Here is a 57671-nt window from a genome sequence, read left to right as displayed (position 1 = left end):
GCTGGTGAGGCCTTCGAAGAGGAGCTCGACTACGCGGCCGCCGTAAACTTCGCCGGTGTTGGCGGGCATCAGGGGGTTCTGCGGTTCGTTGCTGTACGCGGTGATGACCTTGTTGGGGTCGCCGGCTGCCTGGCTGGCACCGTTTGAGGTGCCGCCTCCGGCGCCGCATCCGGTCAGGGCGAGGGCGGCGATGGCCACCATGCCCAGTGCTTTGGAAGTGCGCGAAAAACGCATTCCGCCTCCTAAGAGTTGTGGGAGTTCGTGAGGGAAAACTTCTGCTTCCCCGCAGGCAGGCACAGGGGTATCCCCTGTGACGTGGCCTACATATACGAGTAGCCTAACCCCAGATTGTCCAGATGGTGGAACTCTGTTGCCAAACCGTGACCCGACAAAAGCATGACCGGTAGCGTCAAGCGCAATGTATTTCAAGTCACACGCTACCGGCTGGTAGTATTCGCTGCCCGGTGATCCGGGTTAGGTTGAGTTAACTCGTTTCGGCCCCCAGAAGCTGCGCCCGCAACTCGCGGCGTTCCCGCTGCTTTTCCGGATCCGGCAGCGGCACCGCAGCCAGGAGACGCTGGGTGTAAGGCTCCTGGGGATTGCGCAGGATCTGGTCCCGGGTGCCCTGCTCGACGATTCGGCCGCGCTGCATCACGCAGATCCGGTCCGCCAGCACATCGACGACAGCGAGGTCGTGGGTGACGAAAAGGCAGGCGAACCCGAGCTCCCTCTGCAGGTTTTGGAACAGGTCCAGCACCTTGGCCTGCACGGACACGTCCAGTGCCGAGGTGGGCTCGTCGGCGACCATCAGCTTGGGCTTGAGCGAGAGCGCCCGGGCAATGCCCACCCGCTGCTTCTGCCCGCCGGACAGTTCGTGCGGGTAGCGGTTGCGGTAGTTGCGCGGGAGCTCGACCTGATCCAGCAGCGCCTCGATCCGCTGCTGCAGTTCGGCGCCTTTTGCCACTCCGGACAGGAACATCGGCTCACCGATGCTTTCGCCGATGGGAAGCCGCGGGTTCAGGGACGACGACGGGTCCTGGAACACCATGCCGACATGGCGGCGCATCTCCTGGAGCTGCCGGCCGTTCCGCTTCGCGGCCGAAATGTCCTGGCCGACGACCTTCATGGTGCCGGCCGCGACCGGTAGCAGCCCGACGGCGGCGCGGCCGATGGTGGTCTTGCCCGAACCGGACTCCCCCACCAGGCCGACAACCTGCCCCGGGTAGATCGCCAGGTTGGCGCCTTCCACGGCACGGAACGCGGGCACGCGGCCCTGCTTGGGGTACTCGATGGCCACGTCGGTCAGTTCCAGCACGGGCTGGCCCTGCGGTTTGGCGGCTTCCGCGGCGGCCAGGGCGGCGGCGTTTTCACGCTCGCGCCGGAGGAGCTGCTCCTCCGGGATGGAGGTGAGTTCGGCATGTGTGGCGGCGGCGAGGGCTGCCGTGACGTCCACTTCCGCGGCGGATTCCGCGCCGCCCTGTCCCAGGTGCGGGACGGCGGCCAGGAGGGCCTTGGTGTATTCGTGCTGCGGGTTATGGAAGATCTCTGCGGCCGTGCCGGTTTCCACGATCACGCCGCGCCGCATCACGGCGATGCGGTCAGCAAGGTCGGCCACGACGCCCATGTCGTGGGTGATCAGCACGATTGCACTGTCCAGCTTGTTGCGCAGGTTGCGCATAAGGTCCAGGATTTCCGCCTGGACCGTCACGTCCAGGGCCGTGGTGGGCTCGTCGGCGATGAGCAGTTTGGGATCGCAGGACAGCGACTGCGCGATCATCGCACGCTGCCGCTGGCCGCCGGAAAGCTGGTGGGGATAGGAGCGGAACGCTTTCTCCGGGTCGGGCAGCTCCACAAGCTCGAGCATGCGCAGGGCCCGGAGCCGGGCTTCGTCGGGAGAGACCTCGCTGTGCAGCCGCACCGTCTCCACGATCTGGGCGCCCACGGTGTAGACCGGGTTCAGGGCCGTCATCGGCTCCTGAAAGATCACGGCCACTTCCTTGCCGCGGACAGCGCGGATATTGGCCTCGTTGGTTCCCAGCAGCTCCTGTCCGGCGAGCTTGACGCTTCCGCTCACGCGGCTGTTGCTCGGCAGCAGGCCCAGCAGGGCCATGGAGCTGGCACTCTTGCCGGAGCCGGATTCGCCCACGATCGCCAGGACCTCGCCGGCCCGCACCTCGTAGTTCAGGCCGATGGCGGCGGGCACCCATTTTTTGTCCACGCCGAAATCGACGCTTAGGCCGCGGACCTCCAGTACGGGCTCGTTCCTGCCCGGCGCGGGGGTGATGGCCGGATCGAGGGTGATGAAGTCAGTCATGATGGGGCTTTCCTTCCACCCGGGCCGCCGGTCCACCGGGGATTAGTGCTGCGGCTCGGAATACTGAATTATTGGGGGCATGAGCTCTGCGCCACATGCCGGTACCGTCGAAATCTTCAAAGCCCGAACGAACGCCTGGTTCGCCTGGCTGTCCTGGTCCGTTGCCGCCCTGGGCATCGTTGTCACGGCGGTCACCGCCGGCCCGGTGGCCCTGGCCGGAACGGCGCCGCTGCTGCTGATCGCGTTCCTCGGCTGGCAGCTGTTCTGGATGCCCGCCGTCGTGGTGCACGACGGCGGGGTGACCCTGGAGAACCCGTTCCGGTCCGTCCTGGTGCCGTGGGCAGCGCTGGTGCACGTCGATACCCGCTTTGCCCTCACCCTGGTCACGGCCCATAAGAGCTACGCGGCCTGGGCTGCGCCCGCTCCCGGCATCTGGGGCGGGCGAAATGCCCAGCCCGAAGACCTCCGGGGCCTGCCAGCAACGACGTACGGTCCGGGCCAGTCCGTGCGGCCCGGAGACCTGAAGTCCACGGACTCCGGCCAGGCAGCCCGCCTCGTGCGGGCGCGCTGGCAGGAACTGGTGGAAAGCGGCGCGCTTGCCGCCGGCGATGCCGCCACCACAGCCGTGAAAGTGAAGTACCGCTGGGTTGCGGGCAGCGCCGTCGTACTGTTGCTGGCGGCCAGCTACTGGGCGATCGCCGCCCGTTAGCCCGCCCGCGCACGCACTGCGGGTGGCGGCCACCTAGTCGCCCTTGGTTCCGTCGAACGCGGTGACGGGTGTCGCCCCGAGCGGATGCCCGGTGTCCTTGGCCTTCTTCGCGTTGAATTTCTTCTGCCGCGGATCGAAGGCGTCCCGCAGGCCGTCGCCGATGAAGTTAATGCTGAGGCAGATCATTACGATGAACAGCCCAGGGAACCAGAACAGCCACGGGCGGGTGGCGAAGGCCTCCTGGTTCTGCGAAATGAGCAGCCCCAGTGACGTGTCCGGGGCCTTGACGCCTACGCCGAGGTAGCTCAGGGCCGTCTCGGTGAGGATCGCGGCGGACATCGTCAGCGTGACGTTGACGATCAGCACGCCGATGGCGTTGGGCAGGATGTGCTTGAAGATGATCCGGGCATTGCTGGCGCCCGAGATCCGTGCGGCGTCCACGAACTCGCGTTCGCGCAGCGAGAGGAATTCCCCGCGCATCAGGCGGGCGAGTCCCACCCAGGTGATCAGGCCCAGGAAGATGCCCAGCGCGAGGATGCCGTTGTTGCTGGCGAAGGAGGCGAACCAGCTGCCGGAGTCTCGACGGCCGGCCATCTGCGCCATCACGGCGGCGAGCAGGAGCGCCGGAATGATGATGATGACGTCGGTGAGGCGCATCAGCACCGCTTCGGTCCAGCCCCGGAAGTAGCCGGCCAGGGCGCCGACCACGACGCCGATAAAGCCGGCGATGAGTCCGATCACCACCATAACGGTGATCGACTGCTGGGCGCCGCGCATGGTCATGGCGAAGAGGTCGCGGCCGATCCGGTCCTGGCCGAAGGGGTGTTCGCCCCAGGCGAGCGGCCACAGCGAGGCGGTGGGCACGCCGTCGTTGACCAGGGGTGACACTTCCTCGTGGTTGTATTTCCACCAGCCGGGGATGCCCCAGTAGCCCACGGAGGTGAAGGCCATAACAAAAATGATGGCGAAGGCGACCAGCCCGATGATGGCGCCGGAGTGGCCCAGGAACCGTTTCCGGACGATCTGCCCCTGGCTCAGGCCCTTGGCTTCGAGGATCGGCTCGATGCCGGCCGCCGGACGCCTCAGTGCTTCGTCTTCGGCCATGATCTCGTCCTGCTGACTTGGCTGGCTCATGCTTTTACCCTTACGCGTGGATCAAGTGCGGAGTACGCAAGGTCCGCAATGAGGTTGAAACCCATGGCCGTGATGGCCACACAGACGAAGACACCCATCACGGGGTTGGGGTCGACGTGGGTGATGCCGTCCAGGAACAGGAAGCCCATCCCCCGGACCGAGAAGACGGTTTCGGTGATGACGGCGCCGCCGATCAGCCCGCCGATGTCGAAGGCGACGATGGTGGCGATCGGGATCAGCGCGTTGCGGAAGGCATGGCGCATGACCACAGTCCGTTCCGACAGGCCCTTGGCCCGGGCGGTCCGGATGTAGTCCATGTTCATGATTTCAAGCATCGAGGCGCGGGTGAAGCGTGTGTAGCCGGCCAGCGAAATCAGGATGAGGGCCAGCGTCGGAAGGATCAGGTGCGTGAACGAATCCAGGCTCAGGGTCCAGAAGTCGCCTTCGATGTTCGGGGTGCTGGCGCCGATGGTGGCAATGGGGCGGCCACGGACCCGGCTGTTGTTGAAGTAGCCGGGCCACGCCTGCATGTAGCGGTCCAGCAGGATCATGAATCCGACCAGGAACGACGTGAGCGCCGCGGCCCGCATGGACTGTCCGCGGTCGTAGCCGCCCATCAGGTAACCGATGCCCAGTCCGACCAGAATCGCGGCGACAGCGAGGAGCACGATCATCAGGAACGTTGCCTCGTTAAGCAGCGGCTGGATGAGGAAGTAGACAACCAGTCCGACGCCGACGGCGATCAGCGCCGATTGCAGCGCCTTGCGGTTCTTAAGCCCTGCGGAAAGCAGGGTTACGGCGAACGCAATGCCGACGCCGGCGATCGCAATGACCACCGGGCCCAGACCGGGCGTTTTGAACCACTCGGTAGCGGAGAAGTACATCAGCACAGCGGCAGCGAACAAGAAGGCGACGCCGCCGATGAGGAGCCTGCGCTTCATCTCGCCACCGACCGTCACGGCTGTCAGCACACCAAGAACGGCGCCGATGGCGAGGGCTGCCGGTATGGGTATCTCGGGATTCCTGAGGAAGTTGTTGAACCCGATGGCGCCGAACTCCTTGAGGAGGACCGCGACCCAGAAGATGGGGAGGGAGAAGAACAAGAAGGCCATGAACGTCACGCCGTAGTCCAGCGTGCTGTACTGGCGCAGGGCAGTGATGATGCCAAGTGTGATGCCGATCAGGATCGCCAGCACGGTGGCTCCGGTGACCAGGGTCAGGGTCTGGACCAGCGCGAAGCCGAGGGCCTCCGTAACGGGCTGGCCGGCGATGTTCTTGCCCAGGTCGCAGGCGTCAGCGAACGGGATGAGGCATCCGGCCGCACCGCCGAGCCACTGGAAATAGCGGATGGGAGCGGGTGTGTCCAGCTGCAGCAGTTCGATGCGGGCGTCCATCAGCTGCTGTTTGTTGGCGGCGCTGATGGCGCGGAATTCCTCGAGGGGGTCGCCTGACGCCGCTGTCAGGAGATACACCAGAAAGGATGCGCCGAGAAGTATGAGGGCGGCAGTGATAAGCCGCCGGACTATGTAGGTCACCATTGGAATAGAACCTCAGTATTCGGGCCCAGGGGTTGCCCGGACCGGTCGCAGAGTTTGGCCGTTGTCCCGCGATGATGGGGCGGGGGCCCGCCGTCGTCGTGGGGGTGTCGCTAGAAAGGCGTCGGGACCAAATTGCCCGGTCCCGACGCCTTTAGCTAGCAAGTGTTACTTGCGGTCGTCGGCTACTTCTGTGCCCACTCCCAGAAGTTCCACCAGACACCGGTCTGGTTCGGCATGTACTTCACGCCGGTGATGCGGTCGCTGTACGCGTCCACGCCGACTGCCTGGAACAGCGGCAGGCCGTAGGCGGAATCCCAGATCTTCTTGTCGATCTGCTTGATGAGCCCGTCCTGCTTGGCCTTGTCGGTGGTGACAATCAGTTCATCCATCAGCTTGTCGGCTTCCGGATCGGTGAACAGGTTGAAGTTCGAGTCGTTGCCCGTCTTGAAGATCTGCGGAACGCCGGAGACGCCAACACCCGAGTTGATCCAGCCGAAGATGGTCGCATCGTAGGAGCCGTCGCCGAGGGCCTTGCCCCAGTCAGACTTGCCGAGTCCGCCGTCGACGATCTTGAAGCCGGCCTTGGAGGCGGACTCGCTGATCAGCGCGAACATGTCGGCACGGTTGGGGTTGTCCTTGTTGTACATGATGCGGACTTCAGGCGTGGCACCGTTGAGGAGCTTCTTTGCACCTTCGATGTCCACGTCCTGGTAGGCCGAAGAACCGTTTTCCTTGACGGAATCGGCGTACAGGGCCTGGTCCGGCACGAACAGCTGCGAGTCCAGCGGTGCAGCCTTCGGGTCCAGCTTCTTGACGATCTTGTCAACGATGTCCTTGCGCGGGACGCTCTTCATGAACGCTTCGCGGACACTCTTCTCAGCAAACACGCCGCTGAAGTTGAGGTCGATGTGGTCGTAGGAAAGCTGGTTTCCGACCTCGACCGTGACGCCCTGGCTTTCGAGGGCCTTAAGCTGCTCCACCGTGTCGGCCGAGGCCTGCGGTGCGATGATGTCAGCTTCGCCGTTCTTGAGCGCCTGCACCTGAGCGGGAGCGGAACCAATGTAGCGGACCGTGATTTCGTCCAGCTTGGCTTCCGGACCCCAGTTGTAGTCCTTGTTCTTGATCATGGTCAGGGACTGGTCCTGGTTGACACCCTTGACGATGTAGGGGCCGTTGGAGAGGTAGAGGCTCGGGTCGGCCGGCAGGGTCTTGGAGTCGAAGCCGGTGTTCCACATCTCCGCCATTGCCTGGAGCTGCGCGTTGGCCGGCTTCGGCGCCTTGGCGTCGCCGCGCGGCATGCCCTTGACCAGGTCAACGAATGCCTTGGCATCCGCCAGTCCGGCCTTCTTGGCCAGGACGTGCGCCGGGATGTCGATGCCGGGGCCGCCGAGAGCGATTTCCCAATCGGAGAACGGCTTTGAGTACTTGACCGTCATGGACTTGCCGTCGTCACTGAGCTCCGGGAAGTCCGACAGGGCGATGCCCGTGGGGTCACCGGCGTAGGAGAAGTAGGACGTTCCGGTCTTCGCCTCTGCGTCGGCATCGTTGTAGTATCCGGAGAACGCGGCCCACTGCAGCAGAAGATCGGCACTGGTAACGGGGGTTCCGTCCGACCACTTCACGCCGTCGTTGATGGTGTACTTCACGGTCAACGGGTTGTCCGAGGTCTTTTCCATCTTGCCGAACTTTTCGTTGCGAACAACGTTCAGCTTGTTGTCGATGTAGAAGAAGCCCGAGTGGGTGGCGTAGCTGATCTTCGAGTTGATGTCGGTGTTGCCGTCCGCCGTGTTGGGGTTGAACGTGTTGAACGCGTTCACCTCTACGACTGTTGCAGATCCGCCTGATTTGCTTGCTGCCGCAGCGGTGGTCGGGGTTGTCCCGCCACTGTTGCCCGCGCAGGCGCTGAGGGCGAGGGCAGCTGCTGCTGCCACACCCACTGCTTTGGAAATACGACCGAAGCGCATTCCGCCTCCTTGTTTCTGTGGTGTGGTTGAGACCGAGGCCGTAGGCACCGGGCAGACGTCCACACTCCCCCAGCGGCAGTGTGGCCCGTCTCACATGGGATGTAGCGTAAGCCCCAAAATCCACCCTGCGCGAGGAAAGTTGACCAGCTGTAATCTTCGTTACAGAGCTGCAACATTTGACGGCGGTCCGCGGGCCAGATTCCCCACAATCTATTGACGTGGAGGCGCACGCACGCTAATCTCCCCCGGACACAGGAAAGGCCCCGATCCAACAATCGGGGCCTTTCGAGTTAATCCTTAATTACTTGATGAATTCATCAAAACCGTCAGACGTTAAAGCGGAACTCCACGACGTCGCCGTCGGCCATCACGTATTCCTTGCCTTCAATGCGGACCTTGCCGCGGGACTTCGCCTCCGCCATGGACCCGGCTTCGATGAGGTCGTCGAAGGAGACGACCTCGGCCTTGATGAAACCGCGCTGGAAGTCGGAGTGGATCACGCCGGCCGCCTGCGGCGCGGTGTCGCCCTGGTGGATGGTCCAGGCCCGGGTTTCCTTGGGCCCTGCGGTGAGGTAGGTCTGCAGCCCCAGGGTGTGGAAGCCGACGCGGGCCAGCTGGTCCAGGCCTGATTCGTCCTGGCCGTTCATCTCCAGCATTTCGCGGGCCTCTTCCTCGTCGAGCTCAACGAGGTCGGACTCGAGCTTGGCGTCGAGGAAGATCGCGTCCGCCGGGGCAACCATGGCCCGCAGTTCGTCCTGCTTCTCCGGGCTGCCCAGGATTCCCTCGTCCGCGTTGAAGACGTAGATCACCGGCTTGGCGGTCAGGAGGCCGAGCTCCTTGAGGTGCTCCATCTCCAGCTTGTCGCTCTTGACCGAGGAAAAAATGGTGTCGCCGCGCTCCAGGACAGCCTGGGCGGCCTTAATAGCGGCCAGCTCGGCCGCTTCCCGCTTCTTGATCTTGACTTCTTTTTCGATCCGGGGAATGGCGTTTTCGATGGTCTGAAGGTCGGCCAGGATCAGCTCGGTGTTGATGATTTCCATGTCCGAGCGGGGATCCACCTTGCCGTCGACGTGAATGACGTCGGGGTCATCAAATACGCGGATAACCTGGACGATGGCCTGGGCCTCGCGGATGTTGGCCAGGAACTTGTTGCCGAGGCCTTCGCCCTCCGACGCGCCCTTCACGATCCCGGCGATGTCCACGAAGGACACCGGGGCGGGCAGCAGGCGCTGGGAGCCGAAAACGGCGGCCAGCTTGGCAAGCCGCGGGTCCGGCAGGTTGACGACGCCGACATTGGGCTCGATCGTGGCGAACGGGTAGTTCGCTGCGAGCACCTGGTTCCGGGTCAGTGCGTTGAAAAGAGTTGATTTGCCGACGTTGGGCAGTCCGACGATGCCAATAGTAAGAGCCACGAGTACTAATTCTACCTGCTGTGGCCGGGGACCCAACGACGGAGTGGACTCCCCTGCCCGGGCGCCCGTCCGGCCGCCTGACCTGCCGCCTGCGCGCGCTGCCGTGCGGACTGCGTCGCCGTCCGCAGGGCGTCATCCGGAAACTGTCACAGGGGCATGCCAAAGTGAAGGCATGGACGCTTTTGGATTGATTCTTGCCTTGCTTATGCTGCTCGTCGGCGCAGTCGCCGGAGCAGCGGTGGTCTACGTGCTGCTCCGGCGCCGCACGCTCGCCGTGGAGCAGGACTTCGAAGCCGTGTCGGCCCGGCTTTCGGACGTCAGCGCACAGTTCGCCGCGGCCGACGCCGAGAGGCGGCTCCTGGCTGCGCAGAACCGGGACCTCGGCGAGTCCCGCAACCAGGACGGCAGTGTCCTGCGGGCCCTGGCGCCGGTGGCGGAAAAGCTCACCGCGGTGCAGCAGCAGGTGTCACTGCTGGAACGCGACCGCCTGGAGCAGTACGGACAGCTGGCCCAGCAGCTGCAGGAGGCCCGTCTGTCCGACGAGCAGTTGCTGCGCTCGACGCACGCTCTGGAGTCCGCTCTGCGGTCCAACAGCGCCCGCGGCCAGTGGGGCGAGGTCCAGTTGCGCCGCGTGGTCGAGGCGGCCGGGATGCTGCGCCATGTCGATTTCCATGAACAAGTCCACAGCGGCCAGCAGCACGGTGCCGCGGCGGAGACCAGCGTCCGTCCCGACCTTGTGGTGCAGCTTCCCGGCGCGAAGCAGCTAGTGGTCGACGCCAAGGTGCCGCTCACGGCCTATCTGGCGGCGCAGGAGCTGGGTGCCTCCGCCGGCGGGCAGCAGCACGCGCAGACCCTGTCAGGGCAGCAGGCCCATCTCTTGGCCCATGCCAAGGCCCTGAAGGCCCACGTCGACGCGCTGAGCAGCAAGAAGTACTGGGACATTCCCGGCAACTCCCCGGAGCTTGTGGTCTGCTTCCTGCCGGCCGAGTCTATTCTTGCGGCCGCACTGTCGGCGGACCCGGCCCTGCTGGACTACGCACTGTCCAGGAACGTCGTGCTGGCCTCACCCTCAACCCTGCTGGCTGTCCTGAAGTCCGTCGCCTTCACCTGGCGTCAGGACGTGCTGACGGACAGTGCCCGGGAGCTCTTCGAACTCGCCCACCAGCTCTATGAGCGGATGGGAACGCTTGGCGAGAACGTCACGAAGCTGGGCGCGTCGCTCAAGACGTCGGTGGACCGCTACAACTCCATGGTGGGCACGCTGGAGGCCCGGGTGCTGCCGACCGCACGGAAGCTCAATGCCTTGGACGCGGCGGGCCTGACGACGCCGGCGGCCGTTGAGGTGATGCCGCGTTCCGTGGCCGCCCCGGAACTCCAGCCCGGGAACGGGCCCGCCATTGGTTCCGGTGGCGTGTCCGGTGGCCGCCGGATGGACGACGAAGGGGACGTTTCAGGCGAGGAGGACCGGGAGTCGGCCGCCTAGGAAAACGGCCGGCTACGGATGCCTAGGAGGTCTCTGAAGCGCGCGTCCCGCGGCCGCCGAGGGCACGGGTCACGTCGCCGGCCTGCTTCAGGGTGGCGCGAAGTTCCTTCGGCAACGAGAAGAGCAGATCCTCCTCCGCCGTGACCACTTCCTCGACCGAGCCGTAGCCGTAATCGGCAAGCAGGCGCAGGACGTCCTTGACCAGAACTTCCGGTACCGAAGCACCGGAGGTGACACCGACGGTGGCCACGCCCTCGAACCAGGTCTCGTCCACCTCGTTGGCGAAGTCCACGCGGTAGGAGGCCTTCGCACCGTACTCCAGCGCCACCTCCACGAGCCGGACCGAGTTCGAGGAGTTGGCCGATCCGACCACAATCACGAGCTCGGCCTGCGGGGAGATCTTCTTGATGGCCACCTGGCGGTTGGTGGTCGCGTAGCAGATGTCGTCGCTGGGCGGGTCCTGCAGGGTGGGGAACCGTTCCTTGAGGAGGCGGACGGTTTCCATTGTTTCGTCCACGCTGAGGGTGGTCTGGGACAGCCAGATGACCTTCTCCGGGTCCCGGACCGTGACCTTGTCGACCTCGTGCGGGCCGTTGATGATCTGGATGTGCTCCGGGGCCTCGCCCGCGGTTCCTTCAACTTCCTCGTGGCCGTCATGGCCGATCAGCAGGATGTCGAAGTCGTCCTTGGCAAAGCGCACAGCCTCTTTGTGCACCTTGGTCACGAGGGGGCAGGTCGCGTCGATGGTCCGCAGCCCGCGGTCCTCGGCGGATTGGACCACGGCCGGTGAGACACCGTGCGCGGAGAAGATCACCAGCGCGCCCTCGGGGACCTCGTCGGTCTCGTCAACGAAGATGGCGCCTTTTTCTTCCAGTGAGCTGACCACATGCACGTTGTGGACGATCTGTTTGCGGACGTAGACCGGCGGACCGTAGTGTTCCAGCGCCTTTTCCACCGCGATGACCGCACGGTCGACGCCGGCGCAGTAGCCGCGCGGGGCTGCGAGGAGGACCCTTTTTGTGCCGGAGACCGGGGCTGCCGCCAGGACTTCTTCCGGCGTACGCCGTCGGCGCGGAACGGTTGGCATCGGAATGGAAACAGCGGTGGAAGTCATGCCCCAATGCTACCGGTGTTGAGCGGGCCGCCGTCGTGGCCGGGACTCAGGCGCGGCGGCGCCCGCCGACGACGCGCAGGACGAGTCCGGCCGCCAGCAGGACACCGCCTGCTATGGCGGCCGCCAGCACCCACTGCCCGAAACTTGAGCTGGCGGCCACGACGAACTCGTTCTTGAAGATCTCCGCGACTTCGTTGCCGCTCCTCGTGGCCGTCACCGAGCGCCCGGCGGCGTCGGCGGCCAGCGTCCAGACGCCGGCCAGCACGAGGGTCCCGAGCCCGATCCCGGCAAGGACTGCCCAGCGCCGCCGGGCCGCCACGAAAGCCAAGGCGAAGGCGATCAGCGCGCCGGCCGCCAAGGCGTAGCCCATCGGCGCGAAGGCGGCCACCCGGTCGAGGAGCTGCCGGTGTTCGGGCTGTCCGATGGTGATCAGCAACTGATCCGGGCCCTCCAGAGGCAGGGTCGTGGCATCCGCCACCTGCTTCGCCACCAGACCCACAAGTGGCGCAAGGTCCAGGGTCAGCACTGTGACGCCGTCGGCCGCGGCAGGGCCGGCAGCTGGGTCGGCGAAGTTCAGCCGGTGGCTTTTGCGGAGTGTTTCGGTCCAAGCGTCGGGGTAGCCGGGCATGCTGGTCAGGGACCGCGCGGCGCTTTCCAGAATGGGTGTGACCAGTCCGGTGAGTGCTTCGGGGATCCGGTCCGCGCCAAGGCTGCCGACGGAGGCCGAGGCCAGCCGCTCCTGGAATGCCGGGTCCTTGCCGAGCGGTGCGGTGAACGCCACAAAGCCGTCCTCCTGGACAATGTTCCGGTCCACCCACATGGCCGGAACAGCGACAGCCGCCAGGACAAGGCCGATGAGGACCGCTACGGCCGAGACAAAAGTGCGCACAAAGAATCCTAGGAGGTTGATGGGTAGTGCCATCCTACGGGGGCGGCCTGCGGAAGGATAAAGTCGGTCCCCGATGGTAGAGCTATGGATAGAGTTGAAACAGACACGTTCGAGTTGTCTGCCGGTGCCCTTCCGGACGCGCAGTCGCTGAGGGGTGTGCCTGCTGACAGCCCCGCTCCGGCAAAGGACAACCACCATATGCACAAGGCCATCTCCGCCCCGGGGTCCCGGCATGTCTGAGGACGTCGCGGCTGCCACTACGGTTCCGGCCACTGCCGCCGAGACCAGCCCGGACAACCCGTGGCCGCTGCAGCTGCTGTCCCAAAAACTCAAGATGCACATCGACCGGGCCCCGTCCGCCTGGGTCGAAGGCCAGGTCATCGAAATGAACCGCCGCGGCACCAACGCCTACCTGACGCTGCGGGACATTGACGCCGAGATCTCCCTCCCGGCGTCCGCCTGGACCAAGGTCCTGGATCGGCAGGAAATCCCGCTGGAACGGGGGTCCCGGGTAGTGGCTCTGATCAAGGCCGAATTCTGGCTTAAGACCGGCCGGCTGAACATGTCCGTGAAGGACATCCGGCCCGTGGGCCTCGGGGACCTGCTCGCCAGGATCGAACGGCTGCGCCATGCCCTGGCCGCGGAAGGGCTGTTCTCCGATGCCCGCAAGAAGCGCCTGCCTTTGCTCCCCCACCGGATCGGCCTGATCACCGGCCGCGATTCGGACGCCAAGAAGGACGTGCTCCGCAACGCGGCCCTGCGCTGGCCCGCCGTCGAATTCGAAATCCGCGAGGTGGCCGTGCAGGGCAATACGGCGGTCGCTCAGGTGATCGCGGCCTTGCGCGAGCTGGATGCGGATCCCCATGTGGACGTGATCGTCATCGCCCGTGGCGGCGGCGCCTTGGAAGATCTGCTGCCGTTCAGCAATGAGGAACTTATCCGGGCGGTGTCCGCGGCCGCCACCCCGGTGGTGAGCGCAATCGGCCATGAGGCGGACCGGCCGATCCTGGACGATGTCGCGGACCTGCGCGCCTCCACGCCGACCGACGCCGCCAAGCGGATCGTCCCGGACGTCGTGGAAGAGCTTGCGCGCGTGCGCCAGGCCCGGGACCAGCTGCGCCGTGGCGCTGTCCGGCTGGTGGACCGGGAAACCGACCGCCTGGCCTCCTTGCGCTCCCGTCCCGTACTGGCGTCCCCCGAGGTTATGGTCAGCATCCGGCACGACGACGTCGAACGGCTCAAGGGCCGCTCCCAGGCGGCGGTCACCACCGCCGTCGTCCGGGCCGCCGACCAACTGGTCTACCTCAAGGCCCAGGTCCGTGCCCTCTCGCCGCAGAAAACCCTGGACCGGGGCTACGCCGTGGTGCAGCTCGCCGGCGCCGGGTCGGATCCCGGGGTCCGCCGGGACGTCGTGCGGCACCCCGACCAGGCGCCGTCGGGCATGCCGTTGACCGTCCGCGTGGCCGGGGGCCGGTTCACCGCGGAGTCGACCGGCGGCCAGGAACCCGCCGAAGAGTGACTCCCCAGCCGGCCCGGCCCAACGGGCCAGCCGGCCACCACACCCGAACAATCCGTCCTGCGGGACACAGCAAGGAGCAACACGCCATGGCAGCAGACACAACCCCGCACACCGACATAGAGGGTCTGAGCTACGAGGAAGCCCGTGAGCAGCTCGTCGGTGTCGTCAGCCGGCTGGAAGCCGGCGGGGCGAGCCTCGAGGAGTCCCTGGCGCTCTGGGAACGCGGCGAGGCACTGGCCAAACGCTGCGAAGAGTGGCTCGAAGGTGCCCGCAAGCGCCTCGCCGCGGCACGCGAGAAGCCCGCACAGGACGGCTAGTTATAGGGTCTCAGCGAAGGCCGAACAGCTAGGAGCGCCGCACCAGCTCGGATTCCATGTCGACGTCGAGCTCCGGGGCCGGCCACTCAAGCGCCAGTCCTTCCAGCGCGTCCAGCAGCAATTGCTGGACGGCAATCCGGGCGTACCACTTCTTGTCGGCGGGGACTATGTGCCAGGGGGCGAGCTCGGAGCTCGTCTGTTCAAAAGCGGCCTGGTACGCGTCCATGTAATCTTCCCAAAAGGCCCGTTCCTTGAGGTCGTTGCCGCTGTATTTCCACCTTTTCGCGGGATCTTCCAGCCGCGCGAGCAGCCGTTCCCGCTGCTCGTCCCGGCTGATGTGCAGCATGACCTTGACGACTTTGGTTCCGGCGGCCGCCTGCCGGGCCTCGAATTCGTTGATGGCCCGGTACCGGCGCTCCAGTTCCTCGGCGTTGGCCCAACGATGCACGCGGTGGATCAGGACGTCCTCATAGTGGGAACGGTCGAAGACCCCCACCATTCCGGCCGCGGGCACTTCTTTTTCGATCCGCCAGAGGAAATCGTAAGACTGCTCTTCGGGCGTGGGCGCCTTGAAAGACTTCAGCTGCACGCCCTGCGGATTCATCTGGCCCATCACGTGATTGACGATGCCGCCCTTGCCCGCGGTGTCCATGGCCTGCAGGACCAGCAGCACCCGTTTCTTGCCACCGGTCCGGGACTCCGCAAAGAGTTGCTCCTGCAGTTGCGTGAGCTTGCCGTCGAGTTCGGCGAGCAGCTTCTCTCCGGCAGCCTTGTCACCGGTGTAGCCCGGGGTTGAGTCCGGGTCGACGTCGCGGAGGCTGAACTTCTTGCCTGCCCTCAGGATCTCGGAGGGGTGTTCGTCGAAATCCACGACATCTGCCATCAAAGCCTCTTTCCGGTTCGGGCAGCCCGTCGACCGGATGTTCCTCCAGCAGCGCTGCTGTCCCGAATCCTAGTTCCCCTTGTACCGGCTCAGGAAGTCCCCCATGCGGTTGATTGCTTCTTCAAGGTCCTTCACCAGCGGCAGGGTGACCATGCGGAAGTGGTCCGGACGGACCCAGTTGAAGGCCCGGCCGTGGGAGACCAGGATTTTCTGCTCGCGCAGGAGGTCCAGGACGAACTTCTCGTCGTCGCGGATGTGATAGACCTCGGGGTCAAGCTTCGGGAAGAGGTACATGGCTCCCCGTGCCAGCTGGGTGCTGACCCCGGGAAGGGCGTTGAGCATGTCATAGGCCTTGTTGCGCTGCTCCAGCAGACGTCCGCCCGGCAGGATGAGGTCGTTGATGCTCTGGTACCCGCCGAGCGCCGTCTGGATGGCGTGCTGGGCAGGGACGTTGGCGCACAGGCGCATGTTCGCGAGCAGGTTGATGCCCTCGAGGTAGTCTGCGGCGTCCTTCTTCGGCCCGGAGATGGCCATCCAGCCGGCCCGGTAGCCGCAGACGCGGTAGGCCTTGGACAGGCCGCTGAAGGTCAGGCACAGGACATGGTCGCCGGTCAGGCTGGCCATGTTCACGTGGACGGCGTCCTCATAGAGGATCTTCTCGTAGATCTCGTCGGCGAAGAGGACGAGCCCGTGCTTTTCGGCCAGCGCGACGATCTTCTTGAGGGTGTCCTCGGGATAGACGGCGCCGGTGGGGTTGTTCGGGTTGATCACTACGATGCCCTTGGTGCGGGGCGTGATCTTCGCTTCCATGTCCTCCAGGTCCGGCTGCCACCCCGAGTCCTCATCGCAGAGGTAATGCACGGGCTTCCCGCCGGCGAGGGCCACGGAGGCGGTCCACAGCGGATAGTCGGGGGTGGGGATCAGGACCTCGTCGCCGTCGTTGAGCAGTGCCATCAGCGACATCGTGATGAGTTCGCTGACGCCGTTCCCGAGGTAGATGTCGTCGACGTGGATGTTCTGGATGCCGCGGGTCTGGTAGTACTGCGAGACGGCGGTGCGGGCGGAGAAAATTCCGCGGGAATCGCTGTAGCCCTGGGCATGCGGCAGGTGGCGGATCATGTCGACCAGGATCGCGTCCGGCGCTTCAAACCCGAACGGGGCGGGGTTTCCGATGTTCAGTTTGAGGATGCGGTGACCCTCTGCCTCCATCTGCTGGGCGGCCTGAAGGATCGGTCCACGGATGTCGTAAAGGACATTATGAAGCTTGGTGGACTGCTTGAAATCTGCCATTCATCAAATATGCCATATGGAGGATGTACTTCCGCTTAGATCTGACTCACAGGGCCGTGCCGCCGTCACAGGCGGCAGAACGCGCGACGGCGGCCGCCGCGTTCCCCCGGAACTGGGGAAGCGTGGCGGCCGCCGTCGTGCGTCAGAAAGCCTGGAAGTGCCCTACTTGACCAGGCCCTTGTCCTTGAGCCAGGCCGCCGCGGCGTCCTTGGGGTTCTGCTTCTGGCTGCCGCTGACGGCGCGGTTGAGGTTGATGAGGTCCTCAGTGGTCAGGACCTTGGACACGGCGTTGAGGGTTTCCTTCGCCTTGTCCGTCATCTTGGCCGTGTTGTACAGCGGCAGGACCTGCTGGGCGATGAAGTTGTTCTTCGGGTCCTCCAGGACCACCAGGTCGTTGTCCGCGATGGACGGGGTGGTGGTGTAGATGTCGGCCACCTGGACCTGGTCGGAGAGGAGGGCCTTCAGCGTCACGGCGCCGCCGCCGTCGCTGAACGGTTCCAGCTTCTTGGGCACGCAGTTGTAGTTTTTCTCGAGGCCGGGAAGGCCGTAGGCGCGCTCGGCGAAGGTCGCCGGTGCGCCGATCACGATTTGGCTGCAGACCTTGGCGAGGTCCTCGATCGACTTCAGCTGATACTTCTCCGCGGTGGCCTTCGTGACGACCATCGCGTCCTTGTCCTCGGCCTTGGCGGCCTCCAGCACGGCCAGCCCCTGGGGCAGCTTGCCCGGCAGTGCTTTGTAGATGTCCTCGGCCGACACCTCCGTGGCGTCCTTGCTGACGTGCAGCAGCAGGTTTCCGCTGTAGTCGGGGATGATGTCCACCGATCCGTCCTGGACGGCCTTGAAGTAGACCTCGCGGGAACCGATGTTCGGCTTGGTGCTCGCGGTGACGCCGGCTCCGTTGAGCGCCCCAGCGTAGACCTCGGCGATGATCTGGCTCTCCGGGAAATCGGCGGAACCGATCACCAGCGCCGCACCGGAACCGGACGTGGCTCCGCCCGTTGCGGGCGCCGTGGAGAGCGGGTTGGATGAGCCTGCACAGGCTGACAGTGCCATGGCCAGGCCGACGCCGGCGGCCAGGCCTCCGAATGCGCGCCTGCCGAGTGCTCGTTGGCGGGTTTCCTTCATGACGTACCTCCTTGAACAACAGTCCCCGCAGGTACGGGGTCTGTGAGATCAACCGCAGCCTGCTGGCTCCGGTTTGGCTGGGAAGAGGCCCCCTGGGACAGGAACAGCCTCTGGATGAGGGCAAGGACAAGGTCGACGGCGATGGCCAGGCCGGCGATGAGCAGGGACCCGCCCAGCATCTGGGGGAAATCGGAGAGCACCAGCCCGTCGAAGAGGTACCGGCCCAGGCCGCCGAGGTTGATGTACGCCACCACCGAGACAGTGGCGATGGCCTGGAGCACGCCGGTGCGGAAGCCGCCGTACATGACTGGCAGCGCGTTGGGGAACTCGGCGCGGAAGAGCACCTGGAGTTCGGTCATGCCCATGGCACGCGCGGCGTCGACGACGTTTCGGTCCACGCTGGCGATGCCGGCGTACGTGCCGGCCAGCAGCGGCGGAACTGTCAGGATCACGAGGGCCCAGATCGGCGGCATGAGCCCGATGCCGGCCAGCAGGACGAACAGCGTGAGCAGGCCGAGGGTCGGCAGGGCGCGGAGGGCGCCGGCGACGGCCACTGCGCCGACCCGCCCGCGGCCGGTATGCCCGACGTAGAGCCCGATGGGGACGGCGATGGCCGTGGCGATCACCATCACCAGACTGGTGTAAAACAGGTGCTCGGCGAGGCGTGCCGGGATTCCGGCGCTGCCGGACCAGTTCACGGGATCGGCGAGCCACGCGAAAGTCTCAGTGACGACGTTGCTCATGCGTTTCCCCCTCCGGTCTTGGGCCGCGCGAACCGCAACGCACCGGCAGCTGTTTCTGCCGTGTCCTGGCCGGCAGCTGAATCGGTGGCGGCGCCGGTGGCGGCCGCGGCGCGGGTCCACGGGGTCAGCAGCCGTTCGAGCAGGACCAGGACTGCGTCCATCAGCAGCGCGAGGATGAGGATGGCGATGATGCCCACCACGACCTCGGTGACGAAGTCACGTTGCAGGCCCGAGGTGAAGAGCATGCCGAGGTTGCCGATGCCGAGCAGGGCCGCGACGCTGACCAGCGAGATGTTGCTGACAGAGACCACCCGCAGCCCGGCGAAAAGCACCGGCAGGGACAACGGCAGGTCGATCTGCAGGAAGCGGGCGAAGGGCTTGAACCCCATGGCCACGGCGGCCTGCCGGAGATCCTCGTCCACCGAGTCAAAAGCGTCCAGGGTGGCGCGCACCAGCAGGGCGACGGCGTAGATAGTCAGTGCCACCACGACGTTGGCCGGGTCCAGGATCCGGGTTCCGAGGACGGTCGGCAGGATGATGAAAAGTGCCAGGGACGGGATGGTGTAGAGCAGCGATGACCCTGTCAGGACCACGGACCGCAGCCCCCGGTTCTGCCGGGCGAGCTGGGCCAGCGGGACGGCGATGAGCACCCCGAAGATCATCGGCAGGATGGCCAGGACCAGGTGCTGTCCCGCGAGGCTGTAGACCTGCGCGCTGTTGGCCAGGAACCACTCCATCAGAGCGCGCCCTGGCGGAGATCGCGGTCCGACCCGATCACGGTGAGGACTTCCTCGGCCGTGATGACCCCGGCCACCCGGCCGTCCGCGTCCACTGCGACGCCGAGGCCGGAGGGCGAAGACAGTGCCGCGTCGAGGGCCCGGCGGAGCGTGTCGCCCTTCCGGAAGAGGGAACCGCCGGGAACCGTCGCGGCCCCCTTGCCCGGACCGGACCAGCCGAGGGGACGCAGCGCCTCGTCGACCACCAGCTGCCATTCGCCGGAGGCGTTGCCGTCATGCCCAAGTTCTTCCGGGGTGATGGTCCGCGCCGGGTGCACGGTGACGCCGTCGGACGGGCTGAAGGCCAAGTGCCGGAAGCCGCGGTCCCGGCCCACGAAGGACGCCACGAAGTCGTTGGCGGGGGCGCGGAGGATTTCCTCCGGTGTGGCGTACTGGGCGAGTTTGCCGCCGAGTCCGAAGACCGCCACCTTGTCCCCCAGGACGGTGGCCTCGTCAATGTCGTGGGTGACGAAGACGATCGTCTTGGCCAGGTCCCGCTGGAGCCGGAGGAGTTCCTGCTGGAGTTCGTCGCGGACCACGGGGTCCACGGCACTGAAGGGCTCATCCATGAGCAGCACGGGAGGGTCAGCGGCGAGCGCGCGCGCCACTCCGACACGCTGCTGCTGGCCGCCGGAAAGCTGTGATGGGTACCGCTTGCCCAGCCCGGACGCCAGCCCGACGACGTCGAGCAGCTCCTGCGCGCGCTTGCGCGCCTCGGTCTTGGAGACGCCGTTGAGCCGGGGCACGGTGGCGATGTTGTCCAGCACGGAACGGTGCGGCATCAGCCCGGACGACTGCATGACGTAGCCCATGGAGCGGCGCAGTTTCGCCGCCGGCACCGAGGTGACGTCCTCCCCTCCGACGGTGATGGTCCCCGACGTCGGCTCGACCATGCGGTTGATCATCCGCAAGGACGTGGTCTTGCCGCAGCCCGAGGGCCCGACGAAGACCGTGATGGCACCCTTGTCGATGGACATGGTCAGCCCATCCACCGCAGCCTGCCCGCTCTGGTACTGCTTGGTGACGCTCTGGAACTCGATCATGGCTTCAGCCATTTCCGGGCATACCTAACTGTTGGAGGCAACATCGGACAGTCCAGCAAACTGATCATAGACACGCCGAATTTTGGCTGTAAAGCACGTAGAACCCAGCCTAACCAGCGAGGCGGACAAAGTCAGGGACATCGTCAAGGGCGCTGGGGCCGACGTAGCAATTCGGTGCACCGCCGAAATCGGATGGGTGCCGCGCCGAAACAAAGCAACGCGGGGTCACATTGCGCCCATTCCAGCGGCCGGAATGGGCCGCTAGGGACCCCGCGTTGCTTCTTGGCGCCCTGCCCGGTCAGCGGGCCGGCCGGCCGCCCCCGGAAGCCCCGCCCCGGCCCTTGCCGCCACGCCTTGTCCGCTGCTGTTCCGCCGCCTCGTGATTGTCCCTTTCCGCGGCGCGCTGGCTCTTGCCTCCGGCGGATATTTTCTGGTGCCACTCCCGTGCGTAGGCGCGGCGGGCGGCCGAATCGTGCCGCCGGGCCAGGGCCGCGATTTCGCGCTGGAGTTTCAGGTAGCTCGCCCAGCGGCGGTCCTCCAGGGTTCCGTCCGCGATCGCGGCCTGCACGGCGCAGCCTGGTTCGCGGCCGTGCGCACAGTCGGGGAACCGGCACTGCCCGAAGAGTTCCTCTACGTCCCCGAACATGTCGGCCATACCGCCATCGGCGTCGAACAGCCCGAAGCCGCGCACCCCCGGGGTGTCCATCAGCACGGCGCCGCCCGGCAGGGGCACCAGCTCGCGGGAGGTGGTGGTGTGCTTGCCCTTTCCGTCGCCGGCCCGCACCGCCCCGGTTTCCTGGACATCGACGCCGACGAGTGCGTTGATGAGCGTGGATTTGCCGGCCCCCGACGGGCCCAGCAGCACGAGGGTGCCGCCGGGCGGGAGATGGCCCAGCAGTTCGTCGAGGCCGTCTCCCTGTTCCGCGGACGTGGTGACCACCGCGACGCCGGCGGCCTGGAGAATCACCTTTCCGACGACGTCGTCCGCAAGGTCCGCGAGGTCCGCTTTGGTGATGATGACGAGCGGCGTGGCACCCGAGTCCCAGGCCGCGACGAGGGTGCGTTCGAGCCGGTTGTGGGTGAGGGGCCGGTCCACGGGCACCACCACGCCCACGATGTCCATGTTGGCGCCGAGAACCTGCGACTCCGACGACGATTCGAAGGCGCGTTTGCGGCTCAGCTCGGAGTGGCGCGGCAGAATCCCCGTAATGGCGGGCTCCCCCGCGGTATTGGTTCCCAGCCAGGCCCAGTCCCCGGTGGCGGGCAGTTCCCCGGTGTTGGGATAGGGCAGGTGGAGGATCGTATGGTGCGCGGCAACCAGGACCAGGTTGCGGTCCACGCGGATGACCCGGCCCGCGCCGGTGCCGCCCGGCAGAGGGTGGTCAGCGAAGCGTTCGGCGACGGCCGCGGTGTAGCCGTAGCCTGCGGGACCTTCGGGAAGGTTGTTGGTGCCGGTGTGGGTGGCGCCGGAAGCGCCGGGACGTGCAAGAAAAGTTGTCAACGAAAACCCTTTGATGGGCCCCGGTGCACGTGCCGCGCTGCTGGTGGAATCTGGCAGCTGCTGCGGCTAGTGGGTGCTGATGGCCGGGGCAGGAATAATGACGTGGCTGATGTGGGCGCGCACCGCGCACCTGACTGTTGCAGTCATCGTCTCCACCTCCCCGCTATCCGTTTCCTGTGGTTGATCCCGCTGGGGTCCTCCCTGCGGCTTCTTCAGAGTAACCGGGCCCGGCCGGCCTGGCTAGGGAATCCGTTAGGAAAGTTTGCCGTCCAGCGGCCGCTCCCGGTAGAGCCGGAGCGCGAGGTCGACGAGCGAGACCTTGTTCAGCCCGTCGACGTCCTCCAGCGGGATCCAGGCCGCGTGCGTGGTGCTGCCATCGACCTCGTGCCGCAGTTCCCCGCCGGTGATGGTGGCCTCGTAGATGAGCCGGAGGGACTGGAAATCCCGTTCGCCGCCGTCGATCCGGATTTCCGCCGGCCAATGCCCGACGTCGATCCCCACCATGGTGCCGACCACGGCGTGGTACCCGGTTTCCTCATAGATTTCCCGGCGGCACCCATCAACCGGGTGCTCGCCCAGATCCAGCCCGCCGCCCGGCAGGGTCCAGCCTTCCTTGCCGCCCTGCTTCCAGTACGCCAGCAGGATCGCGCCGTCGCGAATGATGACCGCGTAGGCAGCGGGGCGGGTGTCAAAGTTCAGGCTCATCCCTCAAGGGTAGTGGCCTGCCGGTGGCGTAGCGCTGAGGCCGGGTCAGCCCTGCTCGGCCACGAGCTGGAGCACACCAAATACGGGATCCTGCTCAAGGATCCGCACGTCGGTGATCCCCGCGGCGGCCAGGGCGGAGCGGAACGATTCCTGCAGCCGCGGGACGTTCATGCCCAGTCCGCTGCCCAGGATCACCGGGCCGTCGATCCCGAGTTGCCGGACCGTCTGCTCCGCGAGCCCGGCCAGGTCGCGGCCGGCCTGGTCCACGAGTTCCTGGCTCGCGGTGTGGCCGCCGGCCGCAGCGTCGACCACGAGCCGGGCCTTGTCGGCCCAGTACCGGCGTCCGGTGTCCGGTGAATGGAAGAGCGCGATCAGCTTGTTGGGGTCATCAACTCCGCAGGAGGCCAGCAGGGCCGTGGTGAGTTCGTCCGGTTCCAGCCCCTGGTTCATCCGGCGCAGGCTGTGCCGGACGGCTTCCCGGCCCAGCCAGTACCCGCTGCCCTCGTCGCCCAGGAGATAGCCCCAGCCGCCGGCACGGGCTTCCTCTCCGAGTTCGTTCCGGCCCCAGGCAGCCGATCCGGTGCCGCCGATGACGGCGACGCCGGTGCTGGCGCCTCCTGCAGCCAGCAGGAGCCGCGAATCGTGGACCACGGTGATCCGGGCGCCCGGCACGTGGGGCGCGATCAGCGCGGCGAGTGCCTCGGCATCGGCGTCGGTGTCGATGCCGCCGGCTCCCGCATAGACCTGGGCCACGGTTCCGCCGCCGATCCTGGCGAAGAGCTCCGCGAGGTGCAGTGCCGCCTCCGCACGGGTGACGTTTTGGACGTTGGAGCTGCCTACCGATTCATCCGCCACCACGGCGCCGTCCTCGAAACGGACGCCCCGGGTCTTGGTCCCGCCGATATCGAGGCCGATCACGGCGCCGGCCGCGGGAGCAGTGGAGGGAACGGTGTCCGCCGCCGGCGGGATGTCAGAATGGGTCACCGGAACAGCCTACTGAATCACGCACAGGAGTGAGCATGTCGCACGACATCTTCGGCACCCGCATCATTGCCGCCCCAATGGCCGGCGGGACCTCCACCTCGGCGTTCGTGAAGGCCGTGCATGACGCCGGCGGGCTGGGGTTCCTGGCCGCGGGCTACAAGAGCGTGGCAGCCATGGAGGCGGAGATCCGCAGTGCCCGTGCCGCGGGGGCACGGTTCGGCATGAACGTCTTCGTTCCCGATCCCGCGCAGCTGCCCCCGTCAGCGGCCGTGCGGGCGCAGCTTGAGGAATACCGCGCCAGGCTGCGGCCGGATGCGTTGCGGTACGGCGTGGACGTCCCGCCCTTGCGGCTCGACGACGACGACCACTGGCACGGCAAGATGGACGCCCTGCTGGCTGCTCCGGTGGAACTGGTCAGTTTTGCCTTCGGGCTGCCCGGGACCGACGTTGTCCGGGCGCTGCAGCGGGCCGGCTCCCTGGTGCTCGCCACTGTGACCACTGTTGCCGAGGCGCTTGAGGCGGCCGGACAGGGCGTTGACGCGCTGGTGGTGCAGCACGCCGGCGCCGGCGGGCATAGCGCGGCCTTCCAGCCGGTCGCCAGCGGGCGCCATGACAGCCAATCAGGCACGACGGCGGAGCTGGTCACCCTGGTGCGGTCCGCCGTCGGACTCCCGCTGGTGGCCGCCGGCCGCGTGATGGACCGGGCAGGGCTGGAGGCGGTGCTGGCCGCGGGGGCGCAGGCGGCCCAGCTGGGCACCGCGTTCCTTCGAACGGACGAGAGCGGCGCCCGGCAGTTGCACAAGGATGCCCTTGCCAGCCCGCGTTTCACGGAGACCCGGCTGACAAGGGCTTTCACCGGGCGGCAGGCCCGTGCGCTGGCCAACGAGTTTGTCCGGGACCACCCCGACGCCCCCGAGTCCTACCCCGCCGTGCACCACCTCACCGCTCCCCTGCGCGCGGCGGCGGCCGCGGCCGGAGACGCGGAACGGCTGAACCTTTGGGCCGGGACGGGCTGGCAGCAGGCCCGGGCCGGTTCCGTGGCGGAGGTCATGGCGGGTCTCCTGGGCTGACGGCACGCCGCACCCAACGCCGCCCGTCGGGGTTGCCGTCGTTCACCGACGCGGCCGCCGTCGGGGTCGGAGGGCCGGACGGCCGGACTGGTCGCCAAGTCGGAGGGCCGCCGGGTATCCGAGATCGCCGGATACGTGCGGGGTCGCCGAAAGCTTCCGGCGAACTCGCACCCTTCCGGCGAACTCGCGCTAGGGGCCAGCCCCGAAGCCCGAGCCGGGGGCTTGTTCAGGCGCCGGAGCGTCCGCGGACGAAGCCGGTGAGCAGTGCCGGGCCCTCGCTGAGCACCAGTTCGCGGAACAGCCTCACCGGGTCCGGCTCGGCGTCCGCTCCCCCGCGCCGTTCCCGCCAGGCCAGGCCGATCTCGCGGAAGGCCAGTCCGGAATCCAGGGCGAGCTCCACCCAGCCCAGGTCGCCGGCCTGCGCCGCTGGGGTGCGGCCGGGGGCCAGCTCTCCCGGCGGGAGGATGCTCACGCCGAGTCCTGCCGAGACGAGTCCCCGGGCCGTGTGGGAGTCCTGGCTCTCGAAGGCGATGCGTGGCCGGAAGCCCGCCTCCCGGAACAGGGCGTCGGTCAGCGAGCGCATGCCGTAACCGGGGCCCATCGCCACGAACGGGTCCTGCCGGATCTCCTCGAGGCGGGCGCGGCGGCGTCTGGCGAGGGGATGCCGGTGGTGGACCACCAGCCGCAGCGGTTCCCGGTACAAGGCTGCCGAGGAAATCAGTCGGCTCGGCGCGGCGATCGGAGCCGTCAGGGCCAGGTCCGCATCCCCGGCTGCGAGCTCGGCCAGGCAGCCATCCCTTGCGCCTTGGCTGAGTTCGAAGGCCGGCTGCGGATGGCGGCTCCGGAAGGCACTGATCAGCAGCGGCAGCATGGCCTCGCCAAAAGTGTGCTGGAAGGACACCGCGATCCGGCCCCGCACCACTTCCGATTCGTGCCGGACCAGGTCCAGCCCGGCCTGGAACTCGCCCAGCGCAGCCTCAATGTGCGGCAGAAGCGCCTTGGCGGCGGGAGTCAGCCGCACACCGCGGCCGTCGCGGATCAGCAGTTCCGTCCCGATGATGCTGCTGGCCCGCGCGATGCTCCGGCTGACCGTCGACTGGGGCAGCCCCAGCACGTCGGCGGTCGCAGTGACGTGCTGGGTGCGCCCGAGCTCAGCCAGCAACGGCAGCAGCGGCAGCAGCTGGACCAGGTGTTTGTGCTCCACGTCCATGGTCCGCGCTCCAATCAGTTCCGTATTTGCTATGAATTCTATGTGAATCATGCATTGGAAGCATGTTCGGCGGAAGCCTAGTCTGGGGACATGCCACGACTCCTGCCGTTCCCCCGCCCCGCTTCCACCGGCCCCGTCCGGGAGGGCACCGCAACAGACGGCGTACCGGCAGCGGCAGGAGTCGCAGACGCCGCCGGGGTTCCCGCCTGGCCGGGGCATGCCAAGGGGTCCGCTGCCTACCGGAAGATCCTCGCGGGACTGGCGTTCGCCGGCGTCGCCACGTTCGCCCAGCTCTATTCCACCCAGGCCGTCCTGCCCATGATGGCGGCGGACTTGCAGGTCACGGCCGCAGAGGCGGCGCTGACCATCTCGCTGGCCACCGTGGGCCTGGCGGTCACAGTGCTGCCCTGGTCCTTCCTGGCCGACCGGATCGGCAGGGTCCGGGCCATGATGTGGGGCATCTCGGCCGCCACGGTCCTGGGCCTGCTGGTTCCGCTGGCCACCAGTTTCCCGATGCTGCTGGGCCTCCGGATGCTCGAAGGCATGGCACTGGGCGGCATCCCCGCGATCGCCATCGCCTACCTCAACGAGGAGGTCGACAGGGCCCACGCCGCACTGGCCGCCGGAACCTACGTCGCCGGCACCACCCTGGGCGGACTCGCCGGGCGGCTGCTGGCCGGCGTGGCCGGGGAACTGTGGGGATGGCGGGCCGCAGCCCTGGCCGTCTCGGTCCTCGCCGCCGCCGCGGCGGCCCTGTTCCTGGTCTTGGTGCCACAGGCGCGCGGCTTCACCGCAGCGGCGGCCGGCGGCTTCCGCGGAGCCCTCCGGACACTGACGGGCCACGGCAGGAATCCGCGGCTGCTGGCCCTCTACGTCCAGGCGTTCCTGCTGATGGGCGGCTTCGTGGCCGTCTACAACTACCTTGGTTTCCGGCTCTCCGGGGAACCCTTCAGCCTGCCGGCCACCATCATCAGCCTCATCTTCCTGGCCTACCTCTCCGGGACGGTCTCCTCCCGCTGGGCCGGCGGTCTGGCGGCGCGGTTCGGCCGGCGCACGGTGCTGATCGCGGGCACGGTGCTGATGGTGGCGGGCCTGGCCCTGACGCTCACCCAGGTTCTGGCACTCATCATGGCGGGCCTGCTCCTGTTTACCGGCGGCTTCTTCGCGGCGCACAGCATCGGCGCAGGCTGGACCGGCGTGATCGCCTCGACCGGCCGGGCCCAGGCGGCGTCGCTCTACAACCTCGCCTACTACCTCGGATCCAGCGTCATCGGCTGGGCCGGCGGGCTGGTGTTCCAGTCGCTCGGCTGGACGGCGCTGGCCCTGACCGTCATCGGGCTGGCCTGCACGACGGCGGTGATCACCGCCGTCGTGCATCCCGCCCGGCCGGCGCCGGCGGCCGCGGCGCCGCCGGCACCGTAACCGGCGGAGAGCGTTAGCGCGTAGCTTCGATGGCCTGCACGAGGTCGGCCACGACGTCGGCGGGATCCTCCAGGCCCACTGACACGCGCAGCAGGCTGGCGTGCGGCTTGGCATCGGCGGCAACCGGCCGGTGGGTCAGTCCGGCCGGATGCTGGATCAGTGTGTCGATGCCGCCCAGCGAAACCGCATGGGTGATCATTCCGACCGCACCCGGAATCCGTTCGGCATGCTCAGCGCTGTCCACCTCGAAGGCCATCAGCGAGCCGGGGCCGGCCATTTGCGTCCCGATCAGGCCCTGCGGATCGCACTCGGGCAGCCCCGGATAGAAGACGCGCCGGACCAGACCGTGTCCGGCCAGGGCAACGGCGACCTTCTGGGCGCTGGCCTGCTGGGCGCGCACGCGGACCGGCAGCGTGGCCAGCCCGCGGTGGAGCAGGTAGGCCGGCCACGGGGTGAGGATGCCGCCGGTGACGGCGCGGATCTGGCGCAGCCTCGTGGTCCATTCGGGTGCGGCGGCCACTACGCCGCCCATGGCGTCGCCGTGGCCGCCGAGGAACTTGGTGGCGCTGTGCAGCACCATGGCGGCACCGTGCCGGAACGGCTGCTGGAGGACCGGGCTCGCGAAGGTGTTGTCGACCAGCAGCGGGACTCCGTCCGCGGCGGCGGCCACGCGGGCGATATCGACGAGCTCCAGGCTCGGGTTGGCCGGCGTTTCGAGGATCACCAGGCCGGTGTCGGGCCGGAGCGCGGCGTGGACGCCCTCCGGGGTGGTGAAGGTGACAGCGTTGCCGAGCACGCCGGAGGCAAGGAGGTAGTCGCTTCCGCCGTACAGCGGCCGCACCGCCACCACATGCTTCTTCCCGGTGGCGACGACGGCGAGCAGCACCGCGGTGAGTGCCGCCATCCCCGTGGCGAACGCGACGGCCTCCGGCGCGTCTTCGAGGACGGCGACGCCTTCCTCGAACCGTGCCACGGTGGGATTCCAGAGCCGCTGGTAGACGGTGCTCTGGCCATCCTGGTGCGTGCCGCCCGTGGCCATGTGCTCATAGGCGAGTCCGCCGTCGTGCACCGAGGGAAGCGGCGCGGTGGTGGAAAGATCGATCGGCACCGCGTGCACGCCCAGTTCAGTGAGGCCGTTCCGGCCGGCGTGGACCGCCAGCGAGTCTTGAGAAAGCACGTTGCTCCTTATGAATATTCGCCATTGAATTCCGCAAGTATCTGGCAATAATTCGGAGTTTTGTAGAGACCGTGAATGGAAGTGTTGGAATGTGCCCTTTATGATGAACGGACAACACTTCAAGGAGGATCCGTGAGTAGCAGTGCGAAGAATCTTCGGCCGGGAGCGGGTGCCGGCGAGCCGCTGGACGCTATCGACGAGCGCCTGCTCGCGGCACTCGTCGCCGACGCCCGCATCTCCAACAAGCAACTGGCCGAGCTAGTCGGCATCGCGCCGTCCACCGCCCTAATGCGCACCCGCGCCCTCTCAGACCGCGGGATTATCCAGGGCTTCGAGGCGAAGCTGAGCCTGTCCGCGATCGGCCGCTCCGTGCAGGCCCTCATTGCCGTCAGGCTCCGCGCCCACGACCGCGAGCAGATCGACCGCTTCACGTCCCGGGTGCCCAAACTTCCGGCCGTGCTCTCCACCTTCCACACGTCCGGTTCGGTGGACTACCTGCTGCACATCGCGGTCGCCACCACCGAGGACCTCCGCGACTGGGTGCTGGATAATCTGGCCACCGATCCCGTGGTGGGCCACACGGAAACCACGCTCGTGTTCGACCACATCCAGGGCAACCAGGGCCCGCTGCCCGACTAGGACGTTCGGGCGGCCGGGCGCAGCGCCGCCCGCAGCGTGATGACCGCGAGGATCACGGCCGCGATCGCACAGACAACAACGAAGCCGGCTACCGCTGCCTGCAGGCCGACAACGCCGGCGGCGAGGCCCAGCCCGATGACGGGGAGAGCGCTGCCGAGGTACGTGATGACGTAGACGGTGCTGATGATCTGGGCGTGACGCGCGGCCTCCACTTTCCCGGCCACATCGTTGAAGACCGTCCGGAATGCCACTCCCTGCCCGAAGCCGGCGGTGATGCTCGCGAGGATCAGCAGCCAGGGGCTGCTCCAGGCGGCAGCCGCCGCGATCAGCAGCACCGACCCGGCCAGCATGCCGAGTCCGGTCGGCACCACAAACCGCCCCCGCACGGCGAGCAGCTGGCTGAGCGCGGAGGACCCGAGGGTCAGTCCCGCCAGCAGGCCGATCAGCGGCCGCGAATCGGCGTGGACGATCTGGGCGAAATAGCCCGGTGCCAGGGAGAGGCAGAAGCCGAACACGGTGAAGCTGAGGAACCCCACGGAGGACGCCAGCCAGAAGGCGCCGCGCGCCTCACTGGACACCGACGGCCGGCGGGGCGCCAGCACCCGCAGCGGCTGCGGACCCGTATGCGAGGTGATGGCCGGCCGGGCCTTGAGCAGGGACAGCGGAACCAGCAGCGCAGCGAGGACCATGGAATGCACGAAATACGGTGTGGAGGTGGGACCGGGCAGCAGCGAGAGCACTCCCCCGATGGCGGGCCCGGCCGCCACGCCGCCGGCGGACGCCAGCAGGGTGAATCTGGAGGCCCATCCGGGGCGGCTGGGCAGCAGCTCCCGCAGGGCCGCCGAACTGGCACCGGTTGCGAGCGCCACCGCAATACCCTGCAGGGCCCGGCCGGCGCACAGCGCGAGCAGGTTGTCGGCCGTGGCGAAGACGGAGCCGCCGGCGAGGCCGACGAGCACCGCGAGCACCAGGGCGGCACGGCGGCCGATGTGGTCGGACCAGTGGCCGGCCAGGATCAGGGTGGCCACGAGTGCCAGGACGTAAGCGGAGAAGGCCACGGTGACATCGAGTGCAGTGATCCCGAGCTTGGCCTGCAGCAGCGGGTACAGCGGGGTGGCGAGATTCGCCCCGACCAGCAGCGTGAAGATCACGACGCCGGCCATCACCAGCCGCGCCGTCGTGGAAGCGTCCCAGGCCCAGCGGTCTGCCGTGGCCGGGCGCATGCGAAGTTCGCTGAAGACCGTCATGTCCGTGCCCTTGCGTGAAAGCGGGCCGCGTGTTCCCTGTGATGGGGGAACCGCCAGCCCGTGAAGATTTTGATACCTAAAGAATGCAACATTGCTGACCCTTCGGACTGATTTACGTGCCAAGATTGATCAAAACAGTCAATCCAGCCCCGCCAGAATGAACCGGAGTGATGATTTGAACAGCCTGGACCCCACCGACCTGAAGATTCTGCTGGAACTGATCCGTGATCCGCGGATCCAGATCGGGGAACTCAGCGACACCCTGGGCATCGCCCGCAACACGGCGCAGTCCCGCGTGCGGCGCATGCAGCGCTCCGGTTTGCTGCACGACGGCGGCCGCGAAATCGATCTTGAGGCGGTGGGCTACGACGTCGTCGCCTTCGTCACGATCGAGGTCAACCACCGGGAACTCGACGGCGTGGTTGGCGCCCTGCGCCTGATCGCGCAGGTCCTGGAAGTCCACGAGATCTCCGGGCGCGGCGACGTATGGTGCCGCGTGGTGGCCACCGACACGCACAACCTGCAGGCCGCCCTGCGCTCCATCCTCCGGATCAAGGGGGTCATCCGGACCGAGACGGTCCTTGCCCTGCACACGCACATCCAGTACCGCACCGAACCGCTGATCAGCCGGCTCGCCCAAGGCAGCTCGCCGGCCCCCGCCCGGTCAAAGTGACGTGCCGGGCACGCCGTACGCCGTGGCCCGCCGTGCCCGCGCGGCCACGTCCGCAGAAGCCGGGATAATGGCCCGGTGACTATCATCGATAACGCCGTCTACGTTGACGGCGTCCGCAGCGCCGAGCCGCAGAGCCTCGAGCAGACCTTTGAGACCCTGAACGAGCACGGCGGGATGGCGTGGATCGGCCTCTACCGGCCGACGGAAGTCGAAATGGCGGCCGTCGCGGCGGAGTTTGGGCTGCACAGGCTCGCCGTGGAGGATGCGATCTCGGCCCACCAGCGCCCCAAACTCGAACGCTATGACGACAACCTCTTTACCGTGCTGCGGCCCGCGCGGTATCTGGACGAGACCGAAACCGTGGAATTCGGCGAACTCCACGTGTTCACCGGCAAGAACTTCGTGGTCACCGTCAGGCACGCCGAGACCGGCGGGGTGGCCCAGGTGCGGCGGAAGCTGGAGCGGCGCCCCGACCTCCTGTGCCACGGCCCGGAAGCTGTCCTCTACGCACTGATGGACCAGGTGGTGGATGACTACGTGCCCGTCGTGGCGGGGCTGGAGAACGACATCGACGAGATCGAGGACCAGCTGTTCAGCGGCGACTCCACCGTCTCCCGGCGGATCTACGAACTGGCCCGCGAGGTCATCCAGTTCCAGCGCGCCATCCACCCGCTCCCGGCCATGATGGAGGCCCTGCGGCGCGGCTTCGAAAAGTACCAGGTCAATTCCGAGCTCCAGCACAACCTCCGCGACGTCGAGGACCATGTGGAGCGGCTGGTCTCCCGCGCCGATTCTTTCCGGGACCTCCTGCAGAACGCCCTCACGCTCGACGGCACGCTGACAGCCAACCGCCAGAACGAGGCCAGCGCGGAGCAGAACGAGCAGGTGAAGAAGATCTCGTCCTGGGCTGCGATCTTCTTCGCACCCTCCTTTGTTGCGGGCGTCTATGGCATGAACTTTGAGCGGATGCCCGAACTGCAGTGGAGCTTCGGCTACCCGATGGCGATCGGGCTGATGGCCGGCACAGCCGCCCTGATGTACGGCATTTTCAAGAGGAAGGGCTGGCTCTAGCTGCATTACCCACGGACGTTCCGGCGCCGGGGACTGTCAGCGGCGCCGCCGTGCCTGCTCGACCAGCCGCTTGAAGGCCAGGACAAAGGCCGCCTCGATCAGCACCATGAGCCCCAGCAGCGGCCACTGGCTTTGGCCGATGAAGACGGCTGCCCCGATCACCACCAGGACAGTCCCCAGTGTCAGGGCGTAGACGGCGAAGCCGATGGCCACCTTCGCACTGCGCACTCCCGTGCGGAAACCGAAGCCCAGGGGTTCGCCCCCGGGGTAGCCCTTCACGCGGTCCGGTGCCCCGGGCGTGAGCCTGTCGAACTCATCCCACGGGTCGCGGTCCTGGTCCTGTTCGGTCATGCTCCTATTATCCCGCGGGGACGCCGGTGTGAGATGTTCCGGCAAGAGCGCCGTCACATTCTCCGCACCCGGCGCGTCAGGTAAGTAGCGGCCCGGCACATCCGGGCGCCGCCGCTACCGCCCCGCACCGCCCAACAAGGAGGAGATCCCGATGAAATTCGGAAAAGTCATTCTGTACGTCGCCGACGTCGAAGCGTCCCTGGCCTTCTACCAGCAGGCCTTTGGCCTCAAGACCCGCTTCATCCCGGAGGCCGGCTACGGCGAAGTCCACGCCGGCGACACCACCATCTCGGTGGCGTCCTTCAGCGCCGGCCAGGGGCACTTACCCGAGGGATACCGCTGCACCCCGCCGCCGCCGTCGGACGTCAGTGTGGAGATCGCCCTGGTCAGCGACGCGGTCGACGACGACTTTGCCCGGGCCGTCGACGCCGGCGCCACGCCGCTTCAGCAGCCGGCGGCGCAGCCCTGGGGCCAGACGGTGTCCTACCTGCGCACCCCCGACGGGACCGTCATCGACTTAAGTTCACCGCCAGCCTGGGGCTGAACCCCTACGCGGCGCGGACGTCGATTTCGCCGGCGGCCGCGCCGTCGGCTCCGAACACGAGGTGGCGGTTGGCGATTTTTTCGCTGAAGAACCGGTCGTGGCTGACCACCACGACGGCCCCGGGGAAATGCACCAGGGCGCGCTCCATGACCTGGGTGCTGGACATGTCCAGGTGGTTGGTCGGCTCGTCGAGCAGCAGCACCGAGGCGCCGGACAGCAGGCACTGCGCCATGGCGACGCGCGCCTTTTGCCCGCCGGAGAGGTTCCCGATCTTCTGCTTGAGGTCCGCCTCGGAGAACTGGAACATCGCGAGGAACCGGTTGACTGACTTCTTCGTGGCGCTGAACGCCAGGCTGTCCGGCAGCGCGTTGACCGCGTGGGACACGGTGTCGGCGTCGTCGAGGTCCTCGAGCATCTGGTTGTAGGAGACGAACCCTGGCCCCTTGGCCCAGGCCACCTCGCCGGAGTCTGCCTGCTCTTCGCCGGTCAGCACCTTCAGGAGCGTGGATTTGCCGCTGCCGTTGGAACCGAGGACCACGATCCGGTTGCCGCGGCGGATCTCGAAGCTCAGATCCTCGAACAGCAGCTTTTCGCCGTAGGACTTGCCGAGTCCCTCCACGCGGCAGAGGACGTCCTTGACGTGCAGGCCGCCGTAGATCTCCGTGACGATCTGGTCCACGGGGCGGGGCGTGCGGGACTTCTTGATCTTGGCCAGCTGGTTCCCCAGCCCGCGGCTGGCCGCTTTGGCTGCCTCGCGGCGGTCGGCGATCCCTTCGGCTTCAAAGGCCAGCAGCTCGGATTCGTGCACAAACTGCTGCTCCAGGGTCTTGAGCCGGAACTGTTTCTGCACGACGTATTCACCGAAGTTGCCCGGGTATTCGTGCAGGTGGAAGTTCTCCACCTCGATGATCCGGGTGACGACGGCGTCGAGGAACTTCCGGTCGTGGGAGACGATAATCGCGGCGCCCTTGAAGTCCCGGAACCAGCTTTCGAGCCATTCGACGCCGGCAACGTCCAGGAAGTTGGTGGGCTCGTCCAGCAGGAGCACGTCGGGGCCTTCGAGGAGGATCTTGGCCAGGGCTGCCCGGTTGCGCCAGCCGCCGGACAGCTCGTCGATCGCACAGGTGCGGTGCGCCTCATCGAAGCCCAGGGTCGTCAGGACGGTGTCGATGCGCCGCGGGTAGTCCCAGCCGTCGAGTCGTTCCATGTCCTCGAACAGTTCTGCCTGACGGCTGATGTGCCGGTCGAGTTCCGCGTCCGAGGGACCGGCCGCGATGGCAGCGTCGATGGCGGCCAACTCGGTTTCGACTGCCTTGATGTCCGAAAACAGGGCGTCGAGCACCTCCAGAATCGTGGCTTCGCCGTCGAGTTCGGAGAACTGGGAGAAGTACCCCACCTTGGTGCCCGGTTCCAGCGTGACGGTGCCGGTGTCCGGTGTGACCTGGTCCAGGACCAGCTTGAGGATGGTGGTCTTGCCGGAGCCGTTCTTGCCGATCAGGCCCACCCGGTCACCGGGCTCCAGCCGGAAGAAGGCCTCCCGGAGAATCTGGGTGTTATCGAAGCGCACGCTGACGTCTTGCAGCCGGATCAGGCTCATGGGTATTTCTCTCTCGATTTAGGGTCGGGAAGGCAGTGGCGCGCGGCGGAGGCCGGCACTAACGGGATACGAGCCGCCACAGGGACGTGACTTCGGCCGCCCGGGCGGCGTACAGCGGATCGTTGCGATCGGAGGCTTTGGGGTGGGTTGGCTTGGTGTCGAACCGTTCCACCACTTTCAGTCCGGCCGCCTCAATGGCGCCCAGCAGATCGGTCCGGGACCGCAGGCCCAGGTGCTCGGCCAGGTCCGACAGGACGAGCCAGCCCTCGCCGCCGGGTTCGAGGTGGTCGGAGAGCTCGTTCAGGAACCGGAAAAGCATCCTGCTGCCGGGGTCATAGACGGCATTGTCCAGGGAGGAATGCGGCGTGGCAGGAATCCAGGGCGGGTTGCACACGATGAGCGGCGCACGGCCGGGCGGGAACATGTCGGTCAGGACGGCCTCCGCACGGTCCTGGACCCCCAGGTTCTGGAAGTTCTCGCTGGCGCAGGCAATCGCGCGGGGCTCGTTGTCCGTCGCCACCACGCGTTGGACGCCGCGGCGGGCGAGAACGGCGGCCAGCACCCCGGTGCCGGTCCCTACGTCGAACGCCAGCTCTTCAGACGGCAGCGGAGCTGCGGCCACCAGGTCCACATATTCGCTGCGGGTCGGGAAGAACGTGCCGTAGTGCGGATGGATGCGGCCCTGCAGGGCTTCGACCCAGACGCCGTTCCTGCGCCACTCGTGGGCACCGATTGCCCCGACAAGCTCATGGAGCGACACCACGGAGGGTTCGGCGATGTCCCCGTACGCCTCCGCGGCGGCCGCCCGGATGTCCGGAGCGCGCCGCAGGGGCACCACCGGGCCCGGGTCCAGCGGAATCAGCAGCAGGCCGAGGACGCGTGCGCGGTGCGAGCGGGACTGGCGGTGCCGGTAGAACTCATCGGCCGGGGAGTCCGCCACCTTTTTCTTCCCGGCACCCAGACGCCGGTCGAGGGCGTTGAGAATCTGCCGGGCGTTGTGGAAGTCACCCTGCCAGAGCATCGCGATGCCTTGGGACGCCATCCGGTTCGCATCATCGGCTGTCAGGGAGTCGGTGACCACTTCGATGCGCGAGGGCGCGGGCCGTCCGTTCGCCGACCGCCAGCGGGCCGTCCTGCTGTCGCCAGCCTCGGTCCACGTCACGACGACGGGCCCGTCGACGGCGGGTGCCTGCGGTGGCTTGCCGGTCGGCGTCGGGGTTTGACGGGGGCTGCCCGGCACGGCGGTGACGATAAGAGGTCCAATCCCAGAATCCGGGGGCGGAAGCTGAAGGTTGCGGGGGGGATTCGGCGATGCACTGGTGATCGGGTCGAGAGTTTCGCGGACAATCATCCGGCCCCGAAGCGCGCGTTAGGTTGGCGGGTGGTGACACCCGGCGTGCCTTCTCAGGATACAGGCGGGCGCCGGCAGCCATCCGCCCAGGCTGGGAGGTATGGTGCCGGGCCGACTGTCACTGCGCGATGCGGCTGCGCACGATCTCGCTGACGGCTTTGCCGTCAAAGCGTCCGGCGATCTTGGCGGTCACCGGTTTCATCACCGCGCCCAGCTGGCGCATGGTCAGTTCGGTGCCGTCGGCCGTGAGGTCACCGATGACGTCGTCGACGATGGCCTCCACCTCGGCCGCGGTCAGCGCCTTCGGCAGGTAGGCCTCAATGATTTCGGCTTCGGCAATCTCGGCCGCGGCCCGCTCGGACTCCCCCGCCTCGGTGTAGATGCGGGCGGTGTCGCGGCGCTTGGCGGCTTCTTTTTGCAGCAGCGACGTCACTTGGGCGTCGTCCAGCACGATCGGGGTTTTGCCGGACTTCTCGCGGGTTTCGATTTCGCCCAGGACGTTGCGCACGGTGGTGAGCGCGATCTTGTTGCGGTCCTTCATGTGGCTGACGACGTCAGCGTGCAGGCGTTCTTTCAGGGTGGTCATGATTCTCCTCGTCTCACTGGACAGGATATCGGGCCGCGCGGCCGGCGAGACCCGCCGGCGGCCGCACGCCCCGGGGCCGGCCACGAGGGCCCGGAGGCACCGGGCCCTCGCAATACCTTGCTACTTGAGCGTAAGGACCGGGTTGACCGGTGCCTTCAGCGAATCGAGCTGCACACCCGCGGTCCGCTTTTGGACTGGAAGGATGGATGCCGCCCAGTCGGAGCCGGTGCAGGTCACCGAGACCTTCGGGACGATTGTGCACTTCACACCCCAGGAGTTGACCACCTTGGTGACGTTGGGGTCCTTCCAGGAGATCGACCAGCTGGACGCCGCACGGACGCCGGTGGCTTCCATGCTGGCCACGTAGCCGCCGTTCCACGCACTGGTGGCATTCCAGGTCGCGCTGATTGCCGGGCCACCAGAGGGTGTCGTCGGCGTTGCGGAGGGAGATGCCGTGGGTGCCGGGCTCGCCGTCGGCGTCGCGGTGGATGACGGGCTCGCCGTCGGCGTCGCTGTGGGTGACCGGCTCGCCGTCGGCGTCGCGGTGGGTGACGGTGTTGGTGTCGGAACGGGCGCGGTGACGAGCGGGGCGCCGGTCAGGATCGGGGCAAGGGCGGCGAGTTTCGCGGATTCCGGGGTACGCCAGTCGGTCTTGACGAGCCCGCCGGTGATGCCGGAGTTGGGATTGAAGGACCAGTACGCGTAGGACATCTTGTTGCTGGCCAGGTAGGAGACGATCGCCGTCATCCACTGCTTGTCCGACTCGGTGGCCAGGGCCGACCCGAATTCCCCGAGCAGGATCGGAGCGATTCCCTGCTTCTGGAGGTAGCCCCAGTTCTTGTCCCAGACGGCCGGCAGGTTGGCCGGGTAGGCCGGGTCGCTGAACCACTTCTGCGGAAAGAGCGACGCCGGGTAGTCGTGCGGCGAGTACACAACCCGGTTCGGCGTACTGAGGACGACCGGCTTCGCACCGACATCGGAGAGTCCGCCGCCCCACCAGGTCGAGGTCCCGTCACCCTGGGTTTCGATGCCTTCGACGATGATCAGCAGGTTCGGGTTGGATGCGAGGACGGCGTTGCCGCCGCGGGTTGCCGCTGCCTTCCAGTCCGTGGCGGCCGTGCCGCGGCCCCAGGTCGCCGCGCCGTAGGGCTCGTTGTGCAGATCGGCGCCGATGACGGTCGGGTCGTTCTGGTACCGGCCGGCGAGCATCTTCCAGTCCGAAATCCACGTCGATTCCGGGACGGCGGAGGTGTACCACAGAGGTGACTGGTCGGCGCTCATCGGGCGGTGGCGGTCCAGGATGATCTGCAGTCCGTTGGCCTTGGCGCGGGCAATAGCCGTGTCCATGACGTCAAGCGGGCGTTTCCCCTCGAGGTTGTAGGCCCGGTTCGCCCAGTAGTTCACGCTGCCCTTGATGGCGGTCGCGGCCAGGCACTCGTTGGAGTACGGCAGGCGGACGGTGTTGAACCCCATCGACTTGATGTTGGCCAGGGCCTCGTCGATCGTGAGAGTCCCCCACAGTCCGTGCGGGACGCAGTCCGGCGTCTCAAGTCCGAACCAAGACGTGGCTTTGATGATGTACGGGTTGTTGTTCGAGTCCCTGATGGTGCCGCCGTCGGTGTGCAGCCAGCCGGTTGCGGCCGGTACGGTCTCCGCAACACGTTCGGCGGCGAACGGGGCCGGTCCGGCGCAGCCGCCGACGGCGAGCAATCCGGCGAGGACGGCGGATGCCACGGCAGCCAGCTTCGTGCCGCGTCGCCAGCGGGCGGGCGCTGCGTCGATGCGTGCAGAGTTGATGGGCGCAGTGTTGATGAGGTGGCTGGTCTTCAAACTTCCTCCGTATCCGGGACATGCCGCCCATGCCTCGTCATATGGAGGGGCGCGGATCTCACCATGGCACAGGATCAGGAGGGCGGGAGGGAGGCCACCGCACTTCGCGGCGGAGTGGCCAGATTGTTACGGTGTGAGGTGGCGCCCGAAGCAGCTGGCGGAAGGTAACGCAAGCCGATGCGGGGAGACCCGTCAGGAATTGTGGAGCTAAGGAGATTCGAACTCCTGACCTCTTCGATGCGAACGAAGCGCTCTACCAACTGAGCTATAGCCCCGAAGCAACGCCGTTCCCGCAGGTACGGCGTTGCCGGTGTCCCTAGGCTACAAACTATCCGCGTTCTTTGCCAACCAGCCGCTGAATGTCTCACCGGCGTGGCGTTGCTCCGGGACCAGATTCAGCCCCGCGCGCAGGTAGCTGCCCATGGCACCGGGCAACGGGAACTGCACCAGGCGTCCGCGGGAGCCGTTGACGGCCTTCCACTGCCGGGCAAATTCGTCCATGCCTTGGATCTCGGGGCCGCCGATGGTTCGGACGCTGTGCCGCACGCCCGCCGACGGTTCCAGCGCGGCCCCAAGCAGGGCGGCGGCGACGTCGGAAGGGGCGATTGGCTGGAACCGGGCACCTTTGGCCACGGGAATGATCCGCAGTTTCGAGCCGGCACCGAACATCGTCGCCAGCAGTGAATGGAACTGCGTCGCCCGGAGCGCGACGGTCTCCATGCCGGACCGCTCGAAAACCTGTTCCTTGGCCGCCTTCGAGGCGTAGTAGCCGAAGCTGCTCCGGTCACAGTTGATGATCGATAGCATCACGGCCCTGCCAACCCCTGCGTCCTGGGCCGCGGCGAGAAGGCGCGCTCCGCCGTCGGCGAAGCCTTTCAGGGCCTTCCCGGAGCGCCCTTCCAGGCAGTCGATCACGACGTCGGCCCCGGCCAGTGCCGCCGCCAGGCCCTCGCCAGTAGTGATGTCGGCAGAAAAGTATTCCGCGCCGGCCAGCCGGGCAGGGGAACCGGGGGGAGGTGGATTCCGGCAGATGGCCGCCACGTCGTGCCCGCCGGTGATAGCCCGCCGCACCACTTCGCTGCCCACCTGGCCGGTTCCGCCGGCAACGCAAATTCGAGTCATGCCCTGAGGCTACCGGGCCTCACGTGATACCGGCCTTATTGGACCTCCGCCGGAGCCCGAAAGTCCGGGACACAACAAAGCCCCGGGCAGCCATTGCTGGCTGCCCGGGGCTCGAAGTAGCGGGTCAGGCCCGGCGTCGCTGCAGGACATCATCCAGGTTGCTCAGGGCGCTCTGCGCCTTGCCCAGGGGTTTCGATTCGGATTCCGTACCGTGGTTGCCAGCCGGGGACTGCGGAAGGCCCTGCTTCAGCGAAGGCTTACCCACGGCCTTTGGGGCCTCCGGCAGATCGAGCGGCTCGGGGGCGGCCCGTTCGGCTTTCGGCGCCTCCACATATGTGGGCTTCGGGACTTCCACCGGCTCCCAGCTAGACCCTTCGCCGGCCGGCGACTCCGCCGTACGGCGAACCGACGTGTCACCCGAGGCCACGGCTTCCGCCAGAGCCGCCTGGCGGAGTTCCTGTGCGGTCAGCGGCTTCGGTGCAGGTTTGCGTTCTGCGGCGTCGGCCTGGGCGTCGAAGAGCGGGCTCTCAGCCCGTTCACTGGGCTCCCCTGCCCGTTCCCCGAGCGGCGCCCGCTCCGGGGCCGACCGGGACGGGCGTGCCGGCGCGGACATGGCCGACCGAAACGCGGCGTTCATCTTACGACGGCGGTCCCGGACCGCGAGCCAGCGGAGCATAAAGACGGAGGCCACGGCACCGAGCAGCGCCGCGACGGGAAGCCACAGCGGACCGAGCCCGAAAATTCGCAGGACAGCGGAGACCAGCCCGGTGAGCAGCGCGAGCAGGCCTGCCAGCGCGAGGGTCAACCGGCCGTAGCGGATCTTGAATGCCGGACCGGGGGCAGCAGGCTCGCGGCCGCCGTCGAACCCTGCGGTTCCCGGGCCGGACACGGTGTGCTGGGTACTGGTCATGGGATTCTCCTGCTGGGCCGCCATCTTCATGACGTGCCCGGCTTGCGGGGCTGTTTCTAGATCGATGACGTCCGCTCCGAACTCGCCCGCGGGCTGCAGCTGGTGGCGTCCGTTCCGGAGCATGTAGGGAGCAACCCACACAATCCAGAGCGCAACAGCAATGACAAGGATCACAGAGCTGCTAAGAGGGAAGTCCACATCAAAACCGTATGAGCAATGGGCGGTACTGGGCGGCATTGTCCCCGGTGTGTCGCAGGACAACTGCCAATTGAGTGGATTTAAGGCGTAAGGGCTGGTCAGGCGGGCTCTGGCCGCTCACGCGGGACGGCTCTGCAGCCAGCGTGCCAGCAGCCCCCCGGGGACTTCTTCGGAGGTCAGCGCGAAGCTGCGGTGGTCCGCCCATTCACCGTTGATATGCAGGTACCGCGGCCGGTAACCCTCGTCGCGAAAGCCGAGTTTCTCGACCACGCGCAGGCTGGGTCCGTTTTCGGGACGGATGTTGATCTCCATCCGGTGCAGCCCGAGCGTCCGGAAGCAGTAGTCCGTTGCCAATGCCACAGCGGTCGGGGCAATGCCCTGGCCCGCCCGGTCCTTGTCGACCCAATATCCGAGCGTGGCCATCATTGCCGAGCCCCACACGATGGAGGACACCGTCAGCTGGCCAACGATCACGGGTTCGCGGAAGCCCGGGGTCCACGCCGTGATCAGGAACGGCAGAGCCGTTGCCTGGGCGGCCTGGGCCTTGAGGGAACGAACCATCTGGCGGTAGTCGGGCAGACCACCCCCGGGAACGGGGTTGGACGCTTCCCAGGGGGCCAGCCACTCGCTGTTGCGGGAGCGGACCTCGGTCCATTCCTTGCGGTCCCGGTACCGGATGGGGCGCAACACGAGGTCGCCGCACTCAAGGGTCGCCGGCCAGGCGAAGCTGCCCCCCACGGGAGTTATTTGGTCAGGCTGGGCGCGAGGCTGGCGGCGAACTCGGGCAGCCATTCCCGCAGGCCGGGGCCGAGGTCGTCGCTGTCGCAGGCGAGCTGCACGCAGGCCTTGAGGTAGCTGAGCTTGTCGCCGGTGTCGTAGCGGCGGCCGCGGAAGACGACGCCGTACACGCCGTAGCCTTCGCCGTCGCCAGCCGCGAGCTCCTGGAGTGCGTCCGTCAGCTGGATTTCGCCGCCACGGCCGGGCTCGGTGCGTTCCAGAACCTCGAACACTGCCGGGTGGAGGACGTAGCGGCCGATCACCGCGAGGTTGGACGGGGCGTCGTCGACGTCGGGCTTCTCCACGAGCTGGTTGATGCGGACATACTCTTCACCCGCTATCGCCTGGATGTCGGCGCAGCCATAGGCGCTGATCTGGGACGGATCCACCTCGATCAGGGCAACAACCGAGCCGCCGGTCTTGGCCTGAACTTCGATCATGGTGCTGAGCAGTTCGTCGCGGGCGTCGATCAGGTCATCGCCCAGAAGGACGGCGAAGGGTTCGTAACCTACGTGCTGCTTGGCGCGGAGGACGGCGTGGCCCAGGCCCATCGGATCGCCCTGGCGCACGTAGTGGATGTCACCCAGGTTGCTGGCGGCCTGGATGGACGCGAGCTTGGCGGTGTCGCCTTTGTCCTCGAGGGTGGCTTCCAGCGCGGGGACACGGTCGAAGTGGTCCTCCAGCGCGCGCTTGTTGCGTCCGGTGATCATCAGGATGTCGTTCAGGCCGACGTTGACGGCTTCCTCGACGACGTACTGGATGGCCGGTTTGTCCACGACGGGCAGCATTTCCTTCGGCATGGCCTTCGTGGCCGGGAGGAACCTGGTGCCGAGGCCGGCTGCGGGAATGACGGCCTTGCGGACCGGAGCGTTGAGTGTAGTCACTCGACTAATCTAACGGAGGGACCAAACATTGCGTAATCATTCGAGCCGCCGGAGAACCTCCTCTCCCGGCTGCATCACGCGGAGGGACGGGGCGTCATGGCGTCAAAAGAAGAGATCCGGGCCGGCCACCGGGCCAGGCGCGCCGCGCTGACGAACGCCGGCCTGTCGAATGCCGGGACGGACATCGCCCGGCACGGCCTTGCATGGGCTTCCGGCCTGACCGGCGGCCGCCCGGGCACCTTTGCCGCCTATCTGGGCGTGGGTTCCGAGCCGCCGACGCTTCCCCTGCTGACGGCGTTGCATGAGGCAGGGCACAGGCTCCTGCTCCCGGTCTGCGAACCCGGCCTGGAGCTGAGCTGGGTGTACTGGACGCCGGCCTCCGAATCGGTCCGAAGCCGCTATGCGCCGATCCAGGAGCCCGCGGGAGAACGCCACGGCACAACGGTCATGCTGCACGCGCACGGCATCGTCCTGCCTGCCACCGCCGTCGATTTTTCCGGGAACCGGATCGGTCAAGGCGGCGGGTACTACGACAAGTTCCTGGCGGCGCTGACGGCCCTCCTGCCGTCCCGGGCCGGGGCGTCCGACGGCGGGTTGTTGCCGCCCCTGCCGACAGCCGCGGTCGTCTTCGACAGCGAGGTGCTTCCGGCCGGCAGCATCCCGGCAGAGTCCTTCGACCGGAAGGTGGCCGCCGCCCTGACCCCGGGCGGCCTGCTCCCGCTGCAGCCATAGCGCATGAGGGGCCGCGCGGCCGGGGTGATAGAATTAGCACTCAGGCCCTGCGACTGCTAAGTCACGGATTCCGCCGGAGACATCCCGGCAGCAATCCGGACCGGACAGCACGGGACCTGCTCGTTTGTCCCAGAGTGAGGATTTCCAGTGCCCACGTATGCATACGCCTGCAAGGACTGCAGCCACGCCTTCGAGATCGTGCAGTCGTTCACCGACAGCTCCCTCACGTCCTGCCCCGAGTGCCAGGGCACGCTCCGCAAGAAGTTCAACAGCGTGGGCGTCGTCTTCAAGGGCTCCGGTTTCTACCGGACCGACTCACGCGACACCAAGGGCAGCACGGTTTCCCCGGCTCCTGCCCCGGCTGCAACTCCGGCGCCCGCCGCGGCTTCCGCAAGCTAGGTACTGCCCGCACGGTTGCGGGTCCGCAGCGGATTGCCGCCTGACCGCGGAATGTCTTGGCCGTTTCTCCACATAGCCCAAACTGCGCCCGCCCGGCGTTCCCGCCGATGCGTAGGGTCGCACCATGGCCACCGTTGCGCGTTCCGTCCCGGCCGCCGGCAACTTCCCGGCGGAAATCCTTCGTGCCCTGCTTCGCGGTGCCTTGCGCCCCTCGCTTCCCGCGTTCGGCGCCCGTTCCGTTGGGCGCAGTTCCGGCGGCCGGAACTCGGGGAGTCCGCCGCGGGCACGGAAACCCGCCGGCCGGCCCTTCCGCCGTCTGGTCCGCTGGCTGGAGCGCAACCGGCGGCTGACTGTGGCACTGCTGCTGTGCATCGCGGCGGGCATCACCGTGCAGCAGCTCACGCCGGCCCCGGCCTTCACGGTCTCCGCCTTCGCCGCTGCCAGGGACCTGCCGTCCGGGGAGGTACTCGGCCCGGAAGACCTGACCCTGCTGAGCGTCCCGCGGGACCTCGTGCCGGCGGGCAGCTTTGGCGGCAACGATTCACCGCACGGCAAGCAGCTTGCCGTGGCGCTCCGGAAGGGCCAGCTGCTGTCCGATTCGCAACTTCTTGGGCCCGGCCTGCTGGCGGGAAGCCCTCCGGGAACGGCCGCCGTACCGCTCCGGATGGCCGATCCCGCATCAATCCAGCTGCTCTCCCCCGGACAACTCGTTAATGTGGTCATGACAACCGGCGGCACCTTTGACCAGACGGCTGCGTCCCAGGTGCTGGCTGCGGCAGTGCCGGTGCTGTGGACCTCCGGGCACGGCAACGAGGCGGGCCAGTGGCTGGCCGCCGGGGAAACGGAGGGCCTCATGGTCGTCGCTGCCGATGCCGATGAGGCACGCCGTCTCGCCGGCGCTTCCACGCAGGGGAAGCTGTTCTTTGTCCTGGTGGGGGCCGTACCGGGCTAGCCGGGCAGAGCGGCCGCAGCCCGTCCGCAACTCCGCCGGGGCCGCTGCCCGAGGTTCGTCCCGGGTCGGTCCCTTAGCCCCAGTGCGGAGGCTTTTGCTCCTGCAGCCAGGAGTCGTGGTCGTAACCGCCCGGCTCGTCGCCCCAGCGCCGCGGATCGTCTTCGGCGGCTCTGTTCGGCAGCACGCCGGCAGGGACGGTTGCCGGCGCGGCCGGCTGCGAAAGGTTGTCCCGGCCGCGGTCCCGGGTTTCCTCGCTGGTCTGGATCTCGCCGTCGTTCCGGGATTCGCCGCTGTTTCGGGTATCGCCGTCTGCAGTCATGCCGCCGGCCTCCTTACTGCCCTGATCTGTTCTGTAATATTGCGCGCCGTCCGGCCACCCGGACGGCGGCCGCTCCTCCGCGGCCTGCGCTTCGTTCACGGCCAGGTTCTCGACGTCGTCGTCAAAGAATCCCGGCGAGGCCTGCTTCCGGTGCGTTACGGCCGGTTTCTCCAGGCCAAGGTACCCGCCGATGCGGTCGGCGCAGGCCGAAGGATCGGTGAAGACCTCTATGGTCCATAGTGGCATGTAACGCCAGCCAAGTCGCTCCAGGAGCTGCGGGCGCAGCCTGCTGCGTTCGCGGACGGTCAGCCTGCGGTACTGCTCGGTGCCGTCGGACTCAATGGCCACGGGCCAGGGAATTTCGGCGTCGTCCTGTCCGAGGGTGCTCAGCGGGTCGGCTGCGGCCACCATGTTCAGGGCGCCGTCGTACTGGTGCCAGACCCGGGCGCCCCGGGCGCGGAGCCGGTCGCCGAGGTCAGCCACAAGGGGATCTGCCCCCAGGGCCTGTTCGCTGGCGGCGGCGCGCGACGCCGGGCTGCCAAGATCGGAGTTGCCGGCGATTTCCCGGTCCAGGAGTTCGTAGAAGTCCACTGCTCCGTGGCTCAGCCGGGTCACGTCCAGGTCCTCGGGACGGAAGCAGCTCAGCACGTGCAGGGACCGGCGCGCCCGTGTCATGGCGAGGGCGAACCTGGCCCGTCCGCCGTCCGCGGACAGCGGACCGAGGCTGTGCAATGCGCGCCCGTGCGGGGTGCGGCCATAGCCCGGTGAAAAGATCACGTGATCGCGGACCAGGCCCTGGGCGCGTTCCAGGTCCACCACCCGGAAGGATTCCTCCCCGGCCGTGAAGAAGCCGGCCAGCAGCGGATGGTTGGGCAGCTGAAGCCGGATGGACTCGCCGATCCGGGCAGCGTGCCGGAGGCTGCCGGTGACAACGGCCAGCGAAGTCCGAGGCCGCAGGCGGGCGTGTTCGAAAACAAGTTCCACCGCACGGTTCACCTCGGCCACGACGGATTCGACGCCGTCGTGGTCCGCGCTGGGCAGTCCGGTGCCGTCCGGCAGGTACTCGACGGTCAGGGCGCGGTCCAGGCCGGTGGCGGACTGGCCCTCCGGCAACCGGCGCAGCCCGCTGTCGTAGAAGCCCTTGCTCAGTTGCCGCACGAGGTCTTCGTCAACGGCACGGTAGACGTTCCGCAGGTTCCAGACGGGCAAGACGGCGGCCAGCGCCTTGTAGGCGCTCTCGACACCCTGGTGGGAGCTTTCGCCGGCGGCGAGCCGCTCCACACTGACGGTGAAGGTGCGCGGGCTGGCGATCCGGTCGTCACCAAAGGCAATGACCTGTTGGGCGCGGGCGAGGGCCGGCAGGACAGCCTGCAGCGACGTCGCCTCGGCATCAAGGATGACGACGGCGTCGAACCGCTGTGTCGCCGGCAGTACCGCGGTCAGGAGGTAGGGGCTGACCGACCACACGGGGACCAGCATGGGCAGCAGTTCCGGGGCCTGCCCGGTCAAGGCCGACAGTGTGACCCTGCCGTCCTTGAGCAGGCTGCGGAGCAGCTCCGCCTGGCGCGGGTGCTCAGCGATGGCGGCCCGCCAGCGTTCTGCAAGCTTCCAGCGCAGTCGGGCCGCGCCGCTGGCGATGTGGGCGTTGTCCGCGAGACGGTACTCGGCTTCCAGCTGGCGGAGGGCGTCGCCGTCGGACATAGCCAGGTAGTCATCCCCGCTGATCATGGCTTCCAGCGCGGACTGCCACCAGGCGAGCTCGAGCTCCGCGGCCACGGATCCGGCCGGAACTTCGCGTTCGGCAAGGTCGGCGAGAAGTTCGCCGAGGCCATGCTCGCGCATGTTCTCCACCAGGAGCGTCCGCTCCGGCAGGGTCTCCAGCGTCCCGGTGTCGGCCACCAGCCGCTCCAGGCGCTCTATGAGTTGCTCATAGGGCGTGTTGTGCAGCTCGCCGCCCGCCGCTGTGTGCCTCACGGCCTGGCCCATTTCGGCCAGTTCTGCTTCGAGTTCGCGGTACAGGCCGATGATCTCCGCCAGGCCGGAGGGGACCGCCGGATGGCGCTGCGTCGTGGCGTAGCCGGACCACGCGGCCCGCTGTTCCTGGACGAGGACGAGGGAGCTGTGCAGGTCGGCGATGTGGACGCCCGGGCGGACATACTCCTTAGCGACCCGCCGCAGGCGGGAGCGCTGCATGGATGGCATCTCGATGTTCCGTTCGCGGCGCCAGGAGGAGGCTGCGGTGGCGGAGATGAGGTCGTGGACCGGACGGTCGAAGATATCCGGGGTGAACTTGTCGAGGCTTTCGCGCACCGCCACGAGGAGCTCAACCTGGTCGCCCCATTCGGCGAACGTGCTGCCAAGTCGGATCTCGGCATGGTCGGCGACGCCGTTCATGAGTTCCCGCAGCTCAGGAAGCTTCCGCGCCACGGAGCGGGCCACCTGCTGGGCTTCCTGGGTTTCCTTGCGGGTCAGGAGGCGGGCGCCGTGCCAGGGGCTCGTCGTCGATGCCCGGCTGAAGCTTCCCAGCTCGGCCGCCCGGTGCAGCCGCCCGGCCAGTTCCTCCCGGTCCCGGATGCTGTCCAGCACGCTGCGCTTGAGCCGGACGGTGGTGGCCGGTGCGGGCTGGATCGAGGTCAGCGCGGCCAGCGACTGCATGGCCTCGTACGGTGAGCAGCCCCATCGCTGGCGGACGTTGTGCAGTGAAGCGACGTGGTCACGCAGGGCGTGGCGGTGCTCGATCAGGGTGGTGTGCAGATTGCGAAGCTGGGGCTCGAGGGACTTCTCGTTGCGCACGATCGCCCGGACGAGCTGGCCCTTGAGCTGCAGCGGCGTTGCGTTGCCGGCGAGCTGGAACAGGGCGGAATCCAGCCCCAGGGTGTCCAGCTCGGCGGAGATCTCGCCCAGGCTGGCACGCCGGTCCCCCACCACCAGGACGGTCTTGCCCTGGTCGACGAGGGCCCCGATGGTATTGATGGCCGTCTGGGTCTGGCCGGTGCCGGGCGGGCTGCTGACCACGAGCGAGTCCCCGGCGCGGACGGCGTCGACGACGTACTGCTGGTCCGTGTCGGCGTCGAGCAGGAGCAGTTCATCGGCCGGGTCGCGCTCGTCGGTGGTGGGGAAGCGCCCGGTCTTGAGCTCAGGAACTTCCACCGCTCCGCCGGCGGCAGCGCGGCCCAGCGCCGACACGAGGGGATGGTTCCCGTTGATCCACGGGTCGTCGAGGCTTCCGGACAGGTCGGCGAAGGTGGAGACCAGAAGGTTGTGTTCGACGTCGGCGCCGTGGATCGGCTGGATGAGGGTGCCAAGGCGGTCGAGGACAGGCTGCGGATCAAACCGGGCGGTGCTGTAGGCCATGCGGGTGACGGCGTTGACGTCGAAGACGATCCCGTGGATGGTTTTCAGGTGCCGGATCAGCGCAGGGTTGATCTTGGCCTGTTCGGTCAGCTGCAGTTCGTAGTCATCCTCGCCCGGCCGGACCGTCAGGGAGATGGCGGCCAGCATAACGGGGGCTGAAACGCGCTGGGGTTTGCCTCCGACGGCGGAGGTCCAGACGACAGTGCCCGCGGAGAAGTACCCCGCGTCGATGCCGCGGTCGTTGGCGAGTTCGAAAATCTTGGAGCGCAGGTTGCGGGAGGCCCGCGCGGCGACGACGTACTGCTGGTGGTCACGGATCAGGGTGGAGAGCCGGGTGCGCCGGCCGGCCATCAGCTGCGCCAGGCCGGAGGGATGGGCGTGGGTCAGGTCGATGGAGCCTTCAGGCGTCTTGGTGAAGCGCAGCATGGTGTCCGCTCCGGTGACGGGTTTGAGCCCCGACAGCCATTTCCTGAGCTCCTCGGAGCCCTCGGGGTGGCCTTGACCAACTGACACTGCTGCCTTCTTTTCTGTGCTCGCGTTTACTCTGCTCACGTTTTCCGTGCTCGCGCGGGACGTCCTGGACCATACCGGCATGCTTTCGAGGGTAGCCCGAATCCGGCGCTGGCGAGGCTCCGCAACACTGGTGGGACGCAAATTCGGGCCGAATTTGCCGGAACGCCATCCTCCGCCCGCAGCGGCCGCACGAATCCGTGCCGGGAGGCGCCCGGACGGGAAATGCCAGGACGTGAAGTGCCCAAACGTGAAATGGCCGGCCTCCCACGGAGACCGGCCATTTTCACTCACCCTTTACCGGGCTATTCCCATTCGATGGTTCCCGGCGGTTTGCTCGTCACATCGAGCACCACGCGGTTCACGCCGTCCACCTCGTTGGTAATGCGGTTCGAGATCCTGGCCAGCAGGTCATAGGGCAGCCGCGACCAGTCCGCCGTCATGGCGTCTTCGGAGGAGACCGGGCGCAGCACGATCGGGTGGCCATAAGTCCGGCCGTCGCCCTGGACACCGACGCTGCGGACATCGGCCAGCAGCACAACCGGCATCTGCCAGACCTCGTTGTCGAGTCCGGCGGCGGTCAGTTCCGCCCGCGCGATGGCGTCGGCCTTGCGCAACAGGTCCAGCCGCTCCTTGGTGACTTCGCCGACGATCCGGATGCCGAGTCCCGGGCCGGGGAACGGCTGGCGTCCCACGATTTCCTGCGGCAGGCCCAACTGGGCGCCGACGGCGCGGACCTCGTCCTTGAACAGGGCGCGCAGCGGCTCGACGAGTTCGAACTGCAGGTCTTCCGGCAGGCCGCCCACGTTGTGGTGGCTCTTGATGTTCGCGGCACCTTCGCCGCCGCCGGATTCGACGACGTCGGGGTACAGGGTGCCCTGGACGAGGAACTTGATCTTCTCGCCGTGCGCGGCAGCCTCGGCGATGATCGCCAGTTCGGCTTCCTCGAAGGCGCGGATGAATTCGCGGCCGATGATCTTGCGCTTGGTCTCCGGGTCGCTGACACCGGCGAGGGCGGCTTGGAAGCGCTCCTGCTCGTTGGCGACGTAGAGCTTGACGCCGGTCGCGGCCACGAAGTCGCGTTCGACCTGTTCGGCCTCGCCTTCGCGCAGCAGCCCGTGGTCCACGAACACACAGGTCAGCTGGTCGCCCACAGCGCGCTGAACCAGGGCGGCGGCGACGGCGGAGTCCACGCCGCCGGACAGGCCGCAGATGACCCGGGCGTCGCCGATCTGTTCGCGGATCCGGTCGACCTGCTCCTCGAGGATGTTGCCGGCGGTCCAGTTCGGCTCCAGCTTGGCGCCCTTGAACAGGAAGTTCTCGAGGACCTGCTGGCCATACGCCGAGTGCTTCACTTCGGGGTGCCACTGCACTCCGTAGAGGCTCTTCTCTTCGTTGGCGAAGGCGGCGACTTCGGCGCCCGCCGTCGTCGCGAGGACCTCAAAGCCTTCCGGGGCTTCGTGCACGGAGTCGCCGTGGCTCATCCAGGTGCTCTGGTGCTGGGGCATGCCCGCCAGGATGGAGCGGCCTTCTCCGATGGTGGTGGTCTCGGTGGCACCGTACTCGCGGAGCCCGGTCTGGGCCACCTTGCCGCCGAGGGCGTTGGCCATGGCTTGGAAGCCGTAGCAGATGCCGAAGACCGGGATTCCGGCCTCGAAGAGGTCCGCGCCGACGCTGGGCGCGCCTTCGGCGTAGACGCTGGCGGGGCCGCCGGAGAGGATGATGGCGGCGGGATTCTTGGCCAGGAGCTGCTCGGTGCTGTAGGTATGCGGAACCACTTCCGAATACACGTTGGCTTCCCGGACGCGGCGGGCGATCAGCTGCGCGTACTGGGCACCGTAGTCAACAACCAGCACGGGCTTGTGGGACGTCTGGGATGCAGTGGGAGTAGTCACCGTACAAGCCTACTTTGCGGCGCCGCCGGCCCGCACATTGAGAAGCCGGTCCGGGCCCGGAAACGGCCGCCGGGTAAGCGAACTCACACGGAAGCCCGACGGCGGGCGGCCGGCCGCACGTGACGCAGGGTCAGTAGCGCTGCGGGGCCTGCGGGTTGGCGGCCAGTTCGGCCTCCACCTCGGCGTGGAATTTCGTCTCCACGAAGAAGGACAGGAACGGCACTACGCCTCCGAGCGCCAGGATGATCATCTTCATGAACGGCCAGCGCATCAGCGACCACAGGCGGAAGTTGGACATGAGGTACACGACGTACATCCAGCCGTGCACGATCAGCACGGCCACGGAGAGGTTCACGCCGCCGATAACTCCGGGCGGCTCGGCGTCGGCGAATCCGAAGCCGAACGGCTCGCCGGTGACGGCGTTGGTGCCACCCGCGAAAAGGTACTGCCCGAACGCGTACCGGGCGATCAGCTCGGCGCAGAGCAGGAGCAGCATGGAGCCGGTCATGTACGCAAGGACCTTGTAGAATTTCAGCGCAGAACGGATCTGGGCCTCGGTTCCGCCAAAGCGGCGCTTCTTGCCGCCCGTGGTTCCCGTTGCGTTGGACTGCTGCGGCTGTACGGCCGGCTGGGGCTCGATCATGGTTGCACTTTCGTTTCGGTGGTGCGCGTTTCGGTGGTGCGCGGTTCGGTGGGGTCGGGGTCGGGGACGGGTTGCGCCGCGGCGTCCTGCTCCTCGTCGAGGGCGTCCTCGAGTCCGCGGCGGTAGTCGTCCTTCACCAGGCGCCACCAGATGAACAGCGCGAAGCCGGCGAACACCACCCACTCGGCGGCGTAGAAGAGGTTGAGCCAGTTGATCTTTCCGGCAGGTGGCTGCGGCCCGATGTTCAGTGGCTTCACCTCTCCGCCGGACGAGGCGGCACCGGCTTCGCTGCCGGCGGAGACTTCGGAAGTCGCCGCGACAAAGCCGGGATAGCTGCTGATGTCCCAGATGTTGATGAGTTCAGCGACGGACACGGCGCTGGCCCGCCCGGGGCCGGCGTCGGTCCCCGGCAGCGGGGCTTCGGACGGCAGCAGGCGTCCGGTCAGTTCAATGACGCCCGACGGCGGCGCGGCGGCGTCCGCGGGGTCGGCAACCCAGCCGCGGGCGACCGGGATCCAGGTCTGGGGCGAGGCGCCGGCTCCGGTCAGCACGGGGGCGTCCTTCACGGCCAGGGCCGAGACGATCCAGTAGCCCGAGACACCGCCGTTCAGCCGGCCCGGGACTAGGACCTGCTTCTGCGGGTCGTAGCTTCCGGTCGCGGTGACGACCTGGTCTGCGATTGAACCGGGGAAGAAGTCCCCGGGCTGGAGCGCGGTGGTGAGCGGTTTGGGGTCCTCCGTCGTGGTGGAGACGGTCACCTCCGGCTGGGTCGAGCGGCCGAACTGCCACTGGCTGAGCAGCACAAACACCCCTGATACGACGATCGCGAACACCAGTCCGGCGATCCAGCGGGGTTTGAGGGCAGTTTTCAGCACCCCTTAACCGTACTTCGTCGGCGTGTAGAACAACGAAACGGGGCGAAAGAGTGGGGCAGCCGTCAGCTTTTTAGTGGTCGAAGAAGACCAGGCTGGAGTTGATGAGTTCCGCGATCACTTCGGCGTCGTAGGCCCGGCGGAGGGACTCGCGGAATGATTCCTTCGACAATGACCGGGCGAGAGTGGCCAGCACCTCGAGGTGCTCGGAAAACGAGCTGGCAGGCGTCGCGATCAGGAGGACCACCGTTGCGGGCCCGTCGGCAGCGCCGAAATCGAGCGCCTTGCCGTATTTGGTGATGCCGACGGCGATGGACGTTCTGGAAACGAATTCGCTGCGGGCGTGGGGCAGGCCAATGCCGCCGGGCAGGCCCGTGGCCAGCTGGTGCTCACGGGCGTTGACGTGCTTGAGGAAGCCGGCGAGATCCGAAATGCGGCCGGCGGCATGCATCCGTTCCGCCAATTGGGAGGCGGCATCGAGCTTGTCGGTGGCGTCCATTTCGAGGATCACCATGTCGGGGGTGGTGAGCTCGGCGTCGTACCGGTCAAGTGGTTCCGCCAAGTGGTGTCCCTTCGAAGTGGCGTCAGTGCGCCGGCAGTCTCGGGGTCGAGGCTGCCGGCGGACGCTGCCGGTCAACGCAGCGGAACGATGTCCTCGACGCCCAGGCGTGCTGCGTCCGCAGATTCGTCGTCCGGCTGCTCCTGGCTGAGCCGTTCGGCGTCGACCCTGGCCAGGTAGTGCTTGATCTCGCCCTCGCGCTGGGCATCGCTCCAGCCGAGGACTTCTCCCATCAGTTTAGCGACTACCGGTGCGGCGGACACACCGCGGTCCCAGGCCTCGATCGAAATCCTGGTCCGGCGGGTCAGGACATCCTGCACGTGGCGGGCGCCCTCATGGGTGGCGGCGTACACGGCCTCGGCGGCAAGGTAATCGTCCGCACCCGGCAGGGGCTCGCCCAGTTCCGGGTTCTCCGTTATGAGGGCCAGCACTTCCGGGGCCATGGAACCGTAGCGGTTCAGCAGGTGCTCGATCCGCGCCACGTGGACGCCGGTCTCCTCGGCCATCCGGTTGCGTTTGTTCCACGCGGCCTTGAATCCGCCGGCACCGAGCAGCGGAATGGATTCCGTGCAGCTGGGCGGGACCCGTTCGTCCATGCTGCGGGTCGCCTCGTCGACGGCGTCCTTGGCCATGACCCGGTAGGTGGTCCATTTGCCGCCGGCCACCACGACGAGCCCGGGCACCGGGTGGGCCACGACATGTTCGCGGGAAAGCTTGGCCGTGGAGTCGTTTTCGCCGGCGAGCAGCGGCCGGAGCCCGGCGTAGACCCCCTCGACATCCTCGCGGGTCAGCGGGCGCTTCAGGACTTTGTTCACATGTTCGAGGATGTAGTCGATGTCCTTGCTGGACGCGGCCGGGTGGGCCTTGTCGAGGTGCCAGTCGGTGTCTGTGGTGCCGATGATCCAGTGCCGGCCCCAGGGGATGACGAAGAGGACGGACTTTTCGGTCCGCAGGATCAGCCCCACCGTGGACTGGATCCGGTCGCGCGGCACCACGAGGTGGATGCCCTTGGAGGCGCGCACCTTGAGCTGGCCGCGGTCGGTGACCATGGCCTGGGTTTCGTCGGTCCAGACGCCGGTGGCGTTGATGACCTGCTTGGCCCGGATATTGAAGCTGGAGCCGTCCTCGTGGTTGACCACTTTGGCGCCGACCACGCGCTCGCCTTCGCGCACGAAGTCCACAACCGACATTTGGTTGACCGCGTGGGCGCCGTAGTGCGCCGCGGTCCGGATCAGGTTGGCGACGTACTTGGCGTCGTCGACCTGGCCGTCGTAGTAGCGGATGGATCCGACGAAGGCGTCGTCTTTGAGGCTCGGCGCAGCGCGCAGGGTCCCCCGGCGGCTCAGGTGTTTATGGAAGGGGACGCCGCGGCTGTGCCCGCCGGTGATGGACATGGCGTCGTAAAGGGCGATGCCGGCGCCGATGTAGGGCCGTTCCAGGAACGGTTTGTGGAGAGGGTAGAGGAACGGGACCGGCCGGGCCAGGTGCGGTGCCAGCACCGAGAGGATCAGCCCACGCTCGTGCAGCGCCTCTTTGACGAGGGCGAAGTCGAGCATCTCCAGGTAGCGGAGGCCGCCGTGGATGAGCTTCGAGGAGCGGGAGGACGTGCCTGCGGCCCAGTCGTTGGCCTCGACGATGCCAACGCTCAGGCCGCGCGTGACGGCGTCCAGGGCGGCGCCGGTCCCGACGATTCCGCCGCCGACGATCAGGATGTCGAGTTCCTTGCCGGGGTCCGTGGTGCCCCTGAGTACCGCGAGGGACGCGTCGCGTTCCGCAGGCCCAAGGGCACCGCCGGCCTTGGGAGAACCGCCGGGAAAACTGTTCATTTCACGCCTCCATCCGGATCAAAGCTCGTAGTGCACCACACTACTTCCAACTTCCCCGGATGGGCAGGGGGCGTCAGTTTCCGGCGTAAGGCGACACGACGACGTCGACGCGCTGGAATTCCTTCAGGTCCGAGTACCCGGTGGTCGCCATGGAACGGCGCAGCGCACCGATCAGGTTGGCGGTTCCGTTGGTGTGGTGGCCGGGTCCGAAGAGGACCTCCTCGAGCGGTCCGACGGTGCCGACGTTGACCCTGTCACCGCGGGGAAGTTCAAGGTGGTGCGCCTCCTGGCCCCAGTGCCAGCCCTTGCCCGGGGCTTCTTCGGCGCGGGCGAGGGCGCTGCCTAGCATCACGGCGTCGGCGCCCATGGCGATGGCCTTGACGATGTCACCGGAGGAGCCCATGCCGCCGTCGGCGATCACGTGGACGTAGCGGCCGCCGGACTCATCCATATAGTCGCGCCGGGCGGCGGCGACGTCGGAGATGGCGGAGGCCATGGGCGAGTGGATGCCCAGGGCGCGGCGGGTGGTGCTCGTGGCGCCGCCGCCGAAGCCGACCAGCACGCCGGCGGCACCGGTGCGCATGAGGTGCAGCGCCGGGGTGTATCCCGCGGCCCCGCCGACGATCACGGGGACGTCGAGTTCGTAGATGAACTGCTTGAGGTTGAGCGGCTCGTGGTCTTTCGAGACGTGCTCGGCCGAGACGGTGGTGCCGCGGATCACGAAGATGTCGACGCCGGCGGCCACGACGGTCTTGTAGTGTTCCTGGGTCCGCTGCGGGGTGAGGGAGCCCGCCACCGTGACGCCGGCGGCGCGGATCTCGGCGAGCCTGGAGGTGATCAGTTCCGGCTGGATCGGGGCCTGGTAGAGCTCCTGCATCCGGCGGGTGACGGCCGGGCTGTTGGTTTCGTCCTGGAGCGCAGCGATTTGGTCCAGCACGGTCTGCGGGTCCTCGTAGCGGGTCCAGAGGCCCTCCAGGTCCAGGACGCCGAGCCCGCCGAGGCGGCCCAGGGCGATGACGGTCTCCGGCGACATGGCCGAATCCATGGGAGCGGCGATGACCGGCATGTCGAACTTGTAGGCATCGATCTGCCACGCGACGGACACATCCTTGGGATCACGCGTCCGTCGGTTGGGGACGATCGCAATGTCATCCAGGGAGTAGGCACGGCGCCCACGCTTGCCTCGGCCAATCTCAATCTCGTAAGTCACTGCTCTAGGTTATCCCAGCGAGCGCCCGTCACCGCCGGAGGCGGTCCCGCGTGACGGCAGTGGCGCAGCGGCCAGTAGTCTGGCGGGATGAGGAAACGGTGGGTCTTCGACGGCCACATTGCCGGGATCGGGACGGCGTCCGGTTTGCGGGCTGTGGTGGGTCTCTGGCAGCAGTCCCCCTTCGGACCGTTCGCCGACGCCATGGTGGAGCTGCCTTCCGGCCACCGGATCCTGCTCGCCCCGACCGCTGAGGTGGCCGACTTCATCGCCGCGGTCTACAACTTTGACGAGACCCGCGTGCTCGACGTCGCCGCGTCCCACGCCGCGCACCAGCTCAGGGTTGACGCCGGTCCACTCCGGATCCGCGCCGCCATCGGCGCGCGGACCCGGCTGGGCAGCATCGCACGGCTGGTCCCCCGGCCGGTCGCTGTGCATCCTGATTGGCTGCGGGCCGTCAACCCGCTCGCGTCCCGGCTCAGCCCGGGCGTTCGCACCGCGGGTGCCGCTAGAGGCGGACGGCAGGAGTACTACGGCGTGACCGATCTTCACAGCATCGACTCGGCGAGTGTCGGCTGGGACGGCGGAGACGCCGGGTCCCTGACTGCCATCCGGCCGGGAGTCACTTTTGGTTTCAGCAGCGTTCCCCCGGAACCAAGCCTGGCGCGGGTCCGGACCACCGTGGTGGAGTCGACCGCCGATGCGAAGAGTTCCCCTCCCGGAGCTGAAGCCGTGGACGCCTCAAATGCCTTCGGCGTCGTCCACGGCGAGCTGGGACTCGAACATCCGGAAGTAGCGGCCGCGCAGGGCCACCAGCTCCTTGTGGGTGCCCTGCTCCACGATCCGTCCGTCCTCGAGCATGTAGACGATGTCCGCCTTCTCGATGGTGGCGAGGCGGTGGCTGATCGCGATGATGGTGCTGCTGCGTTCGGCGAAGAGCCGGGTGAAGATCCGGTGTTCCGCTAGGGCGTCGATGGCCGACGTCGGTTCGTCCATGACCATGAAGGAGGCGCTGCGGTAGAAGTTCCGTGCCATCGCCAGCCGCTGCCACTGCCCGCCGGACAGCCCGCTCCCCTTCCGTCCGCGCGGGTCCTCCATCCAGTTGCTGACGTGGTTGTCCAAGCCGTTGGGCAGTTTGTTGATGAACTCCAGGGCCTCCGCGTCGGCGGCGGAGCGGCGGATCCGTTCGTCGTCGCGCGGTGATTCGACGTCGCCGAAGAGAATGTTCTCCGCGGCGGTGGCGAACTCGTATTTCAGGAACTCCTGGCTGAGCACCGCCAAATGGCGGTGCCAGGACTTCACGTCGACGGCGGCGAGGTCGACGCCGTCGAGCATCACCTGCCCGGAGTCCGGGCGGTAGAGCCCGGCGAGGATCCGGACGAGGGTGGACTTGCCGGCGCCGTTCTCCCCCACGACCGCGACGTGCTGGCCCTCGCGGATGGTCAGTGAAATGCCCTTGATGACCTCAAGCTCGCTGCCCGTGTAGGTGAAGCGGATGTCCCGCAGCTCCACCGTCCTGGGCGCCTGCAGCAGGGGCGGGGCGTGGTCGGAGTGGACCGGCAGCGCCATGAACAGCTCGTAGTCCTTGAGGTTGGCGAGGTCCTCGTCGATCGAGCTGAGCGAGGAGACCAGGCTGTTGGCCGTGGACAAGGCCCGGCTGACGATCTGCTGGACGTAGAGGAACTGCCCCACAGGCTGCGCGTGGACGATAATCTGGCCGACCACCCAGATCAGCGACACAACCTCGGCCCCGTACTGCAGGGCATCCGCGGCGAGCTGCTTGGGGATGTAGCGCTTCTGGAAGTCCAGCCGCCTCCGTTCATCCGCGTCCCGGAGCCGTGACCGCAGCCCCATCAGGTAGCCGACGATTCCGTAGAGGCGCATTTCGGCGATGTGCTGGGGCCGCAGGAGGTTGGTTTCGATCATCCGCCGCTGCCGGCGCGAGTCCACCTGCGTGTTCCAGTGCGCGATCTGTTCACGGGAGAGCTTGAACTGCAGGTAGACGCTGGGCACGATCGCCACGAGGACGATCACGGCGATCCACCAGCTGACCAGCATCAGCGCGCCGATCGCGAGGATCACCGAGACCAGCTGGGTGAAAATGGCGGCGATCCGGTCCAGGACGCGGGCGTAGGAATCGGAGAAGCGCTTGGCCCGGTCGTACAGGTCCACCGTTTCCTTGTCGTCGTAGCGCCAGAAATCGAGGGCCAGGAACCGCTCGTACATCAGGTCCCCCACGATCGCGCCGACCTTGAAGCTCATGAGTTGCTGGATGTACCGGTCGACGCTGCTGAAGGCGCC

At 67.4% G+C, this 57671-nt stretch carries 50 protein-coding genes and 1 tRNA gene (2 of these 51 only partly in view); 13 read left to right on the top strand and 38 right to left on the bottom strand.

Features of this window, described 5'->3' with window-relative positions; all coding sequences use genetic code 11:
* Nucleotides 1-234 carry the 5' portion of a peptide ABC transporter substrate-binding protein gene (locus AC1DC5_RS02420; protein WP_441404457.1) on the bottom strand. 1452 nt of this gene lie to the left of the window's left edge, so the window shows 234 of its 1686 coding nt (coding positions 1-234); the start codon lies at nt 232-234; its stop codon lies beyond the left edge, outside the window.
* A gap of 250 nt (nt 235-484) precedes the next feature.
* Nucleotides 485-2314, bottom strand: a complete 1830-nt coding sequence (locus AC1DC5_RS02415) for an ABC transporter ATP-binding protein (RefSeq protein ID WP_476864049.1) — start codon at nt 2312-2314, stop codon at nt 485-487.
* A gap of 79 nt (nt 2315-2393) precedes the next feature.
* On the opposite strand from AC1DC5_RS02415, the gene AC1DC5_RS02410 reads away from it, so the two are divergent.
* Nucleotides 2394-3023 (top strand): PH domain-containing protein, encoded by a 630-nt coding sequence (locus tag AC1DC5_RS02410; RefSeq protein ID WP_476864048.1) that lies wholly within the window; start codon nt 2394-2396, stop codon nt 3021-3023.
* Between the two features lie 33 nt (nt 3024-3056).
* Here AC1DC5_RS02410 and AC1DC5_RS02405 read toward each other — a convergent pair whose 3' ends face one another.
* From AC1DC5_RS02405 to ychF, 4 genes are all read right to left on the bottom strand, one after another.
* Entirely contained in the window at nt 3057-4157 is a 1101-nt protein-coding gene (locus AC1DC5_RS02405) for an ABC transporter permease (protein ID WP_441404454.1), read from the bottom strand.
* Complete coding sequence (locus tag AC1DC5_RS02400) at nt 4154-5695, bottom strand: ABC transporter permease (RefSeq protein ID WP_476864047.1); 1542 nt, start codon at nt 5693-5695, stop codon at nt 4154-4156. The genes AC1DC5_RS02405 and AC1DC5_RS02400 overlap by 4 nt, the downstream gene beginning before the upstream one ends.
* Before the next feature lie 182 nt (nt 5696-5877).
* The gene (locus AC1DC5_RS02395) at nt 5878-7659 is read right to left on the bottom strand and encodes an ABC transporter family substrate-binding protein (RefSeq protein WP_441404452.1); all 1782 of its coding nucleotides are present in this window, start codon (nt 7657-7659) and stop codon (nt 5878-5880) included.
* Nucleotides 7660-7985: 326 nt separating this feature from the next.
* Complete coding sequence (ychF, locus tag AC1DC5_RS02390) at nt 7986-9071, bottom strand: redox-regulated ATPase YchF (RefSeq protein ID WP_476864046.1); 1086 nt, start codon at nt 9069-9071, stop codon at nt 7986-7988.
* Nucleotides 9072-9243: 172 nt separating this feature from the next.
* On the opposite strand from ychF, the gene AC1DC5_RS02385 reads away from it, so the two are divergent.
* Nucleotides 9244-10554, top strand: coding sequence for a DNA recombination protein RmuC (locus AC1DC5_RS02385; protein ID WP_476864045.1), 1311 nt, complete (start codon nt 9244-9246; stop codon nt 10552-10554).
* A 22-nt stretch (nt 10555-10576) separates the two neighbouring features.
* On the opposite strand, the gene AC1DC5_RS02380 is transcribed toward AC1DC5_RS02385, so the two are convergent.
* The gene (locus AC1DC5_RS02380; protein WP_476864044.1) at nt 10577-11668 is read right to left on the bottom strand and encodes a 4-hydroxy-3-methylbut-2-enyl diphosphate reductase; all 1092 of its coding nucleotides are present in this window, start codon (nt 11666-11668) and stop codon (nt 10577-10579) included.
* A 46-nt stretch (nt 11669-11714) separates the two neighbouring features.
* On the bottom strand, nt 11715-12557 hold the full coding sequence (locus AC1DC5_RS02375) for a hypothetical protein (protein WP_476864043.1): 843 nt from the start codon (nt 12555-12557) through the stop codon (nt 11715-11717).
* Between the two features lie 232 nt (nt 12558-12789).
* Here AC1DC5_RS02375 and xseA point away from each other — a divergent pair, with 232 nt between their 5' ends.
* Together xseA and AC1DC5_RS02365 are read left to right on the top strand one after the other, a co-directional pair.
* Entirely contained in the window at nt 12790-14076 is a 1287-nt protein-coding gene (xseA, locus tag AC1DC5_RS02370; RefSeq protein WP_476864042.1) for an exodeoxyribonuclease VII large subunit, read from the top strand.
* 86 nt (nt 14077-14162) lie between these two features.
* Nucleotides 14163-14393 (top strand): exodeoxyribonuclease VII small subunit, encoded by a 231-nt coding sequence (locus AC1DC5_RS02365; RefSeq protein WP_476864041.1) that lies wholly within the window; start codon nt 14163-14165, stop codon nt 14391-14393.
* 28 nt (nt 14394-14421) lie between these two features.
* Here AC1DC5_RS02365 and AC1DC5_RS02360 read toward each other — a convergent pair whose 3' ends face one another.
* The 9 genes from AC1DC5_RS02360 to AC1DC5_RS02320 form a co-directional block, all read right to left on the bottom strand.
* A complete protein-coding gene (locus tag AC1DC5_RS02360) occupies nt 14422-15276 on the bottom strand; it encodes a PPK2 family polyphosphate kinase (RefSeq protein ID WP_476864040.1) in 855 nt (284 codons plus the stop codon).
* 69 nt (nt 15277-15345) lie between these two features.
* Entirely contained in the window at nt 15346-16566 is a 1221-nt protein-coding gene (locus tag AC1DC5_RS02355; RefSeq protein ID WP_476864039.1) for a pyridoxal phosphate-dependent aminotransferase, read from the bottom strand.
* 162 nt (nt 16567-16728) lie between these two features.
* A complete protein-coding gene (locus tag AC1DC5_RS02350) occupies nt 16729-17691 on the bottom strand; it encodes a glycine betaine ABC transporter substrate-binding protein (protein WP_476864038.1) in 963 nt (320 codons plus the stop codon).
* The gene (locus AC1DC5_RS02345; RefSeq protein ID WP_441404442.1) at nt 17688-18434 is read right to left on the bottom strand and encodes an ABC transporter permease; all 747 of its coding nucleotides are present in this window, start codon (nt 18432-18434) and stop codon (nt 17688-17690) included. The genes AC1DC5_RS02350 and AC1DC5_RS02345 overlap by 4 nt, the downstream gene beginning before the upstream one ends.
* The gene (locus AC1DC5_RS02340; protein ID WP_441404441.1) at nt 18431-19171 is read right to left on the bottom strand and encodes an ABC transporter permease; all 741 of its coding nucleotides are present in this window, start codon (nt 19169-19171) and stop codon (nt 18431-18433) included. The genes AC1DC5_RS02345 and AC1DC5_RS02340 overlap by 4 nt, the downstream gene beginning before the upstream one ends.
* Complete coding sequence (locus AC1DC5_RS02335) at nt 19171-20265, bottom strand: ABC transporter ATP-binding protein (protein ID WP_476864037.1); 1095 nt, start codon at nt 20263-20265, stop codon at nt 19171-19173. Before AC1DC5_RS02335 ends, AC1DC5_RS02340 begins: the two co-directional genes overlap by 1 nt.
* A gap of 286 nt (nt 20266-20551) precedes the next feature.
* On the bottom strand, nt 20552-21754 hold the full coding sequence (rsgA, locus tag AC1DC5_RS02330) for a ribosome small subunit-dependent GTPase A (protein ID WP_476864036.1): 1203 nt from the start codon (nt 21752-21754) through the stop codon (nt 20552-20554).
* 252 nt (nt 21755-22006) lie between these two features.
* A complete protein-coding gene (locus AC1DC5_RS02325) occupies nt 22007-22459 on the bottom strand; it encodes an NUDIX hydrolase (RefSeq protein WP_441404438.1) in 453 nt (150 codons plus the stop codon).
* A 45-nt stretch (nt 22460-22504) separates the two neighbouring features.
* On the bottom strand, nt 22505-23443 hold the full coding sequence (locus tag AC1DC5_RS02320) for an N-acetylglucosamine kinase (protein ID WP_476864035.1): 939 nt from the start codon (nt 23441-23443) through the stop codon (nt 22505-22507).
* Between the two features lie 35 nt (nt 23444-23478).
* On the opposite strand from AC1DC5_RS02320, the gene AC1DC5_RS02315 reads away from it, so the two are divergent.
* Complete coding sequence (locus tag AC1DC5_RS02315; protein WP_476864034.1) at nt 23479-24513, top strand: nitronate monooxygenase; 1035 nt, start codon at nt 23479-23481, stop codon at nt 24511-24513.
* Nucleotides 24514-24739: 226 nt separating this feature from the next.
* On the opposite strand, the gene AC1DC5_RS02310 is transcribed toward AC1DC5_RS02315, so the two are convergent.
* Nucleotides 24740-25723, bottom strand: a complete 984-nt coding sequence (locus AC1DC5_RS02310) for a LysR family transcriptional regulator (protein ID WP_476864159.1) — start codon at nt 25721-25723, stop codon at nt 24740-24742.
* 90 nt (nt 25724-25813) lie between these two features.
* On the opposite strand from AC1DC5_RS02310, the gene AC1DC5_RS02305 reads away from it, so the two are divergent.
* Entirely contained in the window at nt 25814-27145 is a 1332-nt protein-coding gene (locus tag AC1DC5_RS02305; RefSeq protein ID WP_476864033.1) for an MFS transporter, read from the top strand.
* Between the two features lie 13 nt (nt 27146-27158).
* On the opposite strand, the gene AC1DC5_RS02300 is transcribed toward AC1DC5_RS02305, so the two are convergent.
* Nucleotides 27159-28322, bottom strand: a complete 1164-nt coding sequence (locus AC1DC5_RS02300; RefSeq protein WP_476864032.1) for a trans-sulfuration enzyme family protein — start codon at nt 28320-28322, stop codon at nt 27159-27161.
* Nucleotides 28323-28454: 132 nt separating this feature from the next.
* On the opposite strand from AC1DC5_RS02300, the gene AC1DC5_RS02295 reads away from it, so the two are divergent.
* Complete coding sequence (locus AC1DC5_RS02295; protein ID WP_056425512.1) at nt 28455-28961, top strand: Lrp/AsnC family transcriptional regulator; 507 nt, start codon at nt 28455-28457, stop codon at nt 28959-28961.
* Here the strand turns inward: AC1DC5_RS02295 and AC1DC5_RS02290 are convergent.
* Nucleotides 28958-30208: an MFS transporter gene (locus AC1DC5_RS02290; protein WP_476864031.1), complete on the bottom strand. Its 1251-nt coding sequence runs from the start codon at nt 30206-30208 to the stop codon at nt 28958-28960. The genes AC1DC5_RS02295 and AC1DC5_RS02290 overlap by 4 nt on opposite strands.
* A 157-nt stretch (nt 30209-30365) precedes the next feature.
* On the opposite strand from AC1DC5_RS02290, the gene AC1DC5_RS02285 reads away from it, so the two are divergent.
* Complete coding sequence (locus AC1DC5_RS02285) at nt 30366-30881, top strand: Lrp/AsnC family transcriptional regulator (RefSeq protein WP_476864030.1); 516 nt, start codon at nt 30366-30368, stop codon at nt 30879-30881.
* A gap of 75 nt (nt 30882-30956) precedes the next feature.
* Entirely contained in the window at nt 30957-31952 is a 996-nt protein-coding gene (gene corA, locus AC1DC5_RS02280) for a magnesium/cobalt transporter CorA (protein WP_476864029.1), read from the top strand.
* 36 nt (nt 31953-31988) lie between these two features.
* Here corA and AC1DC5_RS02275 read toward each other — a convergent pair whose 3' ends face one another.
* Nucleotides 31989-32303 carry a hypothetical protein gene (locus tag AC1DC5_RS02275; RefSeq protein WP_476864028.1) on the bottom strand — a complete coding sequence of 105 codons (315 nt, stop codon included), beginning with the start codon at nt 32301-32303 and terminating at the stop codon, nt 31989-31991.
* A 151-nt stretch (nt 32304-32454) separates the two neighbouring features.
* Here AC1DC5_RS02275 and AC1DC5_RS02270 point away from each other — a divergent pair, with 151 nt between their 5' ends.
* Nucleotides 32455-32847 carry a VOC family protein gene (locus AC1DC5_RS02270; RefSeq protein ID WP_441404428.1) on the top strand — a complete coding sequence of 131 codons (393 nt, stop codon included), beginning with the start codon at nt 32455-32457 and terminating at the stop codon, nt 32845-32847.
* A gap of 4 nt (nt 32848-32851) precedes the next feature.
* On the opposite strand, the gene AC1DC5_RS02265 is transcribed toward AC1DC5_RS02270, so the two are convergent.
* The 9 genes from AC1DC5_RS02265 to galU form a co-directional block, all read right to left on the bottom strand.
* Nucleotides 32852-34444: an ABC-F family ATP-binding cassette domain-containing protein gene (locus AC1DC5_RS02265; protein WP_441404427.1), complete on the bottom strand. Its 1593-nt coding sequence runs from the start codon at nt 34442-34444 to the stop codon at nt 32852-32854.
* 58 nt (nt 34445-34502) lie between these two features.
* Complete coding sequence (locus AC1DC5_RS02260; protein WP_441404511.1) at nt 34503-35606, bottom strand: methyltransferase; 1104 nt, start codon at nt 35604-35606, stop codon at nt 34503-34505.
* Nucleotides 35607-35913: 307 nt separating this feature from the next.
* Complete coding sequence (locus AC1DC5_RS02255) at nt 35914-36381, bottom strand: GatB/YqeY domain-containing protein (RefSeq protein WP_441404426.1); 468 nt, start codon at nt 36379-36381, stop codon at nt 35914-35916.
* Nucleotides 36382-36501: 120 nt separating this feature from the next.
* Complete coding sequence (locus AC1DC5_RS02250) at nt 36502-38211, bottom strand: cellulase family glycosylhydrolase (RefSeq protein ID WP_476864027.1); 1710 nt, start codon at nt 38209-38211, stop codon at nt 36502-36504.
* Between the two features lie 202 nt (nt 38212-38413).
* A tRNA-Ala gene (locus AC1DC5_RS02245) sits at nt 38414-38486 on the bottom strand.
* 46 nt (nt 38487-38532) lie between these two features.
* Nucleotides 38533-39333 carry an SDR family oxidoreductase gene (locus AC1DC5_RS02240; protein ID WP_476864026.1) on the bottom strand — a complete coding sequence of 267 codons (801 nt, stop codon included), beginning with the start codon at nt 39331-39333 and terminating at the stop codon, nt 38533-38535.
* Nucleotides 39334-39457: 124 nt separating this feature from the next.
* Nucleotides 39458-40441, bottom strand: a complete 984-nt coding sequence (locus AC1DC5_RS02235) for a hypothetical protein (RefSeq protein WP_476864025.1) — start codon at nt 40439-40441, stop codon at nt 39458-39460.
* Between the two features lie 117 nt (nt 40442-40558).
* A complete protein-coding gene (locus AC1DC5_RS02230; RefSeq protein WP_441404422.1) occupies nt 40559-41179 on the bottom strand; it encodes a GNAT family N-acetyltransferase in 621 nt (206 codons plus the stop codon).
* 5 nt (nt 41180-41184) lie between these two features.
* Nucleotides 41185-42102: a UTP--glucose-1-phosphate uridylyltransferase GalU gene (gene galU / locus AC1DC5_RS02225; RefSeq protein WP_441404421.1), complete on the bottom strand. Its 918-nt coding sequence runs from the start codon at nt 42100-42102 to the stop codon at nt 41185-41187.
* Nucleotides 42103-42198: 96 nt separating this feature from the next.
* Here galU and AC1DC5_RS02220 point away from each other — a divergent pair, with 96 nt between their 5' ends.
* From AC1DC5_RS02220 to AC1DC5_RS02210, 3 genes are all read left to right on the top strand, one after another.
* Nucleotides 42199-42834, top strand: coding sequence for a 5-formyltetrahydrofolate cyclo-ligase (locus AC1DC5_RS02220; protein WP_441404420.1), 636 nt, complete (start codon nt 42199-42201; stop codon nt 42832-42834).
* 147 nt (nt 42835-42981) lie between these two features.
* Nucleotides 42982-43233, top strand: coding sequence for an FmdB family zinc ribbon protein (locus AC1DC5_RS02215; RefSeq protein WP_441404419.1), 252 nt, complete (start codon nt 42982-42984; stop codon nt 43231-43233).
* Nucleotides 43234-43357: 124 nt separating this feature from the next.
* Nucleotides 43358-44185 carry an RcpC/CpaB family pilus assembly protein gene (locus tag AC1DC5_RS02210; RefSeq protein WP_441404418.1) on the top strand — a complete coding sequence of 276 codons (828 nt, stop codon included), beginning with the start codon at nt 43358-43360 and terminating at the stop codon, nt 44183-44185.
* Between the two features lie 73 nt (nt 44186-44258).
* On the opposite strand, the gene AC1DC5_RS02205 is transcribed toward AC1DC5_RS02210, so the two are convergent.
* From AC1DC5_RS02205 to AC1DC5_RS02170, 8 genes are all read right to left on the bottom strand, one after another.
* Nucleotides 44259-48371 (bottom strand): AAA family ATPase, encoded by a 4113-nt coding sequence (locus AC1DC5_RS02205; RefSeq protein WP_441404417.1) that lies wholly within the window; start codon nt 48369-48371, stop codon nt 44259-44261.
* Nucleotides 48372-48673: 302 nt separating this feature from the next.
* Nucleotides 48674-50263, bottom strand: coding sequence for a glutamine-hydrolyzing GMP synthase (gene guaA, locus AC1DC5_RS02200; RefSeq protein ID WP_441404416.1), 1590 nt, complete (start codon nt 50261-50263; stop codon nt 48674-48676).
* A 130-nt stretch (nt 50264-50393) separates the two neighbouring features.
* Nucleotides 50394-50906: a DUF3817 domain-containing protein gene (locus tag AC1DC5_RS02195; protein WP_441404415.1), complete on the bottom strand. Its 513-nt coding sequence runs from the start codon at nt 50904-50906 to the stop codon at nt 50394-50396.
* Nucleotides 50903-51781 carry an SURF1 family protein gene (locus tag AC1DC5_RS02190; RefSeq protein ID WP_476864024.1) on the bottom strand — a complete coding sequence of 293 codons (879 nt, stop codon included), beginning with the start codon at nt 51779-51781 and terminating at the stop codon, nt 50903-50905. The genes AC1DC5_RS02195 and AC1DC5_RS02190 overlap by 4 nt, the downstream gene beginning before the upstream one ends.
* A gap of 70 nt (nt 51782-51851) precedes the next feature.
* On the bottom strand, nt 51852-52340 hold the full coding sequence (locus AC1DC5_RS02185; protein WP_441404413.1) for a PTS sugar transporter subunit IIA: 489 nt from the start codon (nt 52338-52340) through the stop codon (nt 51852-51854).
* Between the two features lie 71 nt (nt 52341-52411).
* Nucleotides 52412-54163 carry a glycerol-3-phosphate dehydrogenase/oxidase gene (locus tag AC1DC5_RS02180; protein WP_441404412.1) on the bottom strand — a complete coding sequence of 584 codons (1752 nt, stop codon included), beginning with the start codon at nt 54161-54163 and terminating at the stop codon, nt 52412-52414.
* A 73-nt stretch (nt 54164-54236) separates the two neighbouring features.
* A complete protein-coding gene (locus AC1DC5_RS02175) occupies nt 54237-55373 on the bottom strand; it encodes a GuaB3 family IMP dehydrogenase-related protein (RefSeq protein WP_441404411.1) in 1137 nt (378 codons plus the stop codon).
* A gap of 738 nt (nt 55374-56111) precedes the next feature.
* Nucleotides 56112-57671: the 3' portion of an ABC transporter ATP-binding protein gene (locus AC1DC5_RS02170; protein WP_476864023.1), read on the bottom strand. The gene runs 282 nt beyond the window's last position; only the last 1560 of its 1842 coding nucleotides appear in the window; the start codon falls outside the window, past its right edge; its stop codon occupies nt 56112-56114.

Source organism: Arthrobacter sp. 10L424, from assembly GCF_056395325.1.
Note: the sequence above shows the minus strand (reverse complement) of the source record. Positions and strands in the feature narration are given on the sequence as shown.

Excerpts from the sequence above, each read along its gene's own strand:
- AC1DC5_RS02415 (WP_476864049.1), bottom strand. The coding sequence starts at position 2,314 with ATGACTGACTTCATCACCCTCGATCCGGCCATCACCCCCGCGCCGGGC.
- AC1DC5_RS02410 (WP_476864048.1), top strand. The coding sequence starts at position 2,394 with ATGAGCTCTGCGCCACATGCCGGTACCGTCGAAATCTTCAAAGCCCGA.
- AC1DC5_RS02405 (WP_441404454.1), bottom strand. The coding sequence starts at position 4,157 with ATGAGCCAGCCAAGTCAGCAGGACGAGATCATGGCCGAAGACGAAGCA.
- AC1DC5_RS02400 (WP_476864047.1), bottom strand. The coding sequence starts at position 5,695 with ATGGTGACCTACATAGTCCGGCGGCTTATCACTGCCGCCCTCATACTT.
- AC1DC5_RS02395 (WP_441404452.1), bottom strand. The coding sequence starts at position 7,659 with ATGCGCTTCGGTCGTATTTCCAAAGCAGTGGGTGTGGCAGCAGCAGCT.
- AC1DC5_RS02385 (WP_476864045.1), top strand. The coding sequence starts at position 9,244 with ATGGACGCTTTTGGATTGATTCTTGCCTTGCTTATGCTGCTCGTCGGC.
- AC1DC5_RS02380 (WP_476864044.1), bottom strand. The coding sequence starts at position 11,668 with ATGACTTCCACCGCTGTTTCCATTCCGATGCCAACCGTTCCGCGCCGA.
- xseA (WP_476864042.1), top strand. The coding sequence starts at position 12,790 with ATGTCTGAGGACGTCGCGGCTGCCACTACGGTTCCGGCCACTGCCGCC.
- AC1DC5_RS02365 (WP_476864041.1), top strand. The coding sequence starts at position 14,163 with ATGGCAGCAGACACAACCCCGCACACCGACATAGAGGGTCTGAGCTAC.
- AC1DC5_RS02360 (WP_476864040.1), bottom strand. The coding sequence starts at position 15,276 with ATGGCAGATGTCGTGGATTTCGACGAACACCCCTCCGAGATCCTGAGG.
- AC1DC5_RS02355 (WP_476864039.1), bottom strand. The coding sequence starts at position 16,566 with ATGGCAGATTTCAAGCAGTCCACCAAGCTTCATAATGTCCTTTACGAC.
- AC1DC5_RS02350 (WP_476864038.1), bottom strand. The coding sequence starts at position 17,691 with ATGAAGGAAACCCGCCAACGAGCACTCGGCAGGCGCGCATTCGGAGGC.
- AC1DC5_RS02345 (WP_441404442.1), bottom strand. The coding sequence starts at position 18,434 with ATGAGCAACGTCGTCACTGAGACTTTCGCGTGGCTCGCCGATCCCGTG.
- AC1DC5_RS02340 (WP_441404441.1), bottom strand. The coding sequence starts at position 19,171 with ATGGAGTGGTTCCTGGCCAACAGCGCGCAGGTCTACAGCCTCGCGGGA.
- AC1DC5_RS02335 (WP_476864037.1), bottom strand. The coding sequence starts at position 20,265 with ATGGCTGAAGCCATGATCGAGTTCCAGAGCGTCACCAAGCAGTACCAG.
- AC1DC5_RS02325 (WP_441404438.1), bottom strand. The coding sequence starts at position 22,459 with ATGAGCCTGAACTTTGACACCCGCCCCGCTGCCTACGCGGTCATCATT.
- AC1DC5_RS02315 (WP_476864034.1), top strand. The coding sequence starts at position 23,479 with ATGTCGCACGACATCTTCGGCACCCGCATCATTGCCGCCCCAATGGCC.
- AC1DC5_RS02310 (WP_476864159.1), bottom strand. The coding sequence starts at position 25,723 with ATGGACGTGGAGCACAAACACCTGGTCCAGCTGCTGCCGCTGCTGCCG.
- AC1DC5_RS02305 (WP_476864033.1), top strand. The coding sequence starts at position 25,814 with ATGCCACGACTCCTGCCGTTCCCCCGCCCCGCTTCCACCGGCCCCGTC.
- AC1DC5_RS02290 (WP_476864031.1), bottom strand. The coding sequence starts at position 30,208 with ATGACGGTCTTCAGCGAACTTCGCATGCGCCCGGCCACGGCAGACCGC.
- AC1DC5_RS02285 (WP_476864030.1), top strand. The coding sequence starts at position 30,366 with ATGAACCGGAGTGATGATTTGAACAGCCTGGACCCCACCGACCTGAAG.
- AC1DC5_RS02275 (WP_476864028.1), bottom strand. The coding sequence starts at position 32,303 with ATGACCGAACAGGACCAGGACCGCGACCCGTGGGATGAGTTCGACAGG.
- AC1DC5_RS02270 (WP_441404428.1), top strand. The coding sequence starts at position 32,455 with ATGAAATTCGGAAAAGTCATTCTGTACGTCGCCGACGTCGAAGCGTCC.
- AC1DC5_RS02265 (WP_441404427.1), bottom strand. The coding sequence starts at position 34,444 with ATGAGCCTGATCCGGCTGCAAGACGTCAGCGTGCGCTTCGATAACACC.
- AC1DC5_RS02255 (WP_441404426.1), bottom strand. The coding sequence starts at position 36,381 with ATGACCACCCTGAAAGAACGCCTGCACGCTGACGTCGTCAGCCACATG.
- AC1DC5_RS02240 (WP_476864026.1), bottom strand. The coding sequence starts at position 39,333 with ATGACTCGAATTTGCGTTGCCGGCGGAACCGGCCAGGTGGGCAGCGAA.
- AC1DC5_RS02220 (WP_441404420.1), top strand. The coding sequence starts at position 42,199 with ATGGCGTCAAAAGAAGAGATCCGGGCCGGCCACCGGGCCAGGCGCGCC.
- AC1DC5_RS02210 (WP_441404418.1), top strand. The coding sequence starts at position 43,358 with ATGGCCACCGTTGCGCGTTCCGTCCCGGCCGCCGGCAACTTCCCGGCG.
- AC1DC5_RS02195 (WP_441404415.1), bottom strand. The coding sequence starts at position 50,906 with ATGATCGAGCCCCAGCCGGCCGTACAGCCGCAGCAGTCCAACGCAACG.
- AC1DC5_RS02180 (WP_441404412.1), bottom strand. The coding sequence starts at position 54,163 with ATGAACAGTTTTCCCGGCGGTTCTCCCAAGGCCGGCGGTGCCCTTGGG.